This window comes from Virgifigura deserti, from assembly GCA_003576685.1.
Lineage (GTDB): Bacteria > Pseudomonadota > Alphaproteobacteria > Dongiales > Dongiaceae > Virgifigura > Virgifigura deserti.
Window position 1 is genome coordinate 227,569 of the sequence record QOZR01000008.1, and the last position, 46,406, is coordinate 273,974.

General features: G+C 64.6%; 43 protein-coding genes, 1 tRNA gene and 1 pseudogene (1 of these 45 running past the window's edge). 23 read left to right on the forward strand and 22 right to left on the reverse strand.

Annotated features, from left to right (window positions below; genetic code table 11):
- The 6 genes from DT069_RS15560 to DT069_RS15585 form a co-directional block, all read left to right on the forward strand.
- Nucleotides 1-886, forward strand: the 3' portion of a protein-coding gene (locus tag DT069_RS15560; protein WP_162913227.1) for an ABC transporter substrate-binding protein. The gene continues 629 nt to the left of window position 1, outside the view; the window shows 886 of its 1,515 coding nt (coding positions 630-1,515); the start codon falls outside the window, past its left edge; the stop codon is at nt 884-886.
- Nucleotides 887-979: 93 nt separating this feature from the next.
- Nucleotides 980-1,918 carry an ABC transporter permease gene (locus DT069_RS15565; RefSeq protein WP_119461221.1) on the forward strand — a complete coding sequence of 313 codons (939 nt, stop codon included), beginning with the start codon at nt 980-982 and terminating at the stop codon, nt 1,916-1,918.
- Between the two features lie 26 nt (nt 1,919-1,944).
- A complete protein-coding gene (locus DT069_RS15570; protein WP_119461282.1) occupies nt 1,945-2,754 on the forward strand; it encodes an ABC transporter permease in 810 nt (269 codons plus the stop codon).
- A gap of 8 nt (nt 2,755-2,762) precedes the next feature.
- Nucleotides 2,763-4,481: a dipeptide ABC transporter ATP-binding protein gene (locus DT069_RS15575; protein ID WP_425450277.1), complete on the forward strand. Its 1,719-nt coding sequence runs from the start codon at nt 2,763-2,765 to the stop codon at nt 4,479-4,481.
- Nucleotides 4,474-5,451, forward strand: coding sequence for a MurR/RpiR family transcriptional regulator (locus DT069_RS15580; protein WP_162913228.1), 978 nt, complete (start codon nt 4,474-4,476; stop codon nt 5,449-5,451). Before DT069_RS15575 ends, DT069_RS15580 begins: the two co-directional genes overlap by 8 nt.
- 128 nt (nt 5,452-5,579) lie before the next feature.
- Nucleotides 5,580-6,578 (forward strand): LLM class flavin-dependent oxidoreductase, encoded by a 999-nt coding sequence (locus DT069_RS15585; RefSeq protein ID WP_119461224.1) that lies wholly within the window; start codon nt 5,580-5,582, stop codon nt 6,576-6,578.
- Nucleotides 6,579-6,619: 41 nt separating this feature from the next.
- On the opposite strand, the gene DT069_RS15590 is transcribed toward DT069_RS15585, so the two are convergent.
- The 7 genes from DT069_RS15590 to rpmH form a co-directional block, all read right to left on the reverse strand.
- Complete coding sequence (locus DT069_RS15590; RefSeq protein WP_119461225.1) at nt 6,620-7,216, reverse strand: MlaC/ttg2D family ABC transporter substrate-binding protein; 597 nt, start codon at nt 7,214-7,216, stop codon at nt 6,620-6,622.
- Between the two features lie 144 nt (nt 7,217-7,360).
- Nucleotides 7,361-8,251, reverse strand: coding sequence for an acetylglutamate kinase (argB, locus tag DT069_RS15595; RefSeq protein ID WP_119461226.1), 891 nt, complete (start codon nt 8,249-8,251; stop codon nt 7,361-7,363).
- 20 nt (nt 8,252-8,271) lie between these two features.
- Nucleotides 8,272-8,967, reverse strand: coding sequence for a ribosome biogenesis GTP-binding protein YihA/YsxC (gene yihA / locus DT069_RS15600; RefSeq protein ID WP_119461227.1), 696 nt, complete (start codon nt 8,965-8,967; stop codon nt 8,272-8,274).
- On the reverse strand, nt 8,931-10,679 hold the full coding sequence (yidC, locus tag DT069_RS15605) for a membrane protein insertase YidC (protein ID WP_119461228.1): 1,749 nt from the start codon (nt 10,677-10,679) through the stop codon (nt 8,931-8,933). Before yidC ends, yihA begins: the two co-directional genes overlap by 37 nt.
- Before the next feature lie 57 nt (nt 10,680-10,736).
- The gene (gene yidD / locus DT069_RS15610; RefSeq protein ID WP_119461229.1) at nt 10,737-11,012 is read right to left on the reverse strand and encodes a membrane protein insertion efficiency factor YidD; all 276 of its coding nucleotides are present in this window, start codon (nt 11,010-11,012) and stop codon (nt 10,737-10,739) included.
- Nucleotides 11,009-11,455: a ribonuclease P protein component gene (rnpA, locus tag DT069_RS15615; protein ID WP_119461230.1), complete on the reverse strand. Its 447-nt coding sequence runs from the start codon at nt 11,453-11,455 to the stop codon at nt 11,009-11,011. Before rnpA ends, yidD begins: the two co-directional genes overlap by 4 nt.
- Before the next feature lie 7 nt (nt 11,456-11,462).
- Complete coding sequence (gene rpmH, locus DT069_RS15620) at nt 11,463-11,597, reverse strand: 50S ribosomal protein L34 (protein WP_119461231.1); 135 nt, start codon at nt 11,595-11,597, stop codon at nt 11,463-11,465.
- 299 nt (nt 11,598-11,896) lie between these two features.
- Between rpmH and DT069_RS15625 the strand changes: the two genes are divergently transcribed.
- The 4 genes from DT069_RS15625 (at nt 11,897) to DT069_RS15640 (ending at nt 15,894) form a co-directional block, all read left to right on the forward strand.
- Nucleotides 11,897-12,658, forward strand: coding sequence for a TVP38/TMEM64 family protein (locus tag DT069_RS15625; RefSeq protein ID WP_119461283.1), 762 nt, complete (start codon nt 11,897-11,899; stop codon nt 12,656-12,658).
- Entirely contained in the window at nt 12,655-14,079 is a 1,425-nt protein-coding gene (locus tag DT069_RS15630) for a dihydrolipoyl dehydrogenase family protein (protein ID WP_119461232.1), read from the forward strand. Before DT069_RS15625 ends, DT069_RS15630 begins: the two co-directional genes overlap by 4 nt.
- A gap of 37 nt (nt 14,080-14,116) precedes the next feature.
- Nucleotides 14,117-15,553, forward strand: coding sequence for a sensor histidine kinase (locus DT069_RS15635; RefSeq protein ID WP_162913229.1), 1,437 nt, complete (start codon nt 14,117-14,119; stop codon nt 15,551-15,553).
- Between the two features lie 137 nt (nt 15,554-15,690).
- The gene (locus tag DT069_RS15640) at nt 15,691-15,894 is read left to right on the forward strand and encodes a hypothetical protein (protein WP_119461234.1); all 204 of its coding nucleotides are present in this window, start codon (nt 15,691-15,693) and stop codon (nt 15,892-15,894) included.
- A gap of 15 nt (nt 15,895-15,909) precedes the next feature.
- Here the strand turns inward: DT069_RS15640 and DT069_RS15645 are convergent, their stop codons facing one another.
- On the reverse strand, nt 15,910-17,127 hold the full coding sequence (locus DT069_RS15645) for a class I SAM-dependent rRNA methyltransferase (RefSeq protein WP_119461284.1): 1,218 nt from the start codon (nt 17,125-17,127) through the stop codon (nt 15,910-15,912).
- 161 nt (nt 17,128-17,288) lie between these two features.
- A complete protein-coding gene (locus DT069_RS15650) occupies nt 17,289-18,149 on the reverse strand; it encodes a GNAT family N-acetyltransferase (protein ID WP_425450278.1) in 861 nt (286 codons plus the stop codon).
- Between the two features lie 232 nt (nt 18,150-18,381).
- On the opposite strand from DT069_RS15650, the gene DT069_RS15655 reads away from it, so the two are divergent.
- Complete coding sequence (locus tag DT069_RS15655) at nt 18,382-18,810, forward strand: GFA family protein (RefSeq protein WP_119461235.1); 429 nt, start codon at nt 18,382-18,384, stop codon at nt 18,808-18,810.
- A 205-nt stretch (nt 18,811-19,015) separates the two neighbouring features.
- Here the strand turns inward: DT069_RS15655 and DT069_RS24985 are convergent, their stop codons facing one another.
- Nucleotides 19,016-19,501, reverse strand: coding sequence for a thiamine pyrophosphate-dependent enzyme (locus DT069_RS24985; protein WP_425450279.1), 486 nt, complete (start codon nt 19,499-19,501; stop codon nt 19,016-19,018).
- Between the two features lie 52 nt (nt 19,502-19,553).
- Here DT069_RS24985 and DT069_RS24665 point away from each other — a divergent pair, with 52 nt between their 5' ends.
- On the forward strand, nt 19,554-19,712 hold the full coding sequence (locus DT069_RS24665) for a hypothetical protein (protein ID WP_162913230.1): 159 nt from the start codon (nt 19,554-19,556) through the stop codon (nt 19,710-19,712).
- 149 nt (nt 19,713-19,861) lie between these two features.
- On the opposite strand, the gene DT069_RS15665 is transcribed toward DT069_RS24665, so the two are convergent.
- From DT069_RS15665 to DT069_RS15675, 3 genes are read right to left on the reverse strand one after another with little or no spacing between them, the layout of a single operon-like run.
- Complete coding sequence (locus tag DT069_RS15665) at nt 19,862-21,400, reverse strand: tripartite tricarboxylate transporter permease (protein WP_119461236.1); 1,539 nt, start codon at nt 21,398-21,400, stop codon at nt 19,862-19,864.
- A complete protein-coding gene (locus DT069_RS15670) occupies nt 21,400-21,849 on the reverse strand; it encodes a tripartite tricarboxylate transporter TctB family protein (RefSeq protein ID WP_119461237.1) in 450 nt (149 codons plus the stop codon). The genes DT069_RS15665 and DT069_RS15670 overlap by 1 nt, the downstream gene beginning before the upstream one ends.
- Nucleotides 21,850-21,877: 28 nt before the next feature.
- Nucleotides 21,878-23,017, reverse strand: a complete 1,140-nt coding sequence (locus DT069_RS15675; RefSeq protein WP_119461238.1) for a mandelate racemase/muconate lactonizing enzyme family protein — start codon at nt 23,015-23,017, stop codon at nt 21,878-21,880.
- 175 nt (nt 23,018-23,192) lie between these two features.
- Here DT069_RS15675 and DT069_RS15680 point away from each other — a divergent pair, with 175 nt between their 5' ends.
- The 4 genes from DT069_RS15680 (at nt 23,193) to DT069_RS15695 (ending at nt 27,172) form a co-directional block, all read left to right on the forward strand.
- Complete coding sequence (locus tag DT069_RS15680) at nt 23,193-24,188, forward strand: dihydrodipicolinate synthase family protein (protein ID WP_119461239.1); 996 nt, start codon at nt 23,193-23,195, stop codon at nt 24,186-24,188.
- A gap of 32 nt (nt 24,189-24,220) precedes the next feature.
- Nucleotides 24,221-24,970, forward strand: coding sequence for a FadR/GntR family transcriptional regulator (locus tag DT069_RS15685; RefSeq protein WP_119461240.1), 750 nt, complete (start codon nt 24,221-24,223; stop codon nt 24,968-24,970).
- A gap of 166 nt (nt 24,971-25,136) precedes the next feature.
- On the forward strand, nt 25,137-26,123 hold the full coding sequence (locus DT069_RS15690; protein ID WP_119461241.1) for a tripartite tricarboxylate transporter substrate binding protein: 987 nt from the start codon (nt 25,137-25,139) through the stop codon (nt 26,121-26,123).
- A gap of 68 nt (nt 26,124-26,191) precedes the next feature.
- Nucleotides 26,192-27,172, forward strand: a complete 981-nt coding sequence (locus tag DT069_RS15695) for an NAD(P)-dependent oxidoreductase (RefSeq protein WP_119461242.1) — start codon at nt 26,192-26,194, stop codon at nt 27,170-27,172.
- 551 nt (nt 27,173-27,723) lie between these two features.
- Here DT069_RS15695 and ggt read toward each other — a convergent pair.
- On the reverse strand, nt 27,724-29,556 hold the full coding sequence (gene ggt, locus DT069_RS15700) for a gamma-glutamyltransferase (RefSeq protein ID WP_119461243.1): 1,833 nt from the start codon (nt 29,554-29,556) through the stop codon (nt 27,724-27,726).
- 197 nt (nt 29,557-29,753) lie between these two features.
- Here ggt and panB point away from each other — a divergent pair, with 197 nt between their 5' ends.
- Together panB and panC are read left to right on the forward strand one after the other, a co-directional pair.
- Nucleotides 29,754-30,590: a 3-methyl-2-oxobutanoate hydroxymethyltransferase gene (panB, locus tag DT069_RS15705; protein WP_119461244.1), complete on the forward strand. Its 837-nt coding sequence runs from the start codon at nt 29,754-29,756 to the stop codon at nt 30,588-30,590.
- Between the two features lies 1 nt (nt 30,591).
- Nucleotides 30,592-31,485, forward strand: a complete 894-nt coding sequence (gene panC, locus DT069_RS15710; protein WP_425450280.1) for a pantoate--beta-alanine ligase — start codon at nt 30,592-30,594, stop codon at nt 31,483-31,485.
- Between the two features lie 6 nt (nt 31,486-31,491).
- On the opposite strand, the gene gpt is transcribed toward panC, so the two are convergent.
- A complete protein-coding gene (gene gpt / locus DT069_RS15715; protein WP_425450281.1) occupies nt 31,492-31,992 on the reverse strand; it encodes a xanthine phosphoribosyltransferase in 501 nt (166 codons plus the stop codon).
- Nucleotides 31,993-32,361: 369 nt separating this feature from the next.
- On the opposite strand from gpt, the gene DT069_RS15720 reads away from it, so the two are divergent.
- Nucleotides 32,362-32,438: transfer RNA gene (locus DT069_RS15720), tRNA-Arg, on the forward strand.
- Nucleotides 32,439-32,632: 194 nt separating this feature from the next.
- Here the strand turns inward: DT069_RS15720 and DT069_RS15725 are convergent.
- Nucleotides 32,633-33,139, reverse strand: coding sequence for a hypothetical protein (locus DT069_RS15725; protein WP_119461245.1), 507 nt, complete (start codon nt 33,137-33,139; stop codon nt 32,633-32,635).
- Nucleotides 33,140-33,259: 120 nt separating this feature from the next.
- Complete coding sequence (locus tag DT069_RS15730) at nt 33,260-34,333, reverse strand: FUSC family protein (RefSeq protein WP_119461246.1); 1,074 nt, start codon at nt 34,331-34,333, stop codon at nt 33,260-33,262.
- A 1,635-nt stretch (nt 34,334-35,968) separates the two neighbouring features.
- On the opposite strand from DT069_RS15730, the gene DT069_RS15745 reads away from it, so the two are divergent.
- Nucleotides 35,969-36,607: a YqhA family protein gene (locus tag DT069_RS15745; RefSeq protein ID WP_119461249.1), complete on the forward strand. Its 639-nt coding sequence runs from the start codon at nt 35,969-35,971 to the stop codon at nt 36,605-36,607.
- A 78-nt stretch (nt 36,608-36,685) separates the two neighbouring features.
- On the opposite strand, the gene DT069_RS15750 is transcribed toward DT069_RS15745, so the two are convergent.
- The 3 genes from DT069_RS15750 to DT069_RS15760 form a co-directional block, all read right to left on the reverse strand.
- The gene (locus DT069_RS15750) at nt 36,686-37,042 is read right to left on the reverse strand and encodes a GNAT family N-acetyltransferase (RefSeq protein WP_119461250.1); all 357 of its coding nucleotides are present in this window, start codon (nt 37,040-37,042) and stop codon (nt 36,686-36,688) included.
- A gap of 149 nt (nt 37,043-37,191) precedes the next feature.
- The gene (locus DT069_RS15755; protein WP_119461251.1) at nt 37,192-38,013 is read right to left on the reverse strand and encodes an alpha/beta fold hydrolase; all 822 of its coding nucleotides are present in this window, start codon (nt 38,011-38,013) and stop codon (nt 37,192-37,194) included.
- A gap of 81 nt (nt 38,014-38,094) precedes the next feature.
- A complete protein-coding gene (locus tag DT069_RS15760; RefSeq protein WP_119461252.1) occupies nt 38,095-39,135 on the reverse strand; it encodes a UDP-glucuronic acid decarboxylase family protein in 1,041 nt (346 codons plus the stop codon).
- Between the two features lie 441 nt (nt 39,136-39,576).
- Here DT069_RS15760 and DT069_RS15765 point away from each other — a divergent pair, with 441 nt between their 5' ends.
- The 3 genes from DT069_RS15765 (at nt 39,577) to DT069_RS15775 (ending at nt 44,727) form a co-directional block, all read left to right on the forward strand.
- Complete coding sequence (locus DT069_RS15765; RefSeq protein ID WP_119461253.1) at nt 39,577-39,951, forward strand: response regulator; 375 nt, start codon at nt 39,577-39,579, stop codon at nt 39,949-39,951.
- A gap of 94 nt (nt 39,952-40,045) precedes the next feature.
- Nucleotides 40,046-43,762 carry a methionine synthase gene (metH, locus tag DT069_RS15770; RefSeq protein ID WP_425450282.1) on the forward strand — a complete coding sequence of 1,239 codons (3,717 nt, stop codon included), beginning with the start codon at nt 40,046-40,048 and terminating at the stop codon, nt 43,760-43,762.
- A 293-nt stretch (nt 43,763-44,055) separates the two neighbouring features.
- Nucleotides 44,056-44,727, forward strand: a complete 672-nt coding sequence (locus tag DT069_RS15775; RefSeq protein ID WP_119461254.1) for a LuxR C-terminal-related transcriptional regulator — start codon at nt 44,056-44,058, stop codon at nt 44,725-44,727.
- A 104-nt stretch (nt 44,728-44,831) separates the two neighbouring features.
- On the opposite strand, the gene DT069_RS15780 is transcribed toward DT069_RS15775, so the two are convergent.
- Nucleotides 44,832-45,578, reverse strand: coding sequence for a hypothetical protein (locus DT069_RS15780; protein WP_119461255.1), 747 nt, complete (start codon nt 45,576-45,578; stop codon nt 44,832-44,834).
- Between the two features lie 703 nt (nt 45,579-46,281).
- A pseudogene (locus DT069_RS15785) lies at nt 46,282-46,406 on the reverse strand (mannose-1-phosphate guanyltransferase); the annotation flags it as partial.

Here is a 46,406-nt window from a genome sequence, read left to right on the forward strand (position 1 = left end):
GTATCCGAAGAATGACGGAGCGGAACTGATCGAAGTCGGCTCCGAGAACACGCGGGTCGCCATGATGCTCTCCGGCGAGGTCGATGCCGCGCGCGAGATCCCCTGGTCGCAGGTATCCGACCTGCAGACGCGCGAAGGCTTAGAAATGCCTCTCGAGCCGTCGACGGTCATTTACATGACCCTGCTGAACGAGGGACGTGCGCCGTTCGACGATGTCCGCGTCCGTCAGGCGGCCGCGCATGCGATCGACGTGAAGGCGGTCGCCAAGGCGATGACCTTCGGCCATGCCGAGCCGGCCAATACGACCCTGCCCGGCGCACTCGACTTCCATCATTCGGAGTACCCGGGCATCGCCTATGATCCGGCGAAGGCCAAGGCGCTTCTGGAGGAGTCGGACTATGACGGCGAGGATATCGTGATCCTCATCAGCGACATCGCCGACATCGACAAACTGGCCGTCCTTTTGCAGGCGCAGTGGGCGGCCGTGGGGCTGAAGGCGAAGATCGAGAAGGTCGACCGCGGCGTCTGGTGGGAGCGGATTCCGAACGGCGACTACGATGCCGCGCCGAGTTGGTGGTACAACGAAACGATGGACCCGGATCTCGCCGCGCGGTGGGCGCTCTGCGGAACCTGCGGCAACCGCTCGTTCTACACGAACTACGACGATCCCAAGGTCAATGAGCTGATCGAGGCCGCCGCCGCCGAGTTCGATCCGGAGAAGCGGACGGCGCTCTATCACGAGATCCAGGAGATCACGACGACGGAAGTCTCCCAGATCCCGCTCTACTACCCGCCATTCACCAACGCCTATAGCGCGCGGGTCGAGGGCCTTCAGATGACGCCCGCCCTGCAGTGGACGCTGGAGGAAACGGAAGTCGTCGAATAGCGCAAGGCACGGGCCGGGGCGATTGCTGCATCGTCCCGGCTATCTCTGCTCGGCCGGTCCCGGCGCCGGACGGCGCGCCACTTCGGAGTCCCGATGTCCCGCCTCTCCGTTATCGGACAGAGACTGCTCCATCTGATTCCCGTCCTGATCGGAATCAGCGTGATCAGCTTTCTGCTCGTCAAGCTCTCGCCGGGCGACCCGATCCGGATGCTGCTGGGCGACCGCGCGACGGAGGAGGCGGTTTCCATGGTGCGCGAGCGCTACGGCCTCGACCGGCCGCTCCTCGAGCAATATCTCGTCTATATCGGTAATCTGCTGCAAGGCGATCTCGGCCGTTCCATCCGATATCGGCTGCCGGTTGGAGAGCTGATCCTCGATTTCCTGCCGCGGACCCTGTTTCTCGTCCTCTATGTGATGTGCCTCAGCGTTCCGGCGACCGTGCTGCTCGCGATCGCGGCGGCACGCAACCAGGGCGGGTGGATCGACCAATCGATCCGGGTGCTGTCGGTCTGCGGCATGACCATTCCGGTCTTCTGGCTGGCCGTGATGCTGTCGCGTTTCTTCGGCGTCGAGCTCGGCTGGTTTCCGGTGAGCGGCTATGGCGAGACCTTCATCGAGCATCTCCATCATCTCTTCCTGCCGGCGGTCAGCACAGCCGTCTGGCTCGTACCGCTTCTGGTCCGCAATCTCCGCGCCGCGATTCTCGAACAGATGGAGGCGGACTACGTGACGGCCAGCCGCTCCAAGGGGCTGCCGGAAGGTTACATCTTTCGGCGCCATATCTTCCTGAACTCCGTTCTGCCGACGCTGCACCTCCTTGGTGTCATGGTCGCCTTCCTGATCGGCAGCTCGGTCGTGGTCGAAATCGTCTATGCGGTCCCCGGGCTCGGCGCGCTGATGATCAGCTCCGTCATCGGCCGCGACTATTACGTCGTGCAGGGCCTGACCCTCGTCTACGCGCTCGGCACCGTTCTCGTCACGCTCACGGTCGACGTGATCTCGACCCTCGTCGATCCACGGGTGAAGCTATGAGCGACGAGCCGGCAGCATTCGCGTCAATGTCCCGCAAGGTACCGTTCGAGATTGCGCTAGGGGCCGCTATCCTGGCCGCCTGGGTCATTCTGGCGATCGGCGCCCCGGTCTTCGCCGGCGCCGATCCGAATGCGATCGACCTCCTGGCCATTCTGCAGCCGCCGAGCCTCAACCATCCCTTCGGCACCGACCATCTCGGCCGGGACGTGTTCGCGCGCGTCGTCTTCGGCGCCCGCATCGATGTCTGGATGGGGGTTGCGGGCGTCCTGCCGCCGCTTGTGATCGGCGTGACGGTCGGGCTGTTCTCCGGCTATTTCGGGGGGCTGCTCGACACGGTGATGATGCGTCTTGTCGACATCACGGTTGCCTTCCCCTTCTTCATCCTCGTGATCGCGATCGTGGGCATGCTGGGGCCGGGGCTCGGCAATTACTTCATCGCGCTCGCCCTCGTGGCCTGGGTCTCCTATGCGCGCCTCATCCGGGCGGAAGTCGTCGTGCTCAAGAACGCCGAATATATCCAAGCGGCCCGGGCACTCGGCTATCACCCGCTCTATATCGTCCTGCGTCACGTTCTGCCGAACGCGATCTCGCCGATTGTGGTCTACGCCATGAGCGACGCAGTGCTGGTCATCCTGGCCGGCGCGAGCCTCGGTTTCCTCGGGCTCGGCGCGCAGCCGCCGACGGCCGAATGGGGCGTGATGATCGCCGACGGCCAGCCCTACGTCATCGACGCCTGGTGGATCTGCTTCTTCCCGGGGCTTGCGGCCGTTACCCTTGGGCTCGGCTTCCTGCTGGTCAGCGATGGGCTCGCTCATGCGCTGAAGGTCACGTCTTGACCAGCGGCATGACGGAGCAACCTCCTCCCGCGCCGCTGCTGTCGGTCGAGGACCTTACGGTCGACTTCGGCGCGCCCCATGTCGCGGTGAAGGCGGTGCGCGGCGTCTCATTCGCGGTCAATGTCGGCGAGATCGTCGGGATCGTCGGCGAAAGCGGATCCGGGAAATCGGTGACCTGCCGGGCCGTCCTCGGGTTGCTGCCGTGGATGGCGAGAGTCGGCGGTCGCGTCTCCTTCGACGGTCGCGATCTGCTGCAGCTTTCCGAGGCCGAGATGCGACGCGTGCGCGGCCGGCACATCTCCATGATCTTTCAAAATCCCTCGTCGCATCTCGACCCGCTGATGACGATCGGGCGCCATGTGGCGGAGCCCTTGCGCATGCATTTCGGGTATGGCGCGGCGCGGGCGCGCGACGCGGCCATCCAGATGCTGCGCGACGTGCGGATCAGGGATCCGGAGCTGCGCGTCGACTCCCATCCGCACGAACTCTCTGGCGGCATGAAGCAGCGCGCCATGATCGCTTCCGCAATCGCCTGCGAGCCGCGGCTTCTACTCGCCGACGAACCGACTACGGCGCTCGATGTCACGGTTCAGGCCCGCATTCTCGAACTTCTGAAGGATCTCAATCGGCAGCGCGGCCTCTCGATCGTTCTGATCTCGCACGATCTTGGCGTCATCGCCGAGATCTGCGATCGCGTCGTGGTCATGCGCAACGGCGTCGTGGTCGAGCAGGGGCCGACGCGCGAGATCATCAATGTGCCGAGCCACGCCTATACGCGCCTTCTCATCGACTCGCAGCCCAGCCGGCTGTCGCAACAGCATGGGAAGACGGCGCGCCCGGCAGCCGTGGCGACGACCTCGGAGCCTCTGTTGGCGGTCGACGATCTTTCCGTCGAGTTCGCATCCGCGCGCGGCCTTCTCGGCCTGCTGCGCGGCAGCGAGAAAGCGAGCGTGAAGGCCGTCGATGCGGTGAGCTTCGACGTGCGGCGAGGCGAAAGCTTCGGGATCGTCGGCGAGAGCGGCTCGGGCAAGAGCACGATCGCCCGCGCGATCACGCGCCTGATCGATCCGAGTGGCGGGCGGATCACCTTTCGCGGCGCGTCCGTACATGATCTCAAGGGCGAAACGCTCAGCGCCTATCGCCGCGCCGTGCAGATGGTGTTTCAGAGTCCTTACGACGCGCTCAATCCCCGCATGACGGTCGAGGAGACCATCGCCGAGCCGATGATCCGCCATCGCTTGGCGGACCGAAGCGGCGCCCGCAAGCGCACGGCCGCGCTGATGGCGATGGTCGAACTGCCGGCTGAGCTCGCCGGTCGTCGGCCGCGCCAGCTGTCGGGCGGCCAATGCCAGCGGGTCAGCATCGCCCGGGCGCTCGCGCTGTCCCCCGAAGTTCTGATCGCCGACGAGATCACCTCCGCCCTCGACGTCACCATCCAGGCGCAGATCCTGTCCTTGCTTCGCCGATTGCGCGAGACACAGGGTCTTACAACCCTCTATATCTCTCACGACCTCGCGGTGGTGCGTATGTTCTGCGATCGCGTGGCCGTGTTCCGCTCCGGGCAACTCGTCGAGATCGGCGCCGTCGAAGAGGTCTTGGCCCGTCCCCGCCATGACTACACGCGAAGGCTCATCGCGTCGGCGCCGCGGCTGGAGGCGGCGACCGCATCGGAGGAGGGGGCGCGCGACATGGACACAGGCTCCGCATGGAAGGGCAGCCATGGCTGATGCCGGAAAGCCGATGCCGGAAAAGGCGCCAAGGAGCCACGGGAGGGCACGCGGGCGAAGGACCGGCCTGAAGACGCTCGAAGAGACGTTAAGGAAACGGTCCCATGAATTTACGCCGGCCGAACGGGCGATCGCCGCGTATCTCCGCGAAAATTTCTCCTCGATTCCGTTCGAAACCGGCGCCTCGATCGCGACCAGCGCCGGGGTCAGCGAGATGTCGGTCATCCGCTTCATTCGCTCGCTCGGCTTTGCCAACCTCAGGGAGCTGAAGGATCGTCTGCGCGCAAGCTATCCGGAGGAGGAGCAGATCGTCGACGACGTTCTGGACCGCTTCCAGGTCCGTCATGACGACGTCGATCATCTGCGGACGAGCTTGGAGCTCGAGCTGTGTGCCGTGCTCAAGGCCTATGAGCTCGTCGCCACCGATCGCTGGCAGAAGATCGTCGATCTTCTGACCAGGCGACGCTTCATTCATGTGGCGGGTTTCCAGGCGACGAAGGGAACCGCGCTCGACTTTGCCAACCGCCTGAAATATGCCCGCAGCGGCGTACGCTTTGCCGAAGGTTCGGCCGGCACCTATTCGGAGGTCCTCGAGTCCGATCCGAAGGAAAGCTGCCTGGTTCTGGTCGATACCGTCGCCTATGCCCGCCGTGCGCCCTTGCTGGCGAGAAAGGCGAAGGAGATGGGACTTCCGGTGGTGATCGTTACCGACAGATTCAGCCACTGGGCCTACGAGTTCACCGATCTGGTCCTCGAAGGCTACACCCACGTCAAGACGTTCTGGGACTCGACCGCCAGTCTGAACGTCATTCTGAACCTGCTCATCAACTCGGTCGCCGCGCGCCTGGGTGCGAAGGCGGAAGACAGATTCCGGCTGCTGGGCGAGTTCGGCGATTATTTTCAGGAGTTCGAGCGCGTGCGCCGGCCCAACGGTAACGGAAGAAACCGACCGCATCGACAGCAGCGGTAAGGTCGCCCCGCACCGGATGCTCGTCGGCGCCGGCACCGAATGCGGGCGATCCCGGTATTGTCAGGGCCGCCCCGGCCTCCTATATCGTTCGATATTCATCGAATATAGAAGGGCGCGAAGCGATCCGCATGATTCCATTCTCCGTTCTTGATCTCGCCCCGATTCCCCGGGGCAGCGACGCGGCGCAGGCTTTCCGCAACACGCTCGACCTCGCGCAGCATGCCGAGCAATGGGGCTATCAGCGGTACTGGCTCGCCGAACATCACAACATGACCGGAATCGCAAGCGCGGCGACCGCGGTCGTGATCGGCCATGTTGCCGGCGGAACCAAGACGATGCGGGTCGGCGCCGGCGGCGTGATGCTGCCGAACCACGCGCCGCTCGTCATTGCCGAGCAATTCGGCACGTTGGCGTCTCTTTATCCGGGGCGGATCGATCTGGGTCTCGGCCGCGCGCCCGGCACCGACATGATGACAGCCCGTGCGCTGCGCCGTGACCTGGCGACCAACGCCGACATGTTCCCGCAGGACGTCGTTGAGCTTCAGATGTATTTCCAACCGGCCGAACCCGGTCAGAAGATCCGCGCAGTGCCCGGCGCCGGTCTTGATGTGCCGATCTGGCTGCTGGGCTCCAGCCTGTTCAGCGCACAGCTCGCGGCCGCGCTCGGCCTGCCCTTCGCCTTTGCCTCTCATTTCGCGCCCGAGCAGATGAGCGCGGCCCTAGAGCTCTACCGCAGCCAGTTCAAGCCCTCCGAGCAGCTCGATCGGCCCTACGCCATGGTCGGCGTGAATGTCTTTGCGGCCGAAACCGATGCCGAGGCGCAGCGCCTGTTCACGTCGGCGCAGCAGCAGTTCGTCAATCTCCGGCGGGGCGAGCCGGGACCGCTGCCACCGCCGGTGGACACGATGGAGGGGCGCTGGTCAGCGATGGAAAAGGCTGGAGTCGAGCGTGCGCTCGCCTGTTCGATGGTCGGCTCGCCCGCGACCGTGCGCCGCGGTCTCGAAACGTTCCTTGCGGCCACCAAACCCGAAGAAATCATCGTGACCGGGCAGATCTACGATCACGCGGCGCGCCTGCGCTCGTTCGAGATCGCGGCCGACATCCATAAGGAGATCGCGGCCGGATAAACCTAATTATCGGCGCAGGCCTCCGCAGAGGGCGCGGGAAATCAGGACACCTTCGACCGCAAAGATTCGATCAGGCCGTCCATGCCGTCGCGCCGCACCACCGAGGCGAATTCCGAGCGCTGGCTGACCACCATGCTGACGCCCTCGACGACGACATCGATGATCTTCGGATCCTCACCCTTCTGGCGCACCCGCCAGCCGAAGCGGACGGCCTCCGCCGCCGGGCGTTCGATGACGGTCTCGACCATGGTATCCGTGTCGCCCAGCGGCTGCACGTCGGTGATGGCATAGCCGCTGATCTCGTTCTCCGCCAAGCGCCTGGCATAGGTCTGCACGACGAAATCCGCGAACACCTCCTGATACGCCTTCTGCTGCTCGGGCGTGGCTTGATGCCACAGCCGACCGAGCACGAGGCGGCTCACCGTGTCGAAATCGAAGGCGCGATAGAGAAGCTCCTCGAGTTTGGCCCGGCGCTCGGGCGTTGGTTTCGACGCGCTGAGAAGGCCGACCGTCTCATCGCCGAGGCGGCTGATGAAGGTACGAGGGTCGTCCGCGGCGGATGCCGGCGTCGCGGCCCCCGCGAAACCGGCCAGAATCAGGAGGGCCGCTAGGATTGATCGGCGTATCGTTGTCGACATCTCGGTACCTGCGGAGCTATTGCGGGAGCGGCCGAACTGGGGCCGAAGGAGGTGAGAAATCGTTCGGGCAACGCGCGACCGCGCGGATGGGTTCGCCGGTGGGCTCGGCGGAGGGTTCAACGGGCTCGACGGATATCTGGGCCATCACGGTCCGCGGATGATCGTGCCGACGCCGTGCGCCGTGAAGGTTTCGAGCAGGAGTGCATGCGGCACGCGCCCGTCCAGAATCACTGCAGCCTCGACGCCGTTCTCGACGGCATCGAGGCAGGTTTCCAGCTTCGGAATCATGCCGCCATAAATCGTGCCGTCCGCCATGAACGCCCGGACCTGATCGATCGACAGCGTCTCCAGCAGGGTGCCGGACTTGTCGAGCACCCCCGCCACATCGGTCAGCATCAGCAGCCGTGTCGCCTTGACGGCGGCGGCGACCGCCCCGGCGGCAGTGTCGGCGTTGACGTTGTAGGTCTCGCCCGCGTCGCCGACCCCGATCGGCGCGATTACCGGGATCATTCCCGCCATCTCCAGCGCCTTGAGCGCCTCGGCATTGATCTGCTGCGGCGCGCCGACAAAGCCGAGATCGATTGCCTGACCGCTCTTGCTGGTCTGCAGCCGGCTTGCCCGGATCAGGTTGGCATCCTTGCCGGACAGGCCGACCGCGCTGCCGCCGGCGGCGTTGATTGCGGACACGATCTGCTTGTTGATCGTCCCTGCCAGCACCATCTCGACCACCTCCACGGTCGCGGCATCCGTCACCCGCAGGCCATCGATGAACGCGCTCTTGATTTGCAGCCGTTCGAGCATCTGCCCGATCTGCGGGCCGCCGCCATGCACGACGATCGGATTGATGCCGACCTGCTTCAGCAGGACGATATCGCGCGCGAACACGTCCGCGAGCTCGGCATCGACCATCGCGTGGCCGCCATATTTAATGACGAACGTCTTGCCGGCGTGACGCCGCATATAGGGCAGCGCCTCGGTCAGCGTTCGCGCCGTCCGCAGCCAGTGTTTGGTTTCGCCGAAATTCGTCTGCGCCATGGCGCGGGACTGTAACCGAATCAGTCCGGGATCGCCAGCGCGGCGAGGGCGGCCCGCAGATCCGCCACGCCGACGCCCGAACGGGCGCTGGTGGCGATGATCTGCGGGTGTGCGGCGGGGTGACGGGCGAGCTCTGCGGCGATCGCGGTGCAGTGCTCGGCTAGCGGACCGGGCTTCACCTCATCTACCTTGGTTAGGACGAGTTGATAGGATTGCGCCGTGGAATCCAGCATCGCCATGACATCGCGATCGCTGGCCTTCAGCCCATGCCGCGAATCGACCAGCAGGCAGAGCCGGCGCAGCGTCGGCCGTCCCTTCAGATAGCTTTCCGTCACGCCGGTCCATTCCTTGATGCGACTCTTCGCCGCGCGGGCGAAGCCATAGCCGGGCAGGTCGACCAGCATCAGCCGGCCGCCGAGATCGAAGAAGTTCAGCTGCTGCGTGCGCCCCGGCGTGTGCGATACCCGCGCCAGCGTCTTGCGGCCGGTCAGGGCATTGATCAGGCTCGACTTGCCGACGTTCGAGCGGCCCGCGAATGCGACTTCGGGCAGGCCGATCGGCGGCAGCGCATCGCGCGCCGCGGCGCCGGCAACGAACTGGCAGTCCTGAGCGAAGAGCCGACGCCCCGCTTCCAGGGCGGCCTCTTCGGCCGGGGCCGCCTCGTCCTCGTCCGGCGCGGTCAGGCGCTGACCCCCATGCGTCGCATGATCACCCATTGCTGGGCGATCGACAGGAGATTGTTCCAAGCCCAATAGATCACCAGACCGGCCGGGAACTGCCCCAGCATAAAGGTGAAGACGATAGGCAGCATCATGAAGACCCGCGCCTGCACCGGATCCGGCGGCGCCGGATTCAACTTCTGCTGCAGGTACATGGTAATTCCCATGATGATGGGCCAGACGCCGATGCTGAGGATCGCGAGGAAGCCGAGCTCCGGCACGCCCCACGGCAGCAGGCCGAACAGGTTCAGGATCGAGGTGGGATCGGGCGCCGAAAGGTCCTGAATCCAGCCGAAGAACGGCGCGTGACGCATTTCGATCGTCACGAACAGGACCTTGTAGAGGGCGAAGAACACCGGAATCTGAATCAGGATCGGCAGGCAGCCGGCCGCTGGATTGACCTTCTCGCGCTTGTAGAGCGCCATCATCTCCTGATTCAGCTTCATCTTGTCGTCTTTGTACCGGTCGCGGAGCTTCGTCATCTCCGGCGTCAGCTTCTTCATCTTGCTCATCGCCCGGTACGACTTGTTCGCCAGGGGGAAGAACACCAGCTTGACGCCGACGGTGAGCAGCAGGATCGCGACGCCGAAGTTCCCGACCAGGCGATAGAGGTAGTCGAGCGCGTAGAAGATCGGCTTCGTCAAGAAGTAGAACCAGCCGAAATCCACGGCCCGGTCGAACAGCGGAATGCCGAACTCTTCGCCGTAGGCGTCAAGCAGTCGCACCTCCTTGGCACCCGCGAACAGCCGGCTTTCGCTCTCCACCTGCTGCCCCGGCGCGACCGTGAGGCCGCCGGCCCGGTAATCGGTCTGATAGACGTTCTTCTCATTGCGCAGCGTGTGGGCGAAGCGCGCCTCGATCTGCGCCTGCTGATCGGGCATCAAGGCCACCAGCCAGTACTTGTCGGTGATGCCGAGCCAGCCGCCTTCGCTATCGTAACGGATGATATCCTGATCCTGGACTTCGTCGTAATCGACCTCGACGAGCGCGTCGTCGAGAGCCCCGATCAGACCCTCATGCAGAATAAAGAAGCCCGAAACCGGCGGCGTTCCCGTCCGCGAGACAAGGCCATAGGGGAATACCGTCACTGGAGCGTCGCCGGTGTTCTCGACCGCCTGCGTCACGGTGAAGACGAAGTTGCGGTCGACGTGGATGGTCGCGCTGAAACGCAGGCCCTCGCCATTGTCCCAACTCAGCGTTACCGGATTGTCGGGCGTCAGCACCTCGCCGTCCGCCTGCCAGAGCGTCGCCGGGCCTGGAAGCGCGACACCGGGCTCTGCGGAGACCCAGCCGAAATCGGCGTAATAGGCGTTCGGACCGCCCAACGGCGACAGCAGGACGATGTTCTCGCTGCCCGGTTCGACGCCGACACGGTAGTTCTTCAGCACCAGATCGTCGATTCGCCCGCCGATAAGCGAGATCGAGCCGCTGAGGCTTGGCGTGTCGATCCGAACGCGCGGTGTCTCGGCGAGCGCCCCTTCGCGGCTCTTCGGGGCTGCCGCAGGAGCTGTCCCAGCCTCGGTGCCCGGTACAGTTCCCGGTGCCGTCGGTGCGAGGGTATCGGCCGGCGGCTGCGCCTCGCTCCGTTCCTGCTGGACGGCCTGCTCGGCCTGTTGCTGCTGCTGTCGCGGGACCTCGTAGAAATATTGGAAGCCCAGGAGAATCACCATGGAGGCGAGCACCGCGAGAAGAAGGTTACGCTGGTCCATGGTCGGTCTCGTTCGCCTCAATAAGTCTCAGACAGGGTGAATTCGGTGAAGTCGGCGTCAGCGCGCGCGATCGGCGCAGCCGCAGCCTGGGTGATCCGGGACCGAATGGTTCGGTTGCGGCACGGGATCGAAGCCGGAGCCGCCCCAGGGATGGCACCGGAGAATGCGACGCGTCGCGAGCCAGAGGCCCGTCATGACGCCATGCAGGGCAATCGCCTCGCCGGCATAGGCCGAGCAACTCGGCGCGAACCGGCAGGTCGGCGGCAGCACTGGCGAAATCAGAATTTGGTAGGCGCGAATGCAGCCGATGCAAGCGGCGCGCGCAAGTCTCATCTCTCTACCAATCTCTCCGTCGCGTGCTCGGGGCTGGTCCCGAGAGCTTCCGCGGCGCGGTACACGCCAAGACGCCGCAGGCCGGTCGTCAGGTCGGCGACGAGGTCATCGAACGATCGGGTCAAGGTGCCGGCCCGGGCGATGACCACGTAATCATGTCCACGCTTGGCATAGCGGGGCAGGATTTCTGCGACGGCGGCCCGCAGCCGACGTCGTGCCCGGTTGCGAGCGACCGCGTTTCCGACCTTGCGGCTGGCGGTGAACCCGACCCGGAGGTCGCCGTCACCGCCATTTTCGACCCGCTCGCCCGCAGGACGCTGAGGGCTCCCCTGTCCGGCTTGCCGGGTGGTCTGAAGAATCAGACCGGGAGCCACCCATTTACGCCGCGCATCGGCGACCCGGAGAAATTCCGGGCGACGCTTGAGCCGTCCGATCGCGGCCATAAACCGCTTAGACGCAGAGGCGCTTGCGGCCCTTGGCGCGGCGCTGGGCCAAGATTCTTCTGCCACCGACCGTGGCCATGCGCGACCGAAAGCCATGACGGCGCTTGCGGACGAGCACGCTGGGCTGGAACGTGCGCTTCACAATAGGACTCCGTTGAATCGATCCGTACGAATTGCGGGAGGTGTATAAGGTCTGGATCGGGCGGAGTCAACGCATGATAGCCGTGTGGCGCTGCAAACTCGTGGCCAAGCCTTTGGTTCCTAAACGCTTTCGTCGGGACGCATTGGCCGGGGTGGAACTTCGGCTCAAATCTCCCTCACCGGATGGTGAATGGCGTGGGGCGGTGGGGGATGTTAAATGGGGATATGGTGGTGCGGGCGAGCCTACGGACGCACCGACGACCGGTCGGTCATGATCTTCCCACGATCCGGGACCTGAGGATGAAGCGGAACGACGCCAGACCGTCGGATAAGGTCTTTTCGGCCAAGCGTCTGATCCCGGCCGCCATTCTGGTCGGGGCGCTGGTCCTGGTCGTCCTGTTCGGCATCGATGACTATATTTCCCTGGACGCCCTGCGCGACAATCGGGAATGGCTGCTGGCCCAGGTCGCCGACCACCAGCTCCTTTCCGTGCTAATCTTCATGGTCGCCTATGCGGCCGCGGTCGCGCTGTCGGTGCCGGGGGCCACGGTGCTGACCATCGCAGGCGGCTTCCTCTTCGGCCAGATTCCCGCCACCTGTTATGCTGTCATGGCCGCGACGGTCGGTGCCACGATCGTGTTCGTTGTCGCCAAAGGCGCCCTCCATGACCTGTTGCGGGCCAAGGCCGGCCCGTGGCTTAAACGGATGGAGGCAGGATTCGCGGAAAACGGCCTCAGCTACATGCTGGTCCTGCGATTGGTTCCCATCTTTCCGTTCTTCGTCGTCAATCTGGTGCCGGCTTTTCTGGGCGTGCCGTTGGGCACCTATGTCGTCGGCACCTTCTTCGGGATCATTCCGGGTACATTCGTCTATGCGTCGGTCGGTGCCGGGCTCGGCAGCATCTTCGAGGCGGGGGGCGACATCTCGCCGGCCGGCGTGCTGACGCCCGAGATCATCACGGCTCTCGTCGGGCTGGCGCTGCTCGCTTTACTGCCGATCGTCTATAAAAAGCTGGCTGGTAAGAATCTCATGGGCGGCAAGAACGGGCCGCGCAGGCAATGACGGACTTGGTGAAGGCGGACATCTGCGTCGTCGGTGCCGGATCGGCGGGGCTGACCGTCGCCGCCGGCGCCAGCCAGTTCGGCGCCGCGACGGTTCTGATCGAAGGGCGCAGGATGGGCGGCGACTGCCTGAACTATGGCTGCGTGCCGTCGAAGGCGTTGCTTGCCGCCGGCCATGCCGCGCGCGCGGCGGGCGGGGGCGCCCCTTTCGGAATCGCGGATGGTGCAGCCGAGGTCGATTTCCGTCGCGTGCATGATCACGTTCATGCCGTCATCGACGCGATCGCGCCGCAGGACTCGGTCGAGCGGTTCGAGGGGCTGGGGGTGCGGGTGATCCAGGCGGAGGCGCGGTTCATCGGACCGCGCGAGCTGATCGCCGGCGACGGCCGCGTTCGCGCCCGCCGTTTCGTCGTCGCGACCGGCTCGGCCCCGGCGGTCCCGCCGATCCCCGGCCTCGATCGCATGCCCTATTACACCAACGAGACGATCTTCGACCTGACCGAACGTCCGGATCACCTGGTGGTGATCGGCGGCGGCCCGATCGGCTGCGAGCTAGCGCAGGCGCACCGGCGGCTCGGCGCTCGCGTCTCGATCCTGGAGGCCGACCGCATCCTGCCCAAGGACGATCCGGAACTGGTCGAGCTGCTGCGCCAGCGCCTGCGGGCGGACGGGATCGCGCTTTACGAACAGACGAAGGTGGTGGGGGTCGAGGGCAGTGCGGGCGCCATCACGGCGCGGATCGAGCGCAACGGCACCACCGAAACCGTTCAGGGAACGGTGCTGCTGGTCGCCACCGGGCGCAAGCCGACCGTCAAGGGCCTGGATCTGGAGGCGGCCGGCGTCGCCTACACCGACCGCGGCATCGCCGTCGACCGCCGGCTGCGGACCAGCAATCGACGGATCTTCGCGATCGGCGACGTGACCGGGGGCTTTCAGTTCACGCATATGGCGGGCTATGACGCCGGCATCGTCATTCGCAACGCGCTGTTCCGCCTGCCGGCCAAGGTCGATCACCGGGCCGTGCCCTGGGTCACCTACACGGACCCCGAGCTGGCGCATGTCGGCATGACCGAGCGGCAGGCGCGCGAGGCAGGGCGAGAAATCCGTATTCTGCGCTGGCCCTTTGCCGAGAACGACCGCGCCCAAGCCGAGCGGACGACCGACGGGCTGATCAAGGTGGTGACGACGCCGCGCGGCCGGATCCTCGGCGCCTCGATCCTCGGGGCGCATGCCGGCGAGCTGATCCATGTCTGGGTGCTGGCGATCGGCCAGAATCTGAAGATCGGCGCGATCGCGAACATGATCGCGCCCTATCCGACCCTGGGGGAGGTGAGCAAGCGCGCCGCCGGCAGCTTCTACACGCCGACCCTCTTCAGCGAGCGGACACGCCGGCTGGTTCGATTCCTGCGCCTGTTCGGCTGACGTTTCTGCTTTCGAACTTATGCTAGAATCATCCGGCATGGTAAATTACCGGCCGCACCTTCCGCCGTTGGCGCAGAGCCTGTCGGCGAAGCTTCTCGTGCTGACGATCTTCTTCGTCATGCTCAGCGAGGTGCTGATCTATGCGCCGTCCGCCGGCCGCTTCCGTCTGACCTATCTGCAGGAACGGCTTGCCGCCGGGCATCTGGCGCTGCTCGCCCTCGAGGCGACGCCGGATTACATGGTCAGCGAGGATCTGGAGCGCGAGCTGCTCCGCCACGCCAGCTCCTATCTCATCGGCCTGACGCGGACCGACGGCGTGAGGCTGATGCTGGCGGCGAAGCCTGTCCCGCCCGTCGACATAACCTTCGACCTGCGTCGGGCGCGCTTCTTTCCGCTGATCGGCGAGGCATTCGTGACGCTAGCGCAGCAGGAGAACCGGCGGCTCCGGATCGTCGGGCCGTCGCCCAAGGATCCCGAGGCGATCATCGAGGTGGTGATCGACGAGGGACCGATGCGGGCGGCGCTGATCGACTATTCCTACCGTATCATGGCGCTGTCGATCATGATCTCGCTGATCACCGCGGCGCTCGTCTATCTCAGCCTGCAATGGCTGATGGTGCGGCCGATGCGCAGGCTGACCGAGAGCATGATGGCGTTCCGCGACGATCCGGAGGATGCATCGCGAATGCCGCCGCCCAGCCGCCGGAGCGACGAGATCGGCGTCGCCCAGCGCGAGCTGGCGGAGATGCAGAAAGCCCTACGTGCCGCCTTGCGGCAGAAGACGCGGCTGGCGGCGCTGGGCGTGGCGGTGACCAAGATCAGCCACGATCTGCGCAACATCCTGGCCACGGCGCGGCTGGTTTCGGATCGGCTCGTCGACAGCGAGGACCCTGAGGTCCGGCGCATGACGCCGACCCTGATCGCGGCGATCGATCGCGCCGTCGATCTCTGTTCTAAGACCCTCGGTTTCACCCGCGACGGGCCGCCCACCCTGGATCGCACCCGGTTCAGGCTCGGCCCGCTGCTGGACGAGGCCGGCGCCGTCGTCGCGGCGGTCCCGCTTCCTGGGCAATCCCCTGGGCAACCTAGCGGACAAGCGGCTTGGCAGCATGCCCTTGCCGACGAGATCATGGTCGAAGCCGACCGCGACCAGCTCTTCCGGGTCCTGGTCAATCTGGGGCAGAACGCCGTCCAGGCGGGCGCCACCTGCGTCGACGTCGCGGCCCGGCTCGCCGGCGACCACGTCGAGATCGAGGTTGCGGATAACGGGCCCGGCCTGCCGCCCCGCGCCCGCGAGCGGCTGTTCGAGCCCTTCGCCGGCTCGGCCCGGCCCGGCGGCACGGGCCTGGGGCTCGCCATCGCCCGCGAGCTGATGCGCGCCCATGGCGGCGATATCCGGCTAGTCGACAGCACTGCCGCCGGTACCCGGTTCCGGCTGTATCTACCGGCCCGGACAGCCGCGCGGCCGGTTTAAGGCTTTACAGAGCGGTTCCTCCCGACCTATCTGAAGGCACAAATATTTACCTTTGGCTTTGAAGATCATGCCCTTCGTCATGCCGGGGCATGAACCAAGGCTGTTCTAGGAGTGTTGTGGGGGCGAGAATGGATGGAGTGAGCAAGTGGATCTTGAACGGCCTGGTCGGGCTGTTGGGCTTGATCGGGCTGTTCGTGGCCTCCGGTTCCGAGGGAGCCGTTGCCTATTATGGCGGGCTGGGCTTCTTCGGGTTCAGCGTGCTGTTCATCATGCTGCAGATCAAGCGAGCCTATCCGCATGGCGGCAACTTGGCCGACCTCGAGGAAGGCCACCGGCACTGATCCCGGCATCGATCGTCAGTCCACCTGCAGGAGCTGCGCCTTGAGATAGGCGCTCTCCGGCAGGGCCGGATGCACCGGATGGTCTGCGTCGGCGCCGGTGCTGAACAGGATGCGCCCGCCCCGTCCGGCATCGACCAGCCCGCGCCGCGCCTGCTCCGCGAACAGCGCCGGCTCCATATTGTGCGAGCAGGAGGCGATGAACAGGAAGCCGCCGCGGCGCACCAGTCCGGCCGCGAGGCGCGCCAGCTTGCGATAGGCGCGGGCGCCCTGATTCAGGTCCTTGCGCGATTTGACGAAGGCCGGCGGGTCCGCGACCACGATGTCGAACCGCTCGCCCGCTGCGGCGAGGCGTTGCAATTCCTCGAAGGCGTCTCCGCGCCGGAACCGGCAGCGCTCGGCGACACTGTTGAGCGCCGCCGCTTGGGCCGCGAGGTCGAGCGCGCCTTGCGAGCGGTCGATCGCCAGAACCTCCGTCGCGCCGGCACTGGCTGCCTGAAGGGCGAAGCCGCCGGTGTAGCTGTAGACGTCCAGAACTCGCACGTCCTTCGCCAGCCGCGCGACGAAGGCGCGATTGGCGCGCTGATCGAAGAACCACCCGGTCTTCTGTCCTTCGCGCGGGTCGGCGAGGAACCGCACGCCGTTCTCGATCAACTCGATCGGACCCTCCAGCGTGCCCTTGGCGAGCCGGCAGTAGGAGTCGATTCCCTCCAGCGTCCGCGCCGCGCTGTCGTTGCGCAGCAGGACAACCTCCGGCGCCAGAACCTCGTCCAGGGCCGCCAGAAGCTCGGGCAGCAGTCGCTCCATGCCGGCCGTGTTGACCTGCATGACGATAACGGCGCCGAAGCGGTCGAGAATGGTGCCGGGCAGGCCGTCCGCCTCGGCATGGACGAGCCGGTAGAACGGCGCATCGAACAGGCGCTCGCGCAGGGCGAGCGCCTGGTTCAGCCTTGCCGCGAAGAACCGGCGGTCGATCACGGCATTCGCATCCCGCGACAGCATGCGGGCACTGATCAGCGGCTGCGGATTGAATATCGCGGTGCCCAGCGGCCGGCGCTCATGGCTGACGATCCGAACGAGGCTGCCGGGGGCGAGCGCCTTCACCGCCGGCTCCATCGCCACCTCGTTCGAGTAGATCCAGGGATGGCCGGCGAGCACGCGCTTGTGGCCGTTGGGCTTCAGCACGACCGTCGGGCGGTCGGTTTGCGGTGAGAGCTGGGGCAGGCTGCTTTGCATGGCCGGGACCATGCAGGGCCGGCCGTCTCGCCGCAAGGGGAATGATCCCGCGCGTTGCTCACTGCCTGATTGATCACCGCTCCCAAGTGCCAGATCAAATTCGGCGGCAGGATGTTATGGGCCGCGCACCGGCCATGCATTCCTCTTACGGCGCGCGAAGCTTAGTACAGGATCGAGGGCAGGAACGCGCCCGCGGGCTCGTTGTACAGGCCGAGGCTCATCAGCGTCATCGGCTGGACCACGCGCAATCCGTTCGCTAGACACCAGCGGAACAGCTCGCCGTTGCGCGTCGGCAGATGGAACCCGGGCCCGGGGAAGGCCGGGGCCGCGCCGATCAGCGCCTTGAGATCCTCGTTGCCTTCGCCCACGGCATGGCCGAAGAAGCCGATCGTGGTCGCGTATCCCGTGAGGCGGCCGCCATGCTCGACCACGGTCGCGGTTCCCTGCCCGATCGCGTCGAGGAGGTCCCGCTCGCGCTCGTAGCCGTGGAGTCTGAGATGCAGTGCGTTGCAGGCTGCGACGTCCCCCTCAGTGGCCAGGCGAACGGCGTGGCCCGGGACCGTGCGGCCAACGGCCGGGCCCTGGAGAGTCGCGAGAGGCTCGCGGACATCGAATCCGAGCTTGGCGTAGAGCGACAGCGAGCGGGTATGGTACCCGGCCTGGAGCAGGCGGACGCCGGCGAAGCCCCGGCTCCGGGCCCGCTCCAACACGTTCTCCATCAGCCGTCGGCCGACCGCGCGGTTCTGCACGGCCGGATCGACGGTGATCGGGCCGACGCCGACGATCGGGGCGGTCTCCCAGAGGAAGTTGCTGCCGACCACGCGGCCGTCCGCCTCGGCCACGACCGAATAGATGTCGGGGCGCGAGAGCAGGAATGCCATTAGCTGCTCCGCGGGCTCCGGAGACTCGAAGTCGGGGGGAAAGGCATGTCGGCCGGCGATCGTCGCGAAGGCTGCGTGGCAGATCGATGCGCAGGCTCCGATGTCACCGGGCGTGCCGGGGCGCAACGTCAAGCTCTGCAAGATCTCCTCCCTGTCTTCCTGGTGTGGTGCCGATTGAATCATCTCTACACCGACCCGGGCCGAGCCCGCAGTGATGCCGTTCACAGTGACGGTCGGCCGATCCGCTTCCGGCGGCGCCCAGGACGGAGTATGAAAGTGCCGGGCCGACGACGTTCATGACCGTGGGCGAATGGCGAGTTCCGCGGCCTGAAGAGGCGCCTGTTCGGCGGTTGCCGGGGAGAGAGGTGACGATATGGCCGCGACGCATAGGGGAACCTGTTTCTGTGGGGCGGTCGAGATAGAGGTCACGGACGCGCCCGTGGAGATGGGCTATTGCCATTGCAGTTCCTGCCGTTCCTATTCGGGAGCGCCGCTGGTTGCGTACGTGCTGTTCCGGGCGGAGGACGTGAAGGTCACCAGGGGCGCGGAACTCCTCAGCGGGTTCAGGAAGACGGAAATGAGCGATCGGCAATTCTGCAGGAAGTGCGGCGGCCACATCATGACCGGCCACCCGACCCTCGGCTTCACCGATGTCCGTGCCGCGGCGATCCCGACCATGCGGTTCGAGCCGACCGTCCATCTGAACTATGCCGAAGCCGTGCTGCCGATAAAGGACGGGCTTCCCAAGCTGAAGGACTTCCCCACCGCGGCGGGCGGATCCGGCGAGACGATGCCCGAATAGCTTCCTTCACTGCAGTTGTCTGGGCGAGATGTCCGCACTTAGCACATGTCAGAACCGCGAAAGAAGGCATGGCCTTGCACCTCTCAGAGCATCGAGAATGCTGAGGCCGTAGCAGGTTCAAATCAGGGGCCGATACCCGCTTTGCCGAAATCGGCGCAGGTAGTGACCGCCCCCCACTGCGTGGTCCGCGCCCAGGACGTTCGACTCAGCGTCCGAGCGCGGTATCGGAGCTTCGCCCATTGCGGCCTTGGACCGTAACCTGCCGGGCGGCGCGCCGGCCGCGTAGATCAGCGATGATCCGCATTGCGGCGTTACGCCCGGGCGCGCAGGACACGCCGCCGCCCGAATGCGTACCGGGGCCGCAAAAATAGAGCCCGGCGACCGGCGTCCGGTAGTGGCGACCAGGTGCACGCCACCCGCCGCAAAGGCCGCCTCGAGCGTCGGGACCGGGTCTTCGGTCCGCTCGACGCGCCACCCCCCGCGCGCCGTAAGCCTCGGCGTAGCGGACGAAGTTCGGGTTGTCGAAGGTCAGGCCAAAGTCGGGGAAGGTGTCCACCGCCTGCTTCCAGCGGATCATGCCGTAGGCGCCGTCGTCGAGGATCAGGACGACCAGGTTCAGCCGCAGACGGATCGCGGTCTCCACCTCCTGGCTGTTCATCATAAAGCCGCCGTCGCCGCACACCGCCAGCACGCGCCTCTCCGGGTGGTGGCGCTGGGGAATCGCCGGCGAGGATGTCGGGCGGGTGTCCACCCTCCTCGGGACCGGGCGCCTCACGAGCCTTCTGATCTTAGCGGTGCTGACGCTCTTGCTCGCCGAGCTGCTCGGCGATTCCGATCAGGCGGGCCCGCGCAAAGCGCTCCAGAAGGTCACAGGCGACAGCATTGCGATCTCATCGCCTTGAAGAGTCGTGCAAATTCCCACGGGTTCGTCGTCGGGTTCACACCACAAGGATAGCGCCAGCATTTGCCGACGGCGAAGTGGATCTCGCCATCTATGCCGCCAGCGTACGACGGGACAGCAGCTCTGTTCCGTTCCTCGCACCCGTGGCCTCTAAGCGTTCCAGGACTGTTCTTGGCCGCTTTCGGTCCGCCCAACCGCGCCATCGCGCTTCCGTCGGAAGGAGGAGGCGGCCGTCCACAGCAGAAGCGCAGCGCACACGAAAAGGATGCCCGCACTGATGGGCGACTCCAGCAGCACCATCGGGTCGCCGCGCCCCAGGAGAAGCGCTCGGCGCAGGTTCTCTTCGATCATCGGACCAAGAATGAGGCCCAGCAGCAAAGGTGAGGCCGGACAATCGAGCTTGGTCAGCAGATAGCCGGCTGCGCCGAAACCGGCCAGTAGGATCAGCTGAAACGCGCTGTTGGCGACGCTGTAGACCCCGATGCAGAGGAAAATCATGATCGCAGGATAGAGAATTCGGTAGGGAATCGAGAGAATCTTCACCCACACACCGATGAAGGGGATGTTGACCCAGAGCAGGAGGAAGTTTCCGATCCACATACTGACAAGCAGGCCCCAGAACAGATCGGGGTGCGAGGAAATGACGCGCGGTCCGGGCGCGATCCCGTGCATGATGAGCGTGCCGAGGATGAGCGCGCCGACTGCGTCGCCGGGAATGCCGAGAGTCAGCGTCGGGATGTAGCCGGTCTGCGCGGCCGCATTGTTGGCGGCCTCGGGTGCAACGACACCCTCGATGGCGCCTTTTCCGAACCGTTCGGGCTCGCGGGACACGCGTGTCTCTACGGTGTATGCGATGAAGGATGATACCGTCGGGCCGGCTCCGGGCAGCGCACCCAGAAACGCGCCCAGCCCCGTCCCCCTCAGGATCGCGCCGATCGAACGCCGGGCCTCATCACGGGTCGGCATCATGGCACGCCAGCCCGCGATGCGGCGGGGAGTGCCGCGCTTGATGTGCGGCTCAAGGTTGGTCATGACCTCCGCAAGCCCGAACAGCGCCATTGCCGCAATGATGAAACTGATTCCCTCGGCCATGATCGGAATGCCGAAGGTGAACCGCATCATGCCGGAGACGACATCCATCCCGACGAGGCCGAGGAGGAGCCCGACCAAAGCCATCCCGATCGAGCGCAGCAGAGAACTGGACGCCGCCATCGCGGCAGCCAGAAGACCGAGGAGCATCATGCTGAAATACTCGGCCGGGCCGAATTCGAGCGCGATCGACACGATGGCCGGCGCCGCGACCATGACAAGTGCAAGCCCGACGCAGCCTCCGACGAAGGAAGAGATCGCGGACATGAAGAGCGGCACGCCCGCGCGGCCCTGTTGCGCCAGCGGATAGCCGTCGAGCGTTGCCACGGCCGCCGCGGGGGTTCCGGGCAGGTTCAAGAGGATCGACGCCGTCGACCCGCCGTAAAGGCCGCCGTAGAAAATCCCCGAAAGCATGATCAGGGCCCCGACCGGATCGAGCCCGTAAGTGAAGGGTAATAGCATCGAAATGGCCGTGACGGTGCCAAGCCCCGGCAGCACGCCAACGAGGGTCCCAAGAACGACTCCGACAAGGCAGTAAGCCAGGTTTGCCCAGGAGAACGCGACGTCGAATCCGAGACCGAGGTTCGAAAGGGCGTCCATCACTGGACCCAAAGCCGCATTGGCAGGCCGAGGAGACCCGTGAAGACGATGGCGGAAAAGGCGGTCATGGCGATCGCGACCAGTATGATTTCCTTGTAGCGCGTCTCGCTTGTGGCCAGTCCCGCAACAAGTGTGCAGACCATGCACGCGGCCAGCAGCCCGACCGTGTTGATCAGCGCGGAAAAGGAAAGAATGGAGGCCGTGAGACTGACGACGGGACGTAGGTAAAGGCGACCGATGATGTCCGGGCGTCTGCGGATGGCCGAGCGCGCGGCGAGCACCAGGCCGACCAGCGCCAGAGCTAGGCCAAGCATGACGGGGAAGTAGCCCGGCCCCATCCGGCGTGTCGTTCCCATGCCGTAGTCGGCGGCACCGATGACAAACGCGCCGCCGATCCCTACGAAGAGCATGCCGGTAAGGATGTCTTTGTCCTTCAACATCTCGGCCATGGGATCCTCTCTTATCCGATTGTCAGCATCAGACGTAGCAGGGCCCGTCGATCAGGGGATGCTTCGCCACGAAGTTCTCATCGATCTCGAGCCCGAGGCCGGGACCGTCCGGGGCGCGGACGCACCCCTGGGAGCTGACGTCCAGGTCGACCGAGGCGAGCTCTGTCCGGAAGGGGTTCACCTCCGTTGCATCCGCCTCGAAGTAGCCGCCGTTGTCGATGGCCGAAAGAAGGTGAAGTGATGCGACCATGTTAAGGGCGGTCATGGAGGTGTGCGGATTGATGAGCTGCTTGCGGGCCGAGGCCATTGCGGCGATGCGCAAAAGCTCCGTGATCCCGCCGCACTTCGAGAGGTCGGGCTGCAGGACCGTCACGGCGTCGTCGGCCATCAACCGCTGGAATTCGAATCGGGTATAGTGGTTCTCCCCTGCCGCAATCGGCGTCCGCCCGAGCGCCGCCGCTTTGCGATAGGCATAATCGTCGTATGGCGGAAAGGGCTCCTCGAGCCAGCCCACGCGGCAGGCGTCCAGCGTCGGCATGATCCGGCGGATCTCTTCCAGCCGATATGCGGCATTGACGTCGGTGAGAATGTCCACGCCGTTGCCGAGCGCCTGGCGCACCGCCTCGACGCGCATGACGTCGTTCTCCGGCGTGTCGCCGAGACGCAGCTTCAGCGCCCCGTATCCCGCGTCGATGTAACCCCGCGCCTCATCGATCAGAGCGGCGGGATCCTGAAAGCCGAGTGTCAGGCCGCCAGCATAGGCGCGCAGGTCCTTGCGGGATCCCCCGAGCAGGCGATAGATCGGCCATCCCGCCGCCTTGCCCCGGATATCCCAGAGCGCCAGATCGATTCCACTCATGCAGATCGCGGTGCCGGCGCCGAACCCGTGGGTCGCGAAATGCCCTTTGTAGAGACGCTGCCACACCCCGACGCTGTCCAGCGGATCCATCCCGAGGATCATGGGGGCAAGCGTCGAGTCGATGAGCTTCGCGATGGCGCCCGGCGAACGGCCGTGATGCGCCTCGCCCCATCCGACCAGTCCCTCGTCCGCAGTGACCTTTACCAGGACGGCGTCGCGCTTGACCATCCGGCCGACGCCCATCCTGAAGTCCGTTCCCTCCGGAACGCGATAGGAGATCGGATGAACGCTCACTGCTCTGATTTTCATCGAAATGTCCGTGCGGCTGGAATGTGGCGAGGTGATGCTGCCAGGCTCTTCGACCTGAACAATTGCAATAAGCTGTAATATAGAATAACAGCTTTGCGCAAGGGCGGAGACGAGGGCGGATCCATCGCGGGCTTTCCGCCCATCGACATCGAACAGCTTGGGAGAGTTCATCCAGATGACCAGCCAGGACAGGCTTCGCACCAGCACGGCGGATCCGCTGTGGGTTCCGCTGCTGACCCATTATTCCGAGGACGGCGGAATCGACGCCGGGCGCATGATCGCTCATGCCGAAAGCATGGCTCACGAAGTCCGTCAGGTCATGTTGGCCGGGTCGACGGGGGACGGCTGGGAGCTCGACGACCGCCAATTCGACGCGCTCATCGATCTTGGCGCAGGCGACCTGCCGGCCGGCATGACGCTTCTCTTCGGCATTCTGCGCGGTGATACCGAAGGTGTGATCGCGCGGCTCAAGCATCTCGAGGCGCGCCTCTCCTATCTGCCGGCGCTGCGCTCCCGCTTTCTCGGCGTGGCGGTTTGCCCGCCGGTTGACGCTCGCGCCGACCAGGCGCGGATCCGCGCGCATTTCGAGGCGATCCTGGCCGAAAGCCGGAGTCCGATCGCGCTTTATCAGCTCCCGCAGGTGACCCAATGCCGGATGTCGCCGGAGACGGTGGCCGAGCTCTGCCGGAACCCTCGCATCATTCTCTTCAAGGACAGCAGCGGCGAGGACAAGGTAGCTTCCGCCGGAGAGGACTATTCCGGCACGGTTCTGCTGCGCGGCGCCGAGGGCGGCTATCTTGAGGCGCTCCCGCCAGCCGGCCCTTACCATGGCTGGCTGCTCAGCACGGGCAATGCGCTATCCGGCCCGCTGAGGCGGATTCTGGCGTTGCGCGCAGGCGGACAAGGCGAAGAGGCAGCGGCACTGTCCATGCGGCTGTCCAGCGCGATCGGGACCGTTTTCGCGGCGGCGGGCAAGGAAGGCGGCGCCAATGCCTTTTCCAATGCCAACCGCGCCATGGACCACCTGCGAGCTTACGGCCAAACTTGGCGGCATCATCCCGCCGCGCGGAAGATCGACGGAAGCACCCTTTCCCCCGACCTCGTCGCGGCGGCGGAGCGCGCCTGCGGAGAGTTTCTCGACCTTTCGGCGGGCGGGTATATTGCATCCTAGAAGGAACGCTTTGGGCCGAGGGTAACCCCGCAATGAACGACGAGCGGCTTGAATACACGATCCGGCCCGTCCGGCACCGCAGTCTCGGCGAGGAGGTCTATGACACCCTGGCGAAGCTTATCTCAATCGGTGAGCTGGAAGCCGGCAAGCAGCTGCCCTCCGAGGGTGAGCTCTGCCGGCTGTTCGGTGTGTCCCGGCCCGTCGTCCGCAACGCGCTCGCCAGGCTGAGGGATGAAAGCCTCATCGTATCGCGCAAGGGCTCGGGGTCCTTCGTCTCGCCGATCGCGCCAGGCGCGATCCCCGACATAGACCCGCAGCAGCAGCTTTCGACAATGCTCGACGCGCTCGAATTTCGGCGCAGCATTGAGCCGGACGCCGCGTACTACGCGGCGCTGCGCCGGACGCCCGAGGACCTCGAAGCAATTCAGACCGCGCTCGAGAATTTCCGGCGCGCGGACGAGCAAGGCGACCGACAGCGGGTGGATTTCGCCTTTCACATGGCCATAGCCAAGGCCGCGCAGAACGACCACTACATACGGGGGATGCACGTCATCTCCTACGACATCGACCTCGGAGTCACGATCGCGCGACATCTGTCGCGGCTCGGGCAGTCCAGCCGCCGGCAGGCCATCTTCACCGAGCACCGGCAAATCGTCCTGGGCATCGAGGCCGAAGATCCCAACGTGGCGCGTGAGGCAATGCGCCAGCATCTTGACCATTCCCAGTTTCGCGTCCTGGCGCGCGGCAAGGAACTGATCCGGCGCGCGACGGCTGACGACTGAGGGGCGGCTCCGCTGTCCCGGCCGGTGCCGCGGAGCCTTCGTCTTTTGGCTTGAGGAATCTGTCACTTCCTATTACAGCTTTTGATCGGGCTATGGGCGCCCCTTCGAATCGACGGGGCGCCCCTGGTCACGAAGCAGAAGACGCAAAAACCCGGGAGGAAGCCCAGTGAGCCTGTTACGAACTGCCATACTCGGACTGACGGTCGCAGCTGTCGCGGCGACCAGCGGCGCCATGCCGGATCCCGCGCGTGCGGCCGCGGATTATCCGTCGAAACCGATCACGATCGTCGTGGCCTATCCCCCAGGCGGATTCAACGACCAGGTGGCCCGCATGATCGCCGAGGATTTGAGCGAACGGTGGAACGAAACGGTGATCGTGGACAACCGCCCCGGCGGCGGCACCGTGGTCGGAACCGATCTGGTCGCGCAGGCGAACCCAGACGGTTACACGCTCGGGATCACGCCCTTCGCATTCGGGGTCAATGAGGGTCTTTTTCCCGATCTTCCCTATGACACGAGGAAGGATTTCCGGCACGTCATCATTCTCGGCGATTCCTTCAACGTTCTTGTCGCTCATCCGGACTTCCCCGCCGACAGCGTGAAAGAGCTCGTCGCCTATGCGAAGAAGAACCCGGGTGAGATCAATTATTCCTCTGCCGGTAACGGCTCCTCGAACCACTTGTCGGGAGAGCTCTTCAAGACGCTGGCGGGCGTGGACATGGTCCACATCCCCTACGGAGGCAGCGCCCCGGCGCGAACGGATCTCGTCGCCGGCCGCGTCGACATTCTCTTCGACAACTACACCAATGTCGCGTCGCTGGTCGAAGCCGGAAAGCTCAAGGCGCTTGGCGTGACCATCCATAACGAGAGTCCGAAAATGCCGGGCGTGCCGCCGGTTTCGGACTCGGTCGAAGGGTACGAGGTCACGACCTGGTGGGGCGTCAATGCGCCCGCCGGCACCCCGGACGACGTCGTTGCGAAGCTGAACGAGGCCCTCAACGATTTCCTAAGCAAGGAGAAGACGCTGACCGTCTTCGATCGGCAGGGTGTCACCGCGATCGGCGGAACCGCCGCCGAGGCGGAGGCCTATGCCAAGCGTCAAATCGAGATGTGGCTTCCTGTCGCCCAGAAGGCGGACATGAAGGTGGACTGAGCCGAATACCAGGCGCCGCCATTCCAACGGCGGCGCCTGGCCATCTCACAATACGCGGCGACTTCCGGATGCCCACCATACTGCTCACCGACCCGATCGATCCCGGCGAGACAGATCGGCTCTTCAAAGCGGGCGCGATCCGCCGGCTGTCGGGCGATACCGCCGCGGAATTGGAGGACGCCGTGCGCGCGGCCGACGTGGTCATCGTCAGGCGCCAGCTGCCATCCGGCATCCTCGCGTCCTGCCCGCGCCTGCTCGGCCTCGTTCGCCATGGCGTCGGACTCGACTTCATTCCGGTCGACGAGGCGAGCGCTCTCGGTATAGCCGTCACCAATACGCCGGATGTCAACGCGCTGAGCGTCGCCGAACACGCGGTTGGGTTGATGCTTGCGGCTTGGCGCGGCATCGCCCGCTCCGACCGCGAGGTCCGCGCGGGCAACTGGAGCGCCATGCGCGCGCTGGCTCCCCTGAACCGGGAGCTGTCCGGAAGCCAGCTTGGGATCGTCGGCTTCGGTGCGATCGGACAGGAGGTCGCACGGATCTGTCACTTCGGGTTCGGCATGACGATCACGGTGGCGAGGCGATCCCGAAGCCAGGATCTGGATTGGGTCGCATTCCGGTCGCTCGAGGAGGTGATCCGAACCAGCGACGTTCTGGTGGTGGCGTGCCCGCTGACCGAGGAGACCACCGGATTGATCGATGGACGGCTGATCGCGATGATGCGCGACGGGGTCTTGATCGTGAACGTCGCGCGGGGCGCCATTATCGATGAGGCTTCTCTATCGGAGGCCGTGGCGCGCAAGCGCATCATGGCCGCACTCGACGTCTTCGCAAAGCAACCACTTCCGCCCAACGATCCGCTCACCGAACTCGAGGGCATTGTCCTCAGCCCGCACGTCGCCGGCATCACCCGCGAGAGCATGGCGCGGATGAGTAGAACGGCGGTCGACGACACCTTGCGTATTCTCAGAGGTGAGCGGCCTCGCCATCTCGTCAATGCTCACGCCTGGCATCAGATTCGGGAACGCTGGACCAAATTCCGTACCTAGGTAGCCCATCGCCATGCCACGATAGCCGCCGGGCTCCGAAATCCAGGATCCACCAGGTCTCAGCCTCGCGCATGCGCTTGCCCATTTTGGGGTTGGGCGCCATGCTGGCAGCAATCAGGTTCTGATCCCGCAACGGGAAGAGCGGACGACGCCCGTCGTTCGCAAGCCGCACCGCGCCATCCCGGGACGGATTGTCCGGACCCGGAGGGAGTGGGCAGGTCAGTCCAATGCAGCTGATCTTGTACGCCTAGGACTAATTCCAGCACCCTATCAATCAGCTCAGGTTTGAGACCTATCCCCCGCCCTCACCACGCACCATCCGGCTGTGACGTAGAGGATTCAGGTAATAGCCCGGATAGCGTCATTGGCGTGTCGTCCGCGGTGAAGAGGCCAGCACCCGAGGACCGCTTTTGGCATTTCTCGGAAGTGCCGCCTGCCGCGTCGAATGTCCGCTTACGGTTTCGAAGTGGGCGCTGGCATGCGATCCAATGTCCTACTCATGAATTCACGGCCGAATCAGCCTGCTAAACAAAAATTGCACGGTTAAGTCATCAATCGCCGAGCGCTACGCCCTCCCGCCGCGGGTCGGCGCCGCCGATGAGGCCCATTGGTGTGACCCGGATGGCGTGCAGGCCGCTCGTCATCTCGTCGATCTCGATCTCGTGGCCGCGCGTCTCGAGTGCGGGCACGAGGGATTCAAGCGCCGTGCCCGCCTCGAGCTCCGTCGGCCCGTTCCGGTTGGCGAAGTTGGGCAGGGCGACAGCGTCCTGCATGTCCAGCTCCCAATCGAGGCCGGCGATCAGCGTCTTCACCACATAGGCGATGATCGTCGATCCGCCCGGCGACCCCACCGCCATCTCCAACTCGCCGTCCGAATCGAAGACCAGGGTCGGCGCCATTGAGCTGCGCGGGCGCTTGCCGGGCTCGACCCGGTTGGCGACCGGCCGTCCGTCGCGTTCCGGGGTGAAGGCGAAATCGGTGAGCTGGTTGTTGAGCAGGAAGCCCCGGACCATCAGCCGCGAGCCGAAGGCGCCCTCGATGCTGGTGGTGAAGCTGACCGCGTCCCCGGCCGCGTCGACGATGCTGATCTGGCTGGTCGACGTCCGCGTGAACTGCGATCGCGGCGTCGCCAGGGCGGCTTGTTCGACGGTCAGTCCCGGCGGCGTCCCCGGCTTGGCCTCGCCCAGGGTCTTCGCCGGCGAGATCAGGGCCGCCCGCTGCCGGAGATAGTCGGGCGACAGCAGGCCCTCGACCGGCACGGCGACGAAATCGCTGTCGGCCAGATAACGGTTGCGGTCGGCGAAGGCGAGGCGGCTCGCCTCGGCGATCAGATGGACGGCGTCGGCCGATGCGGGTTCCAGATCAGGAATGGCAAACCGTTCGAGGAGGCCCAGGATCTGCAGGGTCGCCACGCCGCCCGAGGTCGGCGGCGGCATGCCGCAGACGCGCCACTCACGATAGGGCCGGCAGAGCGGCGTGCGGCGCTTGGCCTCATAGCCGGCGAGGTCGGCCTCGGTCAGGCGGCCCGGATTGCCCGGTGCCGTGCGGACCGCGGCGACGATATCCCTGGCGATGGGACCGCTATAGAACGCGTCCGCGCCGCCGGCGGCGACGCGCCGCAACGTCTCGGCCAGGGCCGGATTGCGCAGGATGCTTCCGACCGGCAGGGGCTCGCCTTCGGCGTCGTAGAAATAGGCCGCGGCGGTCGGAAAGGTCTGCAGATGCTCGTCGGCGGCGATCAGGGCGTTCAGCCTCGGCGACACAGGAAACCCCCGTTCCGCCAATCGGATGGCAGGCTCGAACAGGCGCGGCCAAGGCAGGCGGCCATGGTCGCGATGCGCCGCTTCCAGCATCCGCAGTACGCCCGGAACGCCGACCGAACGGCCGCCGACGACGGCGTCGAAGAACGCCATCGGCTCTCCCTCGGCGGTCAGGAACAGGCTCGGCGTCGCCGCGGCCGGCGCGGTCTCACGGCCGTCATAGGTCGTTACCCTGTCGGCGTCTGCGTCGAAATGCAGCAGGAATCCGCCGCCGCCGATCCCGGAGGACTGCGGTTCGACGAGGTTGAGCACCATCTGCACCGCGATCGCGGCATCGACCGCGCTGCCGCCGGCCCGGAGGATCTCCAGCCCCGCCGCCGCGGCCAGCGGATTCGCGGCGGCGACCATCTGCCTCTCGGCATACACGGCCGCTCGTGGCTCCATCCGGGGCTGCGTTGGGCTGGCGGCCTCCGGCGCGGCGCGGGCCGCCTCGGCGGTCCCCGATCGGCTGTCGCCCGAGGCGGCTGTCTGCCAGTCCCGAGGTGCGCCGCACGCGGCAAGGCTCAGGAAAAGCGCCGGCAGAAGCAGGCGAAAAAGCGGTGATCGGTCTGACAAGGCGCCCATGATGCTGTTCCTTTCCCTCCTGCGGGTCGGGTGCCACTATATCGGTGGGGTGCCGCCGCCCAAAGTCCCCGGCCAAAGTCCCTGGTCAAAGTCTCGGGCCAAAGTCATTGTGCGCTGCACCATTCTGGGCATAAAATTGTCATGAAGGACCGCCGCATCGCTATCTGCGGCGGATTCGCTCGGACAGGAGGGCAGGCTTGAGCATCCAGGCGCGCACCACCCGAATCACGGTTCCCGAAATCCGTGCCCGCAAGGGCGGAGAGCCGATCGTCTGCCTGACAGCCTATACGACGCCCATGGCGCAGCGGCTCGATCCGCATGTCGATCTTTTCATCATCGGCGATTCGCTGGGGATGGTGCTCTACGGCTTCGAGAGCACGCTGCCAGTGACCCTTGATATGATGATCGCGCATGGCGCGGCGGTGCGGCGCGGCAGCCAGCGGGCCTGTCTCACCGTCGACATGCCGTTCGCGAGCTATCAGGAATCGCCCGGGGTCGCATTCCGTTCCGCGGCGAGGCTGATGGTCGAGGCGGGCTGCTCGTCGGTCAAGATAGAGGGCGGACGGGAAATGGCGGAGACGATCGCCTTTCTCACGGACCGCGGCATCCCGGTCATGGGCCATGTCGGGCTGGTGCCGCAATCGGTCAACAGCCTCGGCGGCTATCGGGCGCGTGGCCGCGACGATGCCCAGGCGGATGAGATTCTTGCCGACGCGCGCGCCGTCGCCGATGCGGGCGCCTTCTCCATCGTGCTGGAAGGGATCGTCGAGCCGCTGGCGCGAGAGATCACCGAGGCGGTCGACGTCCCGACGATCGGGATCGGCGCCTCGCCGGCCTGCGACGGGCAGGTCCTGGTGACCGAGGATCTGACCGGGCTGTTCGGCGACTTCACGCCGAAATTCGTCAAGCGCTATGCCGAGCTCGGCGAGGCGATCGGCGAGGCGGCCGCCGCCTATGCCGAGGATGTCCGCGCCCGCCGTTTCCCTGGGCCCGAACACTGCTTCGGCGCGGGGAAAAACTCAGGGAGAGGATAGAATGGCGATGGCGGCCCGGTCGGCCGGTGCCGCGGCGCGACCGACGCTCCCGGTGATGCGGACCGTCGCCGACCTGCGCCGGGCCGTCGCGGCCTGGCGCGCCGCCGGCCAGACGGTCGGGCTGGTACCGACCATGGGGGCGCTCCATGCGGGCCATCTGGCGCTGGTTCGCCGAGCACAGGCGGATTGTGACCGGACTATCGTCACCCTGTTCGTGAACCCGACCCAGTTCGGGGCCGGCGAGGATTTCGCCGCCTATCCTCGCGATGAGGCGGAGGATGGCACCAAGCTCGCCGCCGTCGGCGCGGATCTTCTGTTCGCACCGGAAGTGGCTGAGATGTATCCCGACGGCTTTGCCACGACGGTAACGGTCGCGGGCCTAACCGACGGCCTCTGCGGCCCGGCCCGGCCCGGCCATTTCGCCGGAGTCGCCACCGTGGTCACCAAGCTGCTGCTTCAGTCGCTGCCGGACGCCGCCTATTTCGGCGAGAAGGATTATCAGCAGCTCCTCGTGATTCGGCGCCTGGCCCGCGATCTCGACATTCCCGTGCGGATCGAGGGCGTGCCGACGGTGCGCGACGCCGACGGCCTCGCTCTGTCCTCGCGCAATCGCTATCTCTCGGCGGGCGAGCGCGCCGCCGCCGTGGCGCTGCCGATGATTTTGCGGCATGTCGCGGAGCGGCTGGCCGATCCGACGCGGGTCGTAGCCGACGAAACGGCCCGGGCGCGTGATGCTCTTCTGCAGGCTGGCTTCACCAGGATCGATTATGTCGAAGTCTGCGACGCCGAAACCCTGGAGCCGCTGGCCCATGTGACCCGGCCGGCCCGGGTCCTGGCCGCGGCCTGGCTCGGCTCCACGCGCCTGATCGACAACATGCCGGTGAGTAGCGCGTAACGCTGCTCAGCGCGGCGGCTGCAGATGGACGATCGGCTGGATGAACTGGGGCTCGATGTCCCAGGGGAACAGGATCCAGGTATCCTGGCTGACTTCGGTGATGAAAGTGTCGACCAGCGGCCGCCCGGCGGGCTTGGCATAGACCGTGGCGAAATGGGCGCGCGGCAGCATCTCGCGCACGACCTTCGCCGTCTTTCCGGTGTCGACCAGGTCGTCGATCATCAGCCAGCCGGTGCCGTCGCCCTCGATCCCTTTCAGCACCTTGAGCTCGCCCTGCCTGCGCTCCTCCTTCTGCTCGACATAGCTGGCGATGCACAGTGTGTCGATCAGCCGAAGGTCGAGCTCGCGCGCGACGACCGCGGCCGGCACCAGCCCACCGCGCGTGATCGCGATGATGCCCTTCCACGGACCGCTCTCGATCAGGCGCCAGGCAAGCGCCTTCGAGGTTCGATGAAGCTCCTCCCAGGAAACCGGGAAGGTCTTGTGTGGGCTTGGGGTCACGGACACGCCTGGAATCCTCTGCTGTCGGGTCCGCGAGATGTACCCCACACCGCCGGGTGCGGCAACCCGCCCTTGCCGCACATCGTTCAAACGCCGAAAACGAAAACCGGCGCCCTGGAGGGCGCCGGCTCGCGGATCGCATGGTTGGAGGTTGTCAGCGGGTGTAGAGGTGTATCTCGTTGGCTCGCGCCGTCTCCCACAGGGTGGTAGAATCCGGCGGCAGCCCCATCTCTGTCAAGGATCATGCCGATATCCGAGGCGCGGAAAAGGGCCGGAAAAGCCGTGTCGGGCTCATGTTATCGACCCCTTGCCATCGCCTGGGGCTTTCGTGTAGGGTCCGCCGCCTGATCGCGGAAGCGCAAGGCCGCGACGGATGCGCCCGTAGCTCAACTGGATAGAGCATCTGACTACGGATCAGAAGGTTAGGAGTTCGAATCTTCTCGGGCGCGCCATTCTTTCAAGGGCTTAGCCGCAGCTCTCCAATCCAAACTTCGGCACGGGTAGCAATTTGGGTAGCGTTCTAGTCTAGAACGTTGTCCGGGCGGCGGCGCCCGACAGATCGGTGTCCCAGCCTTTCGCCTCTATATCTCCCGTGCCAATAGTGCCAATAGGTCTGCCAGAATCGGGCGGCGGACCTATTGCACCATTACTGCGCCCCCGGCGCCGCGACGACGCGCGTGTAGCCATCGCCCTCCTGCAGCAGGACCGGCGTTTCGGGCGGCAACAGCGCCTCGCTACGCGTCGCGGTCTGGACCACGGTGATCGTCTGGCCGGTCGTGCTGTCACGAAGGACGTACTCGATCCCCCGCCGTGCATCAGCGAACTCTTCGGCCGCATAACCGAGCCCGCCGCCGATCAGCGCCCCAAGCCCGGCGAAGATCGCGCTGTCTGTTCCCCCTGCGCCAGCGCCGTAAAACCCTCCCGTACCGCCGAGAGCGGCCCCGAGCGCGGGTCCATACACACCTGTATCGCCACCTTCGATGTGAACCTCGCGGCTGGTGAGCACGACGGCCGGCGTGGTCGCCATCACGGCCCCGACCTCGGTCGCCGAATAGGTCGCGCCCGTCTGAGTGGCGCAGGCGGCGAGGCCGAGCGGTGCCACGAGCGCGACTATAGTGGCGAGGCCGCAAGTAGTATGCCCGAAGCGGCGCATGATCTATCTCCCGATGCTGCTGTTGCTTTATGGAACAACATAGGTTCGGCAGGGGCACGGGGAATGGCTCTCAACGGATCGGTGGCTGCTGGATGGTGTGGAGCTGCCGGCGGGGACGGATTATGGAGCGGTGTTCAGGCGGGCGGTGTGCAGGCGGGCGAGGTCGGCGATGTCCTGGTTCAGCTGGTCAAAGGCAAAGATGAGTGTGAAGACACGCTCGGCTTCCTGGCCCGGTAGCGGCACCGTCACTCTTTCCCGCCGGATCTCTTCCAAAGCCGCTTGGAGCGCCTCCAGCCGCTGGTGCACGAGCTCCGGCGGATCCGGGCGATCTCCCGACGCGATCGCTTCACCGAGGTCGGCGAGATAGGCGCAGCACGCCTCGGTGGCTGCCTCAAGGTATGGCTCCAGCCGGCGCCGCGGCGCTTCTGGCAGCGGGCCGGTATCGGTTCGATCGATGAGCAGGAGCGCATGCCACAGGCGCTCGACCGCGCGGATGAGAGCCTCGGGCTCAGGCGCGTTCGACGCGCGGCGCAGGCGCTCCTTGCGGGACGGTCCGGCGGCGGCCTGAGCATCTCCAAGCGCCTGGCGAATGTCGCTGTGAATGGGCGCGAGCTTATTGGCATCCCTCCCCATGAGCGCACCCAGGCAAGCTGCGAGGAGATCGCCGCAGCGCCTGACTGCCCGGCCCAACTCCTCGTCGACGCCGCGGCGTGCGCTCCAGGGAAAAACGAGCACGCTTGCAAGCGTGCCGATCACAACGCCGAGCCCGATCGCGGCGGCGTAGTGCCAGGCCTGCGCGAACGGATCGGAACTGGGGCTCAGAATAATGATGGCCGAGGTTACGGCGCCGTAGCGAAGCGTCGGTTTGATGCCGGAGATATAGGCCGTGGTTGCGCCGGCAAGGACGATGCCGAGTCCGGTCAGGAATATGGTTTCGGTTCCACCGGCCAACATCCAGGCCAAGCCGAGCACAGCGCCGAGGGCGGCGCCAATGATCCGACCGGCTGCTGCCGCCAGAGTGCCTCCGATGCTGGCCTGGACGACGAACAGCGCCGAGATCACCGCCCAGGACAGCTCACTCACGCCAAGGGCGTGGCCGATGGCAAAGGTTGCGAGTCCGGCCAAGCCGGTCTGAATGGCCAAGCGGACCGGGCGGCGATACTCCACGGTGCGCGTGATTGCGGAAAGGCGCATGGCCAATCGGAAATGGCTGAGTTATTTGCCTTCAGGCCCGCGTCAGCCGACCTCCTAAGGACGCCTTTATCAGGTTCGAGACCGGTTCGGACGCCACTCTTAGCTGAGCCAGATCCCGCCTGTTGATCAGGGCAGCTTGCCTTCGACGTCAGTCCAATTCGCTGCCAACGACGGCCCCGCCAAGGCCACCGATGCCGGCCCCGATTGGGCCGGCGACGAGCGCACCGCCAACGGCACCCACCCCAGCTCCCGTCGCTGTGCCGCAGGCCGAGAGTACAAGTGCCGCGATGACGACCAGGAGAATGTTTCTCACTGTCTCAACCCTGAGCAATTTTGAATGAGCATCCACTTCTTTATCGATCTCAGGGCACTTAAGTTCCGGACGTCACCGCCTGCTGTAGAGCTTGCGCGTTGGTCTCCCTGACGGAGCGAGCCAACATTGACGGGCGGGAAGATCGATTCACCTGATGAGTGGAGGATTCGCTCAAGAGCGGGGACCAAGCGATCAAAGAGAATGTACAAAAGGTCGATTGCGCTCGGGCTCATCCTGTCGCCATTATCGGTGCTACTAGCGGCGTGCGAGGGGCAGCCACAGCCTGTGAGCTACCATGTCGATCGCGCTTGCACCGATGCAGGGCTCGCCCGCGGCACGGCAGCGTATAACGAATGTGTCGCGGACAAGCACCTTGAGCAGGTCCGCGTTATCCACGACCTTGCGAACCGCGGGGCGATCCACGGCCAGCTTAGATTGACCGACTGAACGGCGGAGAAGGCGATCTTCGTAGGAGGTCTTCGTCGGCTCGTTGGCGGCTGGTTTACGGACCCAATGCATGCGGGGCGGTGGCCTACGAGCCGGAGACGGGCCGGTGCTTGCTGTGTGGGGCAGATCTGCCGCCGGGGAACGCCCGTCACGCGCGTTTGTTGTTCACGCATGCTGCAAACAGCGCGCTGAGGGCCGAAAGTGTTCTTGTTCTTTTCCAACCGGCTCGGCTGCCTCGGCTCGATCCTCGTCTCGGTGGTATTGACGCTACTCTTGCTGTTCCTCTTTGGCGTGCTGTGAGACACTGTCGACCCCGCGCAGTTCTGCAAGCCGCACGCGCCTAATGCACCCGAGCGCCCGGCACGAGCTCTTCAGTCTGCAATTCCTTGATCGCTCGCAAGATGCGCCTCCAGATCACTTGACCGTCTACATCGCCAGCCTCAAGCAGAGCGTCGGCGCGCATGGAGGCCTGCGTAGCCGCATCGGCTCCGTGCCGCTTCGCCATCGCCTGAGCCTAGCGCCAGATGTCGATGTCAAGGTCGGAGATCATCAGGTCGTCGGGCCTAACTTAGCGCCTGAATGAAGCCCCGGACGCTGAGCAGAACAATCACCATCGCGACCAGGATCATGAGCGGCTGGTCTGGAATCCGGCGGGTCGCATAAGCGGCAAAGGGCGCGGCGAAAGCAGTAGTTCGAATCGCGTAAGGGACGCACGATGCTTGGTGAAATTGCCCAGCACGTGAGCTGCTGACAAGGTGATCGGCAATGTGATTGTCCGCTGACCCTGGTCGCCAGCGGCAGCAGGAGTTCGCATTCGCGATCCGACAGCGCATCTGGAGTTGCAATCGCGATCCGACAGCGCATCTGAAATTGTAATGACAGAACGCGCATCGCCACCTGCAAGAAATACCGCTACCCGCAATGAGAAGGAGACAGCATTGGACCTACGCCATATCGAGCGAAGAACGATCGTCGGCTCGCGATTTCTCACCGTAGTCGCCGTTTTTGGCTCTCTCGCAGGATCGGTTCTGATGTTCTTCCTGGGCATCGTCAATATTTACGCTGCCTTCCTCTACGGATTTCAGACATCTGGTCAGAGCGAGCGCATCTTCGGAAGCGCCGCCATCATCAGCGTGATCGAGAGCCTGGACCGGTTTCTGATCGCAATCGTGCTGCTCTACTTTGCCTACGGCGTGTACACGCTCTTCATCCATCCCGAGGAAAGCGAGGAGGCGCTCGCCTTGCCGGCGTGGCTCCGCGTGAGGCAGATCGGCCAGCTAAAACAGGTCGTGGCCGAATTGATCGTGGTGATTCTGTTCGTTCTCTTCCTTCGCCAAGCGCTGCAGTCGTTCTCCGGCCCCGACGCCTCTCTCACATGGAACGAGATCGCCACGTTGGCGGTGTTGCCGGTGAGCACGGTGCTGTTGGCGCTTGCCCTGAAGCTGGTCGAGTTTCATCCCAAATCAGGCCGTCCGCTCCTTCGGCCGGACACTTCAGCAAAGGACGAGCCATGACACAGGGGGAAATTCGCCCATCCAAGACGCTCACCTTCCGGGTGTGCCTTTTCTACGATCGGGTCGCGAGGCCGCCGCTCAGAGCTTCAAGACGTACATGACGAACGGCTCGGCCGTCACGCCATGGGAGGCGTAGAGGCCTCTCGCCGGGCCGTTGCCGGGTTCGGTGCCGACCCAAGCCTCTAATGCCTTGCCGAGCGCAAGCAACTCGTCGAGCATTCGGCGGGCGAATTTCTGCTGCTGCAGGGCGGGCGTGACGCCAACTTCGTCGATATAGAGTTCGGTCGGCTTGTCCGGATGCCTGTGAATGACCGCGGCGACCTGCCCGACCACTTCACCGGCGTGGAAGGCCACGAGCATATGGTGGCCGGGCTCTGCATCGGCTGAATTGACGATATCTCGTTCATCCTGCTCACCATATCGCAGACGCATCATTGGCCGCCGTCACGACCCCTGCGCAGGATAGGGCTTCGACGACGGAGGGGCGCATTCGCACGCATGATCGTAGTGGAACCGGCGCGCCGGATACTCTCCGGCATCGACGCGGGTCCGTTGCCCGAGTGCCCTCGACGGCTCAGCCCGGCTTACGCCTTCAGGAAGGCGAGGAGGTCGGCGTCGACCTGGTCCTTGTGTGTGGTAGGCAGGCCGTGCGGCGCGCCTGGATAGACCTTCAGCTCGGCGTCCTTGACGAGCTTGGATGAGAGCATGGCCGAGGCGCCGATCGGCACGATCTGGTCGTCGTCGCCGTGGATGATCAGCGTCGGAATGTCGAACTTCTTGAGATCCTCGGTGTGATCCGTCTCGGAGAACACTTTGATGCAGTCATAGGCGCCCTTAAAGCCGCACATCATACCCTGAAGCCAGAACGAGTCCCGCGCGCCCTGCGAAACCTTGGCGCCCGGCCGGTTGGCGCCGTAGAACGGTCCGCTGAGATCCTTGAAGAACTGCGAGCGGTCGGCGAGGACATTGGCGCGGATGTCGTCGAAGACTTCCATTGGCAGGCCGCCGGGATTGGCCTCGGTCTTCAGCATCAGCGGCGGAATGCCGTTTACCAGCACCGCCTTGGCTACCCGGTTCGTGCCGTGTCGGCCGATATAGCGGGCGACTTCGCCGCCGCCGGTGGAGTGGCCGACATGAACGGCATCCGTCAGGTCGAGCGCTTCGACGAGCGTCGCGAGATCGTCGGCGTAGGTGTCCATGTCGTTGCCGTTCCAGGGCTGGCTCGACCGGCCGTGGCCGCGACGGTCATGGGCGATGCAGCGGTAGCCGTTGGACGCGAGAAACATCATCTGGTCTTCCCAGGCGTCCGCGGTCAGCGGCCAGCCGTGGCTGAAGACGACGGGCTGCCCGGTGCCCCAGTCCTTATAATAGATCTGCGTGCCGTCGTTCGTGGTGATCGTCGTCATTGGCAGGTTTCCCTTGGGTTTCCAGGAGCATGAGGAGGGCTTGGATGGTTCGCCGCTCGCGGAACTTGAAAGCGCTGTTCGTTACGTCATCGCCCTGCCGCCGACGGCGGGTTTCACGGACGCGTCCAGAATCGGCGGCGGATCGAGCGCGAGTCGTCGGCCGATCGAACTCAGCAATCGGTCGAAATATTCGATCGTTCCTCTCAGGCCCTGCTCCAGACCCGTCTTCGGCTCCCAACCCAGCATCGTCCTGGCAAGCGTGATATCGGGGCAGCGCTGGAGCGGATCGTCCACAGGAAGCGGCCGAAACACGATCCGCGAGCGGGAGCCGGTCAGTTCCAGCACTTTCTCCGCCAATCCGCGAATCGTGATCTCCGCCGGATTCCCGAGATTCATCGGACCGACCGCCGTCCCGGGCGCCGCCATCAGCCCGATCAACCCGTCGATAAGGTCGTCGACATAGCAGAATGAGCGGGTTTGATTGCCGCTGCCGAAGAGCGTGATCGGTTCGCCGAGCAACGCCTGGACGACGAAGTTCGAGATCACCCGCCCGTCCTGCGGGTTCATCCCCGGACCGTAGGTGTTGAAGATCCGGGCGACCCGGATCTGGATGTTCTGCTGCCGATGATAGTCGAAGAACAATGTCTCGGCGCAGCGTTTCCCCTCGTCATAGCAGGCGCGAGGGCCGATCGGGTTGGTGTTCCCGCGATATCCCTCCGTCTGCGGGTGGATCTCGGGATCGCCGTAAACCTCGCTCGTGGAGGCTTGCAGGATCCTGACCTTGAGCCGCTTGGCGAGGCCGAGCATGTTTATCGCGCCAAGCACGCTGACCTTCGTGGTTTGAACGGGATCACGCTGGTAATGAATCGGCGAGGCCGGGCATGCCAGGTTGAAGACCTCGTCGACCTCGACATAGAGCGGAAGGGTAATGTCGTGACGTATGAGCTCGAACCCGGGGCTCCCCAACAAGAGCTCGATGTTGTCTTTGGAGCTAGTGAAGAAATTGTCCACGCAGACGACTTCGCGACCCGCCGCGAGCAACCGCCGGCAAAGATGCGAACCAAGGAATCCGGCCCCGCCCGTGACCAAAGAACGTTTTCGGCCCAGGCTTGCGAAATTCATCACATATGCGCTGCTACGCGCCTTTGCCGCCCTATCCGCAGGCATGTTCGTGATCCTTGTTCTGTGTGGGGATCGTCTGCGTTCGCCGCCACCGCCGGCAACTCGTCGGCGGGCATGAACCGGCAGCGTTCTGCCGACTCTTGCTCCCTTGATCGGGGTCGGTCCGTAAGATCTGAATTCATCTTCGGCACCGAGTTTTCGAACCGCAGCCCATCGCGCTGGCCTGCATCGAATCTCTATCACGCGCTGTTGCACTTCCTGTGCTCCTCCTTCGGACAGCCGATGACGCATAAGGTGCAACCGGCTCTTACATCAGGCGCAGGCGCTTCTCCTCTTGGGATACCTTCCAAATCCGCTTCGTTCGCACTCCTGCGAGGTGCAGGTTAAAGTGATGGCTGATCATGAGCGGCGGGTGCGCATGGCACCGAAGGACAGGAGCCCATGGCAGCGGTTCTGCTTGTTGGCGTGGATGACTCGGTCCAGCGGAAAATACGGCCCGTCCTGGAATCCGCCGGTCACGTCCTCCTGAAGGCGACGACCCGGCGGTTCCTAGAATTCGCCGACAAGGGCGCGGTGGATGTCGTGGTGATCGACATCAGCCCGCTTCGGCACGGCGCGCATCTGGTGGGCATCGCCGAACTGCGGCAACGGCACGCAGGGCTGTCGATCCTGGCTGTCTGCGGCGGTGGCGATGCCGGGATGCTCCTCGACATCGCCGTGCAGGCCGGGGCCGATGCGACGCTGCGCAAGCCTTTCAGTCGCGAGCAGCTGCTCGACGCTATCGAGCGCTGTCTCACCGGGCCGGCGAAGCCATAATGCCTCAGTGCACCACTCCCTTTGCCTTCCGCTATTACCGGGCGATCCGGTCGCGTATGCTTTCAGCCACGCAAAGTTCAGGACAGGATCATCGATGATGACTGTGAGGACCGAGCAGCGTCGCGCACTGGAGAATGCAGCCAAGGAGCGCATTCTGATTCTCGATGGTGCCATGGGCACCATGATCCAGACTTACCGGCTTGAAGAGCGCGACTATCGTGGGGAGCGGTTCGCCGCGCATGAATGCGATTTGCGCGGCAACAACGATCTGCTGTCGCTGAGCCAGCCCCGGATCGTCGAGGAGATCCATACGGCCTATCTGGAGGCGGGCGCCGACATCGTCACGACCAACACCTTCAATTCGACCGCGACCTCGCAGTCGGATTATCGCCTGGAGAGACTGGCCTACGAGTTGAACCGCGAAGGCGCGCGGCTCGCCCGCCGCAGCGCCGACAGGATCGCGGCGGCGCAGAGGCGGCCGCGATACGTCGCGGGTGCGCTCGGGCCGACGAACAAGACGACCTCGATATCCCCGGACGTGAACGACCCCGCCTTCCGGGCTGTGTCGTTCGACGGCATGAAGGAGGCTTACAAGGAGGCGGCGCGCGGGCTGATCGATGGCGGGGCCGATCTTCTGCTGCTCGAAACCATCTTCGACACGTTGAACGCCAAGGCCGCGATCTTCGCGATCCAAGAGCTTTCCGACGAGACCGGCCTCTCGCTGCCGCTGATGATTTCCGGGACGATCACGGATCTTTCCGGCCGCACTCTGACCGGTCAGACGACGGAAGCGTTCTGGATTTCGCTCCGTCATGCGAGCCCCTTCAGCGTCGGGCTCAACTGCTCCCTCGGGGCCAAGCATTTGCGGCCCTATGTCGCGGAACTATCGAGGGTATCCGAGACGCTTGTCTGCGCCTATCCGAACGCGGGTCTGCCGAACGAATTCGGGGGCTATGACGAACCGCCGGAGGTGACCGCCGCGCTGATCCAGGAATGGGCCCGGTCGGGGCTCGTCAATATCGTCGGCGGCTGTTGCGGAACGACGCCGAGCCATATTGAAGCCATCGCAGAAGCGGTCGCCGGCCTGACGCCGCGGAAGATACCCCAACGTCCCGTCGGTCTTCGCCTTTCCGGTCTGGAGCCGTTCGAAAGGCCTCCGACACCTGGCAACTTCGTGAATATCGGCGAGCGGACGAACGTCACCGGATCTCCGGCATTCCGGAGCCTGATCATGGGAGACGCTTACGAGGCCGCCCTCGACGTCGCGCGCCAGCAGGTGGCGAACGGCGCCCAGATCATCGATATCAACATGGACGAGGCCATGCTCGAGTCCGAGGCGGCGATGGTCCGGTTCCTGAACCTGATCGCCGCCGAGCCCGACATCAGCCGCGTGCCCGTGATGATCGACTCGTCCAGATGGTCGGTTATCGAAGCCGGGCTGAAATGCGTCCAGGGCAAGCCCATCGTCAACTCGATCAGCCTGAAGGAAGGCGAGGAGCCGTTCATCCGTCAGGCCCGGCTGGCGCGCCGTTATGGCGCCGCGGTGGTCGTCATGGCATTCGACGAGCAAGGCCAGGCGGATACTGTCGAGCGCAAGCTCGAGATCTGCCGGCGGAGCTATCGCATCCTCACCGAGACGGTCGGCTTTCCGCCGGAGGACATCATCTTCGATCCGAACATCTTCGCAGTCGCGACCGGGATCGAGGAGCACAACGGATATGCGGTCGCCTTCATCGAGGCGACGCGGCTGATCAAGCGGCATCTGCCGCACGCGCATATCTCTGGCGGCGTCTCCAACATCTCCTTCGCGTTCCGAGGCAACAATCGGGTGCGCGAGGCGATGCATTCCGCGTTCCTGTATCACGCCGTCAATGCCGGCATGGATATGGGAATCGTCAATGCCGGCCAGCTTGCGATCTACGAGGATATCCCGAAGGACCTGCTCGAGCGTGTCGAGGATGTGCTTCTCGATCGGCGGTCGGATGCGACCGACCGTCTGCTCGAGATCGCCGACTCCTACCGCGATGCGGGCGGCAAGCGAAAGAAGCAGGATCTCGGCTGGCGCGAGGGCGATGTCGCCGACCGCCTGAAGCATGCCCTGGTCAACGGACTCACCGACTACATCATCGAAGACACCGAGGAGGCGCGCCGCCAGGCGGAACGCCCCCTTCACGTCATCGAGGGTCCGCTGATGGACGGGATGAACATCGTCGGCGAGCTGTTCGGCGCGGGCAAGATGTTCCTGCCGCAGGTCGTCAAGAGCGCCCGCGTGATGAAGAAGGCGGTGGCCTATCTCACGCCGTTCATGGAGCAGGAGAAGGCCGCCGCGCCGCGCAGCAACGCCGGAAAAGTGCTGCTCGCGACCGTGAAGGGCGATGTCCACGACATTGGCAAAAACATCGTCGGGGTCGTCCTGCAGTGCAACAACTATGCGGTGATCGATCTCGGCGTGATGGTGCCGAGCGCTCGAATCCTTGAAACCGCGCGGACGGAGAATGTCGACATCGTCGGCCTGTCCGGGCTGATCACGCCGAGCCTCGACGAGATGTGTTCCGTCGCGGCCGAGATGGAGCGGGAGGGGTTCGAGCTTCCTCTCCTCATCGGCGGTGCGACGACGAGCCGTGTCCATACGGCGGTCAAGATCGTCCCGAACTACGGCGGCCCGGTCATTCATGTCGAGGATGCGTCCAAGGCTGTCGGTGTGGTTGGTGCCCTGTGCTCCGAGGCAAGGCGCGACGGCTTTGCTGCCGAGCGCCGCGAAGAGTACCGGCGCATGCGCGAAACCCACGCCAGAGGCAAGAACAGGCCCGTGCGCCAGACGCTCAGCGGCGCCCGTGCGAACAAGCTCCCGATCCCCTGGTCGGACTATGTACCGCCGCAGCCCGCGCGCCTGGGTCCGCAGGTGTTCGATCATTACGATCTGGCCGAGCTTGCCGGCTGTATCGACTGGACCCCATTCTTTCAGGTCTGGGGCTTGCGCGGCAGGTTTCCGGAGATTCTCGACCACAAGGATGCCGGCGAGACGGCGCGGAGCCTGTTTAAGGATGCCGAAGCCCTGCTTTCGCGCATCATCGACGAACGGTCGTTGCGGGCCCGCGCCGTGATTGCGCTCTGGCCCGCCAATACGATCGGCGACGATGATATCGAACTGTTCACCGATGACATGCGGCGGCGGAGACTCGCCGTTCTTCATGGCTTGCGCCAGCAGATGGCGCGCGAGCCGGGTCGTGCGAATCTCGCGCTCGCGGATTTCATAGCGCCGAAGGAGACGGGCGTGAGGGACTATCTGGGCGGCTTTGCGGTCACGACCGGACATGGTCTCGATGTGATCGTGACGGATTTCGAGCGAGCGCATGACGACTATGGCTCGATCATGGCGAAGGCTCTGGCCGATCGCCTTGCCGAGGCGTTCGCCGAGCGCATGCATCAACGGGTCCGTAAGGAGTTTTGGGGCTATGCGCCCGATGAAGCCCTCGACAATGAGGCGTTGATCGCCGAACGTTATCAGGGCATCCGTCCGGCGCCCGGCTATCCGGCCTGCCCCGATCACACGGAAAAGCGGGTCCTGTTCGATTTGCTCTCGGCGGGATCAAACGCTGCGATCGAATTGACGGAGACTCTCGCCATGTGGCCTGCGGCCTCCGTCATGGGCTTGTATTTCAGCCATCCGGAGAGTCGATATTTCGGCGTCGGAAAGATCGAGCGCGACCAGATCGAAGACTATGCCCGGCGAAAGGAGATGGAGGTCGCGGAGGTTGAGCGATGGCTTGCGCCAAGCCTCAATTACGATCCGACAGACATCCGCGCATAAGATTATTGATAGGCAAGTGTGGATCCTACTTACCCCTTTTGCGCCGCAAGCCGCGGACAAGGGTACCGTTGATCGACCTTTTGACTCGGTATATGATTATTACGGTCATGAGTTGAAGTTGTCGGTCTGAAGAATGCGGTGCGGAAGGTGCATAGAAGGACGGATCGCGGATCAGCGGCTTCATCAGTGGCTCCATGATGGGGGTAATATTTTCTAGGGGGTGAAGATTTTCTTGTTCGTGAGAGCGATGGGGGCGGCTCCTTATCCAACGACAAAGTCGACAGGAGGTCCTCGTGAGCGCCATCAGCGTTGTTTTAATTGGAAGCAACACGCTCTTTCGTCAGAGTCTTCATCAGATATTGGATCCGAACCAGTTTGCGATCGTCGCCGAGGGACGTGACCTTGCGAGCGTCCGGGCGCTCATAAACGACGGCGTGATGCCGGACTTGGTGGTCGCCGACTTCAGCACCCATCAGGAGGAGGATTTCGAAAGCCTTCGCCAGCTGCGCGAAGTGGGCGGCGATTGTCGCATCGTCGTGCTTGCGAACGAACTCAGCCTCTGCGAGATGGCCCGGGCATTGAAGGCAGGTGTCGACGGATATCTGGTGAATGAACTGTCCGTCGAGGCCTTTTCGCTGTCTCTGCTTCTGGTCATGAAGGGCGAGAAGGTTCTGCCGGGCCATCTGGCCGGCAAGTTGGCCACCAACGTCCAGGACTTCGAGGGTGTCAAGCTCGTGGATGCCCAACGGAATCTGACCGACCGCGAGCGGCAGATCCTGCAATGCCTGCTGAACGGTTACAGCAACAAGCTGATCGCCCGTGCTCTGGGCATCACCGAGGGGACGGTGAAGGTTCATCTCAAAAGCCTGATGAAGAAGATCGCGGCCAGCAATCGCACGCAAGCCGCCTTGTGGGCTCGCAACAACGGCATCGCCGGGCCGGTGGAAAACTTCGGAGCAACCTGAATTCTGCGGACCTGCGGGCATAGACGGACGCGATACCGTCCGCCCGGCTCTCAGCCCGCCAGGCGCGTCGCCTGGCGGGCTGAACGCGCCGAAACCTTCTCCGATCAATAATACCTGATCTGAAGGGATATCCGATCCTCGCGTATCGGGCGGCGGACCTTGTGAAACGAGTACAAGTCTTCGGCAAACCCGTGCCCCTTCGGGCCCGTTACGGTTAGTTCGAGATCCCGGTCATAGTACCTCGGAACCAGTTTGCCTGCCGACTGACCCGACCGAAGCAGAAGCCCCAGGCGTTTGTTGTTATGGGATTGCCTGATGATGACATGTGCCCCGTTCTGTTCGTCCACGGCGTGGAGATAGAAAAAGAAAGCGATGAAGCCGAACCCGGGGATGTCGTAATGGTAATCATAGGGCAGGTAGCCTGCTTCATGCGCCGCCGGTGCCATGCGGAACAAGGCCTCTATGTAGGCCTCGCATATTTGCGGCTGATAGCCGAGATATCGCGTGGCGACCTGATGGATGCTGCAGTCTCTCAGTATCGATATGCTTTCGCTCGACCCGGCAATGTCCGTGCATATTGCGCGAGCAGGTGTAAGCAACCCTGAATCGCGCCGCTGCTGGAAATCTGCGATCAGCCCGCTTTCGCACCCGCCTTCGGCATGGAAGCGCGCGTGCTGAGCGTAGGAAAGTATGTTGTCGGCCACCGGTTCCGGAAGACAGAAGGCTTGCGATATCCCGTGCAGCCTCAAGTCTCGAACGCAGTCATCGACGGACAACTCCTTGAAGTATGTCTCCGAGCTTGCGGATATCGTCAAATCCTTGGACTCGACGTTGGTCGGATGGAAGCGCATGCGCGCAGGCGACCTCAGCCGTCGGACGTGGCTGTAGACTCGTCGAACGGTACGAAAGCGTCCGAAGGCTTTCAGATGATTCTTTCCAAGCGACTTCCGGACGTGATCGAAGCCGGTCGGAAGCGGGGGCCATCGTGAGCGCATTGCTCATCTCCCTTGCCGCTAAACTGGAGAAGGTGGAATTTTTTCTTGGACAAAGCGAAGTTGACGCCTCTGTTCAGATTGGTTTTAGTTCCCCAATGGCTTCCGACTTCCTATGAATATTTTGGTGAGGCGATCCGTACGACGATCCTCATCTAGCGTTTCTTTGAACTGTGGTTCTTATGCTTCCCGACCTCGCGTCTGCCGGATGATAGGACAGGTCCGGCAAGAAGGGCTCGTCAAGCCCCTGAAGGGAAACGTTCTGCCCGAAGGAGATGAACGTTTAAGGGCCATGCGATGCAGCAGCTCATGACTCGGCAGTCGCTCTCTTCCGGCCATGAGGCGGTGGCGAAGCGGACCGCCCGCCCGGTATAGGAATTCAAAAGTGATGGATCGCCCAAGGCGACCCGACCTCATTCTCCGCGATCTGATATTAACGTCCACAGCGTCACCCTTTTCGTGTTCTTGCGCCGTGTTTCGGTCGCAAGAGAGGTATCCACGACGCGCAGGCATCAGCCTTTGTCACCGGCAATGGCACCATGAACATCGCGGATGCTGCGCCCTATGCGCGCCCGTAGGTATCCTCGAGTCGGACGATGTCGTCCTCGCCGAGATAGGCGCCGGACTGGACCTCGATGAGGTGGAGCGGCTCGTCGGTCAGGTTCTCCAGGCGGTGGACGGTGCCGA

What these genes read in the sequence shown, in the direction of transcription:
- DT069_RS15565 (WP_119461221.1), top strand. Translation starts at nt 980, where the DNA reads ATGTCCCGCCTCTCCGTTATCGGACAGAGACTGCTCCATCTGATTCCC.
- DT069_RS15570 (WP_119461282.1), top strand. Translation starts at nt 1,945, where the DNA reads ATGTCCCGCAAGGTACCGTTCGAGATTGCGCTAGGGGCCGCTATCCTG.
- DT069_RS15575 (WP_425450277.1), top strand. Translation starts at nt 2,763, where the DNA reads ATGACGGAGCAACCTCCTCCCGCGCCGCTGCTGTCGGTCGAGGACCTT.
- DT069_RS15580 (WP_162913228.1), top strand. Translation starts at nt 4,474, where the DNA reads ATGGCTGATGCCGGAAAGCCGATGCCGGAAAAGGCGCCAAGGAGCCAC.
- DT069_RS15585 (WP_119461224.1), top strand. Translation starts at nt 5,580, where the DNA reads ATGATTCCATTCTCCGTTCTTGATCTCGCCCCGATTCCCCGGGGCAGC.
- DT069_RS15590 (WP_119461225.1), bottom strand. Translation starts at nt 7,216, where the DNA reads ATGTCGACAACGATACGCCGATCAATCCTAGCGGCCCTCCTGATTCTG.
- argB (WP_119461226.1), bottom strand. Translation starts at nt 8,251, where the DNA reads ATGGCGCAGACGAATTTCGGCGAAACCAAACACTGGCTGCGGACGGCG.
- yihA (WP_119461227.1), bottom strand. Translation starts at nt 8,967, where the DNA reads ATGGGTGATCATGCGACGCATGGGGGTCAGCGCCTGACCGCGCCGGAC.
- yidC (WP_119461228.1), bottom strand. Translation starts at nt 10,679, where the DNA reads ATGGACCAGCGTAACCTTCTTCTCGCGGTGCTCGCCTCCATGGTGATT.
- yidD (WP_119461229.1), bottom strand. Translation starts at nt 11,012, where the DNA reads ATGAGACTTGCGCGCGCCGCTTGCATCGGCTGCATTCGCGCCTACCAA.
- rnpA (WP_119461230.1), bottom strand. Translation starts at nt 11,455, where the DNA reads ATGGCCGCGATCGGACGGCTCAAGCGTCGCCCGGAATTTCTCCGGGTC.
- DT069_RS15625 (WP_119461283.1), top strand. Translation starts at nt 11,897, where the DNA reads ATGAAGCGGAACGACGCCAGACCGTCGGATAAGGTCTTTTCGGCCAAG.
- DT069_RS15630 (WP_119461232.1), top strand. Translation starts at nt 12,655, where the DNA reads ATGACGGACTTGGTGAAGGCGGACATCTGCGTCGTCGGTGCCGGATCG.
- DT069_RS15635 (WP_162913229.1), top strand. Translation starts at nt 14,117, where the DNA reads ATGGTAAATTACCGGCCGCACCTTCCGCCGTTGGCGCAGAGCCTGTCG.
- DT069_RS15645 (WP_119461284.1), bottom strand. Translation starts at nt 17,127, where the DNA reads ATGCAAAGCAGCCTGCCCCAGCTCTCACCGCAAACCGACCGCCCGACG.
- DT069_RS15655 (WP_119461235.1), top strand. Translation starts at nt 18,382, where the DNA reads ATGGCCGCGACGCATAGGGGAACCTGTTTCTGTGGGGCGGTCGAGATA.
- DT069_RS15665 (WP_119461236.1), bottom strand. Translation starts at nt 21,400, where the DNA reads ATGGACGCCCTTTCGAACCTCGGTCTCGGATTCGACGTCGCGTTCTCC.
- DT069_RS15670 (WP_119461237.1), bottom strand. Translation starts at nt 21,849, where the DNA reads ATGGCCGAGATGTTGAAGGACAAAGACATCCTTACCGGCATGCTCTTC.
- DT069_RS15675 (WP_119461238.1), bottom strand. Translation starts at nt 23,017, where the DNA reads ATGAAAATCAGAGCAGTGAGCGTTCATCCGATCTCCTATCGCGTTCCG.
- DT069_RS15680 (WP_119461239.1), top strand. Translation starts at nt 23,193, where the DNA reads ATGACCAGCCAGGACAGGCTTCGCACCAGCACGGCGGATCCGCTGTGG.
- DT069_RS15685 (WP_119461240.1), top strand. Translation starts at nt 24,221, where the DNA reads ATGAACGACGAGCGGCTTGAATACACGATCCGGCCCGTCCGGCACCGC.
- DT069_RS15695 (WP_119461242.1), top strand. Translation starts at nt 26,192, where the DNA reads ATGCCCACCATACTGCTCACCGACCCGATCGATCCCGGCGAGACAGAT.
- ggt (WP_119461243.1), bottom strand. Translation starts at nt 29,556, where the DNA reads ATGGGCGCCTTGTCAGACCGATCACCGCTTTTTCGCCTGCTTCTGCCG.
- panC (WP_425450280.1), top strand. Translation starts at nt 30,592, where the DNA reads ATGGCGATGGCGGCCCGGTCGGCCGGTGCCGCGGCGCGACCGACGCTC.
- DT069_RS15725 (WP_119461245.1), bottom strand. Translation starts at nt 33,139, where the DNA reads ATGCGCCGCTTCGGGCATACTACTTGCGGCCTCGCCACTATAGTCGCG.
- DT069_RS15730 (WP_119461246.1), bottom strand. Translation starts at nt 34,333, where the DNA reads ATGCGCCTTTCCGCAATCACGCGCACCGTGGAGTATCGCCGCCCGGTC.
- DT069_RS15745 (WP_119461249.1), top strand. Translation starts at nt 35,969, where the DNA reads ATGACAGAACGCGCATCGCCACCTGCAAGAAATACCGCTACCCGCAAT.
- DT069_RS15750 (WP_119461250.1), bottom strand. Translation starts at nt 37,042, where the DNA reads ATGATGCGTCTGCGATATGGTGAGCAGGATGAACGAGATATCGTCAAT.
- DT069_RS15755 (WP_119461251.1), bottom strand. Translation starts at nt 38,013, where the DNA reads ATGACGACGATCACCACGAACGACGGCACGCAGATCTATTATAAGGAC.
- DT069_RS15760 (WP_119461252.1), bottom strand. Translation starts at nt 39,135, where the DNA reads ATGAATTTCGCAAGCCTGGGCCGAAAACGTTCTTTGGTCACGGGCGGG.
- DT069_RS15765 (WP_119461253.1), top strand. Translation starts at nt 39,577, where the DNA reads ATGGCAGCGGTTCTGCTTGTTGGCGTGGATGACTCGGTCCAGCGGAAA.
- metH (WP_425450282.1), top strand. Translation starts at nt 40,046, where the DNA reads ATGATGACTGTGAGGACCGAGCAGCGTCGCGCACTGGAGAATGCAGCC.
- DT069_RS15780 (WP_119461255.1), bottom strand. Translation starts at nt 45,578, where the DNA reads ATGCGCTTCCATCCGACCAACGTCGAGTCCAAGGATTTGACGATATCC.